The 57,671-nt window shown below is 67.2% G+C and carries 50 protein-coding genes and 1 riboswitch (2 of these 51 only partly in view); of the genes, 31 read left to right on the plus strand and 19 right to left on the minus strand.

The window, feature by feature from the left end; all coding sequences use genetic code 11:
- Positions 1–395, plus strand: the 3' portion of a protein-coding gene (locus WA675_RS05045) for a glutathione peroxidase (RefSeq protein ID WP_336082328.1). The gene continues 97 nt to the left of window position 1, outside the view; the window shows 395 of its 492 coding nt (coding positions 98–492); its start codon lies beyond the left edge, outside the window; the stop codon is at positions 393–395.
- A gap of 1 nt (position 396) precedes the next feature.
- Here WA675_RS05045 and WA675_RS05050 read toward each other — a convergent pair whose 3' ends face one another.
- The 3 genes from WA675_RS05050 to WA675_RS05060 are packed head-to-tail and all read right to left on the minus strand — an operon-like array spanning position 397 to position 4,623.
- Positions 397–1,617, minus strand: a complete 1,221-nt coding sequence (locus WA675_RS05050; RefSeq protein ID WP_336082329.1) for a DUF7373 family lipoprotein — start codon at positions 1,615–1,617, stop codon at positions 397–399.
- On the minus strand, positions 1,593–3,143 hold the full coding sequence (locus WA675_RS05055; RefSeq protein ID WP_336082331.1) for a serine/threonine-protein kinase: 1,551 nt from the start codon (positions 3,141–3,143) through the stop codon (positions 1,593–1,595). Before WA675_RS05055 ends, WA675_RS05050 begins: the two co-directional genes overlap by 25 nt.
- 58 nt (positions 3,144–3,201) lie before the next feature.
- A complete protein-coding gene (locus tag WA675_RS05060) occupies positions 3,202–4,623 on the minus strand; it encodes an MFS transporter (protein ID WP_336082333.1) in 1,422 nt (473 codons plus the stop codon).
- Between the two features lie 166 nt (positions 4,624–4,789).
- On the opposite strand from WA675_RS05060, the gene WA675_RS05065 reads away from it, so the two are divergent.
- Complete coding sequence (locus tag WA675_RS05065; RefSeq protein ID WP_336082334.1) at positions 4,790–5,620, plus strand: SAM-dependent methyltransferase; 831 nt, start codon at positions 4,790–4,792, stop codon at positions 5,618–5,620.
- 17 nt (positions 5,621–5,637) lie between these two features.
- Here the strand turns inward: WA675_RS05065 and WA675_RS05070 are convergent, their stop codons facing one another.
- Both WA675_RS05070 and WA675_RS05075 read right to left on the minus strand, forming a co-directional pair.
- Positions 5,638–10,110 carry a hypothetical protein gene (locus tag WA675_RS05070; RefSeq protein ID WP_336082335.1) on the minus strand — a complete coding sequence of 1,491 codons (4,473 nt, stop codon included), beginning with the start codon at positions 10,108–10,110 and terminating at the stop codon, positions 5,638–5,640.
- Between the two features lie 51 nt (positions 10,111–10,161).
- Positions 10,162–10,794 (minus strand): TetR/AcrR family transcriptional regulator, encoded by a 633-nt coding sequence (locus tag WA675_RS05075; protein ID WP_442945561.1) that lies wholly within the window; start codon positions 10,792–10,794, stop codon positions 10,162–10,164.
- A gap of 98 nt (positions 10,795–10,892) precedes the next feature.
- Here WA675_RS05075 and WA675_RS05080 point away from each other — a divergent pair, with 98 nt between their 5' ends.
- Positions 10,893–11,357 (plus strand): hypothetical protein, encoded by a 465-nt coding sequence (locus WA675_RS05080; protein ID WP_336082337.1) that lies wholly within the window; start codon positions 10,893–10,895, stop codon positions 11,355–11,357.
- Between the two features lie 506 nt (positions 11,358–11,863).
- Here WA675_RS05080 and WA675_RS05085 read toward each other — a convergent pair.
- The 7 genes from WA675_RS05085 to WA675_RS05115 form a co-directional block, all read right to left on the minus strand.
- A complete protein-coding gene (locus WA675_RS05085) occupies positions 11,864–13,732 on the minus strand; it encodes a hypothetical protein (RefSeq protein ID WP_336082339.1) in 1,869 nt (622 codons plus the stop codon).
- Between the two features lie 100 nt (positions 13,733–13,832).
- Positions 13,833–15,194 (minus strand): Wadjet anti-phage system protein JetD domain-containing protein, encoded by a 1,362-nt coding sequence (locus tag WA675_RS05090; protein WP_336082340.1) that lies wholly within the window; start codon positions 15,192–15,194, stop codon positions 13,833–13,835.
- A gap of 49 nt (positions 15,195–15,243) precedes the next feature.
- Positions 15,244–18,315: a hypothetical protein gene (locus WA675_RS05095; protein WP_336082342.1), complete on the minus strand. Its 3,072-nt coding sequence runs from the start codon at positions 18,313–18,315 to the stop codon at positions 15,244–15,246.
- Entirely contained in the window at positions 18,312–18,941 is a 630-nt protein-coding gene (locus WA675_RS05100) for a hypothetical protein (protein WP_336082344.1), read from the minus strand. Before WA675_RS05100 ends, WA675_RS05095 begins: the two co-directional genes overlap by 4 nt.
- Positions 18,941–19,462, minus strand: a complete 522-nt coding sequence (locus tag WA675_RS05105) for a hypothetical protein (RefSeq protein WP_336082346.1) — start codon at positions 19,460–19,462, stop codon at positions 18,941–18,943. Before WA675_RS05105 ends, WA675_RS05100 begins: the two co-directional genes overlap by 1 nt.
- Entirely contained in the window at positions 19,443–20,738 is a 1,296-nt protein-coding gene (locus WA675_RS05110) for a hypothetical protein (protein WP_336082348.1), read from the minus strand. The genes WA675_RS05105 and WA675_RS05110 overlap by 20 nt, the downstream gene beginning before the upstream one ends.
- Positions 20,739–21,106: 368 nt before the next feature.
- Complete coding sequence (locus WA675_RS05115) at positions 21,107–21,628, minus strand: hypothetical protein (RefSeq protein ID WP_336082350.1); 522 nt, start codon at positions 21,626–21,628, stop codon at positions 21,107–21,109.
- A gap of 1,271 nt (positions 21,629–22,899) precedes the next feature.
- Here WA675_RS05115 and WA675_RS05120 point away from each other — a divergent pair.
- From WA675_RS05120 to WA675_RS05160, 9 genes are all read left to right on the plus strand, one after another.
- Complete coding sequence (locus WA675_RS05120) at positions 22,900–23,202, plus strand: hypothetical protein (protein WP_336082352.1); 303 nt, start codon at positions 22,900–22,902, stop codon at positions 23,200–23,202.
- Entirely contained in the window at positions 23,199–25,802 is a 2,604-nt protein-coding gene (locus tag WA675_RS05125; protein ID WP_336082353.1) for a TPR repeat region-containing protein, read from the plus strand. The genes WA675_RS05120 and WA675_RS05125 overlap by 4 nt, the downstream gene beginning before the upstream one ends.
- Complete coding sequence (locus WA675_RS05130; protein ID WP_336082354.1) at positions 25,799–26,590, plus strand: hypothetical protein; 792 nt, start codon at positions 25,799–25,801, stop codon at positions 26,588–26,590. Before WA675_RS05125 ends, WA675_RS05130 begins: the two co-directional genes overlap by 4 nt.
- A complete protein-coding gene (locus WA675_RS05135; protein ID WP_336082355.1) occupies positions 26,535–27,419 on the plus strand; it encodes a hypothetical protein in 885 nt (294 codons plus the stop codon). Before WA675_RS05130 ends, WA675_RS05135 begins: the two co-directional genes overlap by 56 nt.
- A gap of 27 nt (positions 27,420–27,446) precedes the next feature.
- Complete coding sequence (locus WA675_RS05140; RefSeq protein ID WP_336082357.1) at positions 27,447–28,043, plus strand: YbaB/EbfC family nucleoid-associated protein; 597 nt, start codon at positions 27,447–27,449, stop codon at positions 28,041–28,043.
- Positions 28,044–28,116: 73 nt separating this feature from the next.
- Positions 28,117–28,674: a DUF3558 domain-containing protein gene (locus tag WA675_RS05145; protein ID WP_336082359.1), complete on the plus strand. Its 558-nt coding sequence runs from the start codon at positions 28,117–28,119 to the stop codon at positions 28,672–28,674.
- Positions 28,675–28,686: 12 nt separating this feature from the next.
- On the plus strand, positions 28,687–29,061 hold the full coding sequence (locus tag WA675_RS05150) for a hypothetical protein (protein WP_336082361.1): 375 nt from the start codon (positions 28,687–28,689) through the stop codon (positions 29,059–29,061).
- Positions 29,061–30,383 (plus strand): hypothetical protein, encoded by a 1,323-nt coding sequence (locus WA675_RS05155; protein ID WP_336082363.1) that lies wholly within the window; start codon positions 29,061–29,063, stop codon positions 30,381–30,383. Before WA675_RS05150 ends, WA675_RS05155 begins: the two co-directional genes overlap by 1 nt.
- Positions 30,370–31,125, plus strand: a complete 756-nt coding sequence (locus WA675_RS05160) for an ESX secretion-associated protein EspG (protein WP_336082365.1) — start codon at positions 30,370–30,372, stop codon at positions 31,123–31,125. The genes WA675_RS05155 and WA675_RS05160 overlap by 14 nt, the downstream gene beginning before the upstream one ends.
- Before the next feature lie 113 nt (positions 31,126–31,238).
- Here the strand turns inward: WA675_RS05160 and WA675_RS05165 are convergent, their stop codons facing one another.
- On the minus strand, positions 31,239–31,640 hold the full coding sequence (locus WA675_RS05165) for a hypothetical protein (protein WP_336082367.1): 402 nt from the start codon (positions 31,638–31,640) through the stop codon (positions 31,239–31,241).
- Positions 31,641–32,085: 445 nt separating this feature from the next.
- Here WA675_RS05165 and WA675_RS05170 point away from each other — a divergent pair, with 445 nt between their 5' ends.
- Both WA675_RS05170 and WA675_RS05175 read left to right on the plus strand, forming a co-directional pair.
- Positions 32,086–33,309 carry a helix-turn-helix domain-containing protein gene (locus WA675_RS05170; RefSeq protein WP_336082368.1) on the plus strand — a complete coding sequence of 408 codons (1,224 nt, stop codon included), beginning with the start codon at positions 32,086–32,088 and terminating at the stop codon, positions 33,307–33,309.
- A 1,099-nt stretch (positions 33,310–34,408) separates the two neighbouring features.
- Positions 34,409–34,579, plus strand: a complete 171-nt coding sequence (locus WA675_RS05175) for a hypothetical protein (RefSeq protein ID WP_336082370.1) — start codon at positions 34,409–34,411, stop codon at positions 34,577–34,579.
- Positions 34,580–34,593: 14 nt separating this feature from the next.
- Here the strand turns inward: WA675_RS05175 and WA675_RS05180 are convergent, their stop codons facing one another.
- Positions 34,594–36,210 (minus strand): recombinase family protein, encoded by a 1,617-nt coding sequence (locus tag WA675_RS05180; RefSeq protein WP_336082832.1) that lies wholly within the window; start codon positions 36,208–36,210, stop codon positions 34,594–34,596.
- Positions 36,211–36,341: 131 nt separating this feature from the next.
- Between WA675_RS05180 and WA675_RS05185 the strand changes: the two genes are divergently transcribed.
- Positions 36,342–37,118 carry a helix-turn-helix transcriptional regulator gene (locus tag WA675_RS05185; RefSeq protein WP_336082371.1) on the plus strand — a complete coding sequence of 259 codons (777 nt, stop codon included), beginning with the start codon at positions 36,342–36,344 and terminating at the stop codon, positions 37,116–37,118.
- Here the strand turns inward: WA675_RS05185 and WA675_RS05190 are convergent.
- On the minus strand, positions 37,089–37,559 hold the full coding sequence (locus WA675_RS05190; protein WP_336082373.1) for a DUF6326 family protein: 471 nt from the start codon (positions 37,557–37,559) through the stop codon (positions 37,089–37,091). The two genes, WA675_RS05185 and WA675_RS05190, sit on opposite strands and share 30 nt — an antisense overlap.
- 160 nt (positions 37,560–37,719) lie before the next feature.
- Between WA675_RS05190 and WA675_RS05195 the strand changes: the two genes are divergently transcribed.
- Together WA675_RS05195 and WA675_RS05200 are read left to right on the plus strand one after the other, a co-directional pair.
- Entirely contained in the window at positions 37,720–38,853 is a 1,134-nt protein-coding gene (locus WA675_RS05195; protein ID WP_336082374.1) for a sensor histidine kinase, read from the plus strand.
- The gene (locus WA675_RS05200; protein WP_336082375.1) at positions 38,850–39,506 is read left to right on the plus strand and encodes a response regulator transcription factor; all 657 of its coding nucleotides are present in this window, start codon (positions 38,850–38,852) and stop codon (positions 39,504–39,506) included. Before WA675_RS05195 ends, WA675_RS05200 begins: the two co-directional genes overlap by 4 nt.
- A 17-nt stretch (positions 39,507–39,523) precedes the next feature.
- Here the strand turns inward: WA675_RS05200 and WA675_RS05205 are convergent, their stop codons facing one another.
- Complete coding sequence (locus tag WA675_RS05205; RefSeq protein ID WP_336082377.1) at positions 39,524–39,817, minus strand: hypothetical protein; 294 nt, start codon at positions 39,815–39,817, stop codon at positions 39,524–39,526.
- Between the two features lie 268 nt (positions 39,818–40,085).
- On the opposite strand from WA675_RS05205, the gene WA675_RS05210 reads away from it, so the two are divergent.
- The 4 genes from WA675_RS05210 (at position 40,086) to WA675_RS05225 (ending at position 45,677) form a co-directional block, all read left to right on the plus strand.
- Positions 40,086–40,886 carry an LppX_LprAFG lipoprotein gene (locus tag WA675_RS05210; protein ID WP_336082379.1) on the plus strand — a complete coding sequence of 267 codons (801 nt, stop codon included), beginning with the start codon at positions 40,086–40,088 and terminating at the stop codon, positions 40,884–40,886.
- A 226-nt stretch (positions 40,887–41,112) separates the two neighbouring features.
- A complete protein-coding gene (locus WA675_RS05215; protein WP_336082381.1) occupies positions 41,113–42,579 on the plus strand; it encodes a cytochrome b5 domain-containing protein in 1,467 nt (488 codons plus the stop codon).
- Positions 42,580–42,624: 45 nt separating this feature from the next.
- Positions 42,625–43,818: a type III polyketide synthase gene (locus tag WA675_RS05220; protein WP_442945562.1), complete on the plus strand. Its 1,194-nt coding sequence runs from the start codon at positions 42,625–42,627 to the stop codon at positions 43,816–43,818.
- An 11-nt stretch (positions 43,819–43,829) separates the two neighbouring features.
- Positions 43,830–45,677, plus strand: a complete 1,848-nt coding sequence (locus WA675_RS05225; protein ID WP_336082383.1) for an ATP-binding cassette domain-containing protein — start codon at positions 43,830–43,832, stop codon at positions 45,675–45,677.
- 61 nt (positions 45,678–45,738) lie between these two features.
- Here the strand turns inward: WA675_RS05225 and WA675_RS05230 are convergent, their stop codons facing one another.
- Complete coding sequence (locus WA675_RS05230) at positions 45,739–46,614, minus strand: glucosyl-3-phosphoglycerate synthase (RefSeq protein WP_336082384.1); 876 nt, start codon at positions 46,612–46,614, stop codon at positions 45,739–45,741.
- A 230-nt stretch (positions 46,615–46,844) separates the two neighbouring features.
- Here WA675_RS05230 and WA675_RS05235 point away from each other — a divergent pair, with 230 nt between their 5' ends.
- The 6 genes from WA675_RS05235 to WA675_RS05260 all read left to right on the plus strand — a co-directional run bounded on the left by WA675_RS05235 (position 46,845) and on the right by WA675_RS05260 (position 52,951).
- Positions 46,845–48,191 (plus strand): TerD family protein, encoded by a 1,347-nt coding sequence (locus tag WA675_RS05235; protein ID WP_336082386.1) that lies wholly within the window; start codon positions 46,845–46,847, stop codon positions 48,189–48,191.
- 46 nt (positions 48,192–48,237) lie between these two features.
- A riboswitch (cobalamin riboswitch) is annotated at positions 48,238–48,429 on the plus strand.
- 29 nt (positions 48,430–48,458) lie between these two features.
- Positions 48,459–49,496, plus strand: coding sequence for an ABC transporter substrate-binding protein (locus tag WA675_RS05240; protein WP_336082388.1), 1,038 nt, complete (start codon positions 48,459–48,461; stop codon positions 49,494–49,496).
- On the plus strand, positions 49,493–50,491 hold the full coding sequence (locus WA675_RS05245) for a FecCD family ABC transporter permease (protein ID WP_336082389.1): 999 nt from the start codon (positions 49,493–49,495) through the stop codon (positions 50,489–50,491). The genes WA675_RS05240 and WA675_RS05245 overlap by 4 nt, the downstream gene beginning before the upstream one ends.
- A complete protein-coding gene (locus WA675_RS05250; RefSeq protein WP_336082391.1) occupies positions 50,488–51,555 on the plus strand; it encodes a FecCD family ABC transporter permease in 1,068 nt (355 codons plus the stop codon). Before WA675_RS05245 ends, WA675_RS05250 begins: the two co-directional genes overlap by 4 nt.
- On the plus strand, positions 51,552–52,340 hold the full coding sequence (locus WA675_RS05255) for an ABC transporter ATP-binding protein (protein WP_336082392.1): 789 nt from the start codon (positions 51,552–51,554) through the stop codon (positions 52,338–52,340). The genes WA675_RS05250 and WA675_RS05255 overlap by 4 nt, the downstream gene beginning before the upstream one ends.
- Complete coding sequence (locus WA675_RS05260; protein ID WP_336082393.1) at positions 52,337–52,951, plus strand: (2Fe-2S) ferredoxin domain-containing protein; 615 nt, start codon at positions 52,337–52,339, stop codon at positions 52,949–52,951. The genes WA675_RS05255 and WA675_RS05260 overlap by 4 nt, the downstream gene beginning before the upstream one ends.
- A 39-nt stretch (positions 52,952–52,990) precedes the next feature.
- On the opposite strand, the gene WA675_RS05265 is transcribed toward WA675_RS05260, so the two are convergent.
- Entirely contained in the window at positions 52,991–53,851 is an 861-nt protein-coding gene (locus WA675_RS05265) for a haloalkane dehalogenase (protein WP_336082394.1), read from the minus strand.
- 117 nt (positions 53,852–53,968) lie between these two features.
- Between WA675_RS05265 and WA675_RS05270 the strand changes: the two genes are divergently transcribed.
- The 4 genes from WA675_RS05270 to WA675_RS05285 all read left to right on the plus strand — a co-directional run bounded on the left by WA675_RS05270 (position 53,969) and on the right by WA675_RS05285 (position 57,058).
- Positions 53,969–55,753, plus strand: a complete 1,785-nt coding sequence (locus WA675_RS05270) for a TerD family protein (protein WP_336082395.1) — start codon at positions 53,969–53,971, stop codon at positions 55,751–55,753.
- A gap of 114 nt (positions 55,754–55,867) precedes the next feature.
- A complete protein-coding gene (locus WA675_RS05275; RefSeq protein ID WP_336082396.1) occupies positions 55,868–56,305 on the plus strand; it encodes a DUF7691 family protein in 438 nt (145 codons plus the stop codon).
- A 190-nt stretch (positions 56,306–56,495) separates the two neighbouring features.
- Positions 56,496–56,738, plus strand: coding sequence for an alpha/beta fold hydrolase (locus WA675_RS05280; RefSeq protein ID WP_336082397.1), 243 nt, complete (start codon positions 56,496–56,498; stop codon positions 56,736–56,738).
- Positions 56,735–57,058, plus strand: a complete 324-nt coding sequence (locus WA675_RS05285; protein WP_336082398.1) for a hypothetical protein — start codon at positions 56,735–56,737, stop codon at positions 57,056–57,058. Before WA675_RS05280 ends, WA675_RS05285 begins: the two co-directional genes overlap by 4 nt.
- 1 nt (position 57,059) lies before the next feature.
- Here the strand turns inward: WA675_RS05285 and WA675_RS05290 are convergent, their stop codons facing one another.
- Positions 57,060–57,671, minus strand: the 3' portion of a protein-coding gene (locus WA675_RS05290) for a sulfotransferase family protein (protein ID WP_336082399.1). The gene runs 519 nt beyond the window's last position; only the last 612 of its 1,131 coding nucleotides appear in the window; the start codon falls outside the window, past its right edge; the stop codon is at positions 57,060–57,062.

Raw genomic sequence — 57,671 nt, forward strand, 5'->3', positions numbered from 1 at the left:
ATGTGGCCTCCAAGTGCGGCCTGACCCCGCAGTACACCGGGCTGGTCGAGCTGCAGAAGATTTACGGTGAGCGCGGCTTCACCGTCGTCGGCGTGCCGTGCAACCAGTTCATGGGCCAGGAGCCCGGCTCCGCCGAGGAGATCCAGGAGTTCTGCTCGGTCACCTACGGCGTGGACTTCCCGCTGCTGGCCAAGATCGACGTCAACGGCGCGGACCGCCACCCGCTCTACACCGCGCTGGTCGAGACCCCGGCCGCCGACGGCACCGCGGGCGATATCCAGTGGAACTTCGAGAAGTTCCTGATCGCGCGCGACGGCACCGTCGCGGGCCGCTTCCGTCCCACCGTCACCCCGGAGGCGGGCGAGGTCGTGCAGGCGATCGAAGCCCAGCTCTGAGTCAGGACGCGTTGGCCAGCAGCGCGTACTGTGCGGCGGCCTGCTGGCGCACCCCGGCCGGTTCCGGCCCGCTGACGAAGGCGCCGTAGCGGCGGTAGCTGACGTAGCAGCGGGTCAGCGCCGGGGAACCGGTCGCGCCGCGGCGTTCCGCGCAGTGCGCGCCGGGCACCCTGTCGGGCGCGCTGACCGGGTGCGCCGCCTCGCTGAGGGTGCGCTGCCAGGTGTCGCCGAAGTCGGTGGCGGCGCTGTCGTCACGGAAGCGGAACAGCGTGGTGGTGTAGGAATTGGCCACGCTGTCCACCTCGCCGCGGTCCCAGGCCGCCGCGAGTTCGGCGGGTTCGGTGGGCCGGTAGTGCAGGCTCGCGCGCCCGGGCCAGGCGGCGAACTCGCGCGAGGAGATGGCGATCTGCTGATTGGCCGGTCCCGGGATCAGGGCGCGGCGCAGCAGGCCGTCCGGATCACGGGGGAGGTCGGCGATCCGGTCGGGCGCGGTGGGCGTGAACGTCTCCAGCAGCGGTACCTGCGCGTCGAGGATCGCGGCCGCCCGGCGCGCGAGGGCATCGATATCGGGGTTCGGATGCTGGAGGAACAGGCTCACCACGATCTCGCCGTGGGCGAAGGTGGCGCCGATGGTCTTCACGCCGGGCCGCCAATGCGCGTGCGCGGCCGGGTATCCCGGGATCGGCACGGGCTGGTTGTCCGGGCTCACCGCGAAATCGGTGGCCTCCAGGTCGCGGGCGGCGGCCTCGGCCGCGGCGGCGCCAGGGAACCGCAGCAGCACCACCCGGGTGACGCGGGCGTCGGTCTCGATCGCCGGGGTCTTCGCGTCGAAAGCGCGGCTGCCCTCGGCGATGTCGAAGCCGGTGATCATCCGATGCCGTTCCAGCACCGGCAGATTCACATTCGAGATGGCCGAGGCGTCGGCGGTGCGGCGCGGGGTGTCGAGCACGTCGGTGCCCCAGTTGTGGGTGAGTCCGGCGTCGACATCGTGCGGGAACACGATCGCCGCGCCCATCCGCAGCCCCTCGAGGATCGCCCCGTCGGTGGGCTCGCGCCCGTTCTCGATGTCGGCGGGCGTGGTGGTGTAGCGGCCCACGTCGAGGGTGCGGACATCGATCTCACCCGGTGTCGCGGTACCGGTCATCGCGGAACATCCGGCGAGCAGGACCGCGACCGCGCCGAGGGCGGCGCGCGCGATCACAGGGGTGCGCTGGTCAGCCATTCGTCGATCATCTCCTGATGGGTGTGGCCCTTCCAGTACACCTGGAGCAGCACGGTCGAATGCGGTGCGGTGTCGAACTGCACCAGCAGCCACGGCCCGGTCGAGCCGTTGAAACTGCGCACGGTGATCGGTTTCCCGTAGCGCGAGCGCAACTGCTGGGTGGCCCCGGCGGGCAGCGTGGCGACGAATTTCTGCACGGCCGCGGTGTCGGGGTGGGCCAGCACCTGCATGTTCAGTTTCTCGCGGTCGGTGCAGTCGAAGCCGGTGTCCCACACCGCATCCGGGTTCTTGGTGGCGAAGCTGCACCGGAAGCCGCGATAGCCCTCGCTGTCCGGGCTCGCGGGCAGCAGATCGGGGAACAGGGCGATCGTCGGCTGGGCGGCGGCCCACGCGTCGACCGTGGTGGTCGTCGCGGTAGTGGTGCTCGGCGGGGGGAAGGTGCCGGTACCGGGGTCGTCGCGGGTGAGGGCGATCGTCACGGCCACAGCGAGGACGACGGCCAGTCCGGCGGCCACGGCGGCCCCGGTGATCCAGCGCCGCCGCGAGCCGGGGTTTCCCGTCGGTCCGCTCGGCCCGACCACGGCGGGCCCGCCGGTCCCGTGGACAGGCCCGGATCGGTCGAATTCGGCTGTGGCGCCGGTGGTTCCGCCCGCCTGGGTGAACGGCACCGTCGGCCCGACCCCGGTGGTGAGCGCGGTGGTGGCGGCCGCGACCATCTCCGCGCAGCTCGCGAACCGGTGGTCCGTATCCTTGGCCAGCGCCCGCGCGAACACCGCGTCCATCGCCGGGGGCAGGTCCGGTCGCAGCGCGGTGACGCGCGGGACGGGATGCATGAGGTGCGCGCCGATCAGCGCGCCCGCGCTGGTGGCGGTGTAGGGCGGCTGCCCGGTGAGCAGATGGAACAGCGTGCACGCCAGGGAGTACTGATCCGAGCGCGGCCCGAGTGCCCGGCCGTCGAGCTGTTCGGGCGCGGCGTAGCGCAGGGTCGCCACCAGCGACCCGGTCTGGGTGAGCGCGGTGCCCTCGTCGATCGCCTTGGCGATCCCGAAATCGGTGAGCAGCACCTGCTGGGCGGTCACCCCCGGCGCCCGCTCGCGCAGCAGGATATTGGCCGGTTTCACGTCACGGTGCAGCAGCCCCGCCGCGTGCGCGTGATCGAGCGCGTCGGCCGTGGAGCGCGCGATGTGCAGTGCCTGCTCGACCGGCAACGCTCCCGCCCGGACCACCGTGTCCGCGTCGCTGCCCGCCACGTACTGCATGGCGATCCAGAGTTGCCCGTCCGCGCTGCCCCGGTCGTGGATGGCGACGATATTCGGGTGATCCAGCCGTCCGGCCAGTTCCGCCTCCCGCTCGAACCGCCCCCGGAACAGCGGGTCGGCGGCGAACGAGGAATGCAGCAGTTTCAGCGCGACCAGGCGCGGCAAACGCGGGTGCCGGGCCGCGTACACACTGCCCATACCACCGGACCCGAGCACCCGCTCGATGCGAAAACCGGCGAAAACGGCACCGGCCGGGAGCTCGTGCATGCAGTCACGGTAACCCAGCGCCGATGCCGCCGCGATCGTCACGGTGCCGGTTCGCCACTCACCGCCGGGTCCGGCGCACCGCCACCACGGCCGTCGCGGCCGCGACCAGCGACGCCGCCGCACCACCCAGCTGGACCAGCCGCACCGCCTCCGCGGCCGCCATCGTCTCGGCGGCGGCCAGGAACACCGACCCGAACCCGGCGATCCCCGCCACGATGCCCAGCTGCACCACGGTGACGAGGATCCCGCTGGCATCGGCGGCCAGCGCGACCGGCACCGCGGACAGGGCCCGCGTCATGAGCGGACTGAACGCCAGCCCGTTCCCCAGCCCGAACAGCGCGAACGCGACCGACACCGCGAGTCCCGTGCCCGCGCCCGCGTGCGACAATCCCGCCAGCCAGGCGAGTGCCACGGCGTCCAGCACCAGCGCAGCCGGGATCATCCGTGCCTGCCACCGGTGCGGAATGCGCTGCCAGTAGAGCCCGGCCACCGCGAACGCCAGCCCCATCGGCAGGAACTGCGTCCCGGCCCGCACCGCGCTGTAGCCGAGCTCGCCCTGCAGATACAGCGCCCACGCGAACAACCACCCACTGAAGACGGCCATGATCAGCAGCAGCGTCGCCGCCGAGGGAATCAGCCCCGCCGCACCCACCACCCGCGGTGCGAACAGCGGATCACGCCCCTGCCGGGCCACCGTCCGTTCGACCACCCAGAACGCCCCCGCGGCCAGCACACCCGCACCGAGACACAGCACCGTCCACGTCGGGAACCCCAGCTCGTAGCCCACCATCAGCGGAACCACCAGCAACAGGACGCTCGCCGTGAAGGTCACCAGCCCCGCCCAGTCGACCCGGCGATCGGTCCGCCCCTCGGTCATCGGCAGCACCCGCACCGCCAGCACCCACAGCCCCAACCCGAGCGGCACATTCACCAGGAACACCCCGCGCCAGCCGCTGCCCGCCAGATCGGCGTCCACGATCAACCCACCCAGGATCTGCCCCGCCACCACGCCACCCGAGACGATCATCGCGTAGAGCCCGAGTGCCCTGGCCCGGGCGGTGCCGGTGAACGTGCGCTGGATCAGCGTCATCACCTGCGGCACCATCACCGCGGCCCCGGCCCCCTGGACGAACCGGAACACGATGAGCGACACCTCGTTCCACGCCGACCCACACGCCAGCGAGGCGAGCGTGAACACCGCCAACCCGACGACGAACGCCCGCCGCTGCGTATACCGTTCCCCGAGCCGCGCACCGGCCACCAGCAACACCGCGTACGCGATCACATACCCGGCCACGATCACCTGCAGCGCGGCACCACCCGCGCGCAGATCCGTCCGGATGGCCGGGGCCGCGACGTTCACGATCGAGGCGTCGAGCACCGCCATGAACTGTCCGGCGAGAAGGACGACGAGCACAGCCACCGAACGAGGCCCGGTCACCGCGGGATGCGCCGACACCGGCGCGACAATCTGACTCATGCGCCGATCGTGCGCAATGCCCACCCGACCGGCCAGGAGCCGCTTGATCCGGGTATCCGCGATACCCGGCCGGGTGGACCGGTCTCGGGATTGCCTCTGTAGCAAGGGAAACGATGATCTAGGCTGAAATCTCCTTACAGTCGCCACCGATGCCTGGAGGCACGTGATGTCGCATTCTTCCGCTGCCTACCCCAGCGCCGTTCCGGTCGGGGTGGACACCACTCGCGCGAGTATCGCGCGGGTCTACGACGCCGCACTCAACGGCAAGGACAACTACGAGGTCGACCGCGAAGTGCTGGCGCAGGTCCGCACCGTCGCCCCACAGGTGAACGATCTCGCCTGGGCCAACCGCGATTTCCTGATCCGCGCCTGCCGATTCCTGGCCAGGGCGGGCATCGACCAGTTCCTCGACCTCGGCTCCGGCCTGCCCACCGCCGAGAACACCCACCAGGTGGTCCAGCGGGTCAACCCGCAGTCCCGGGTCGTCTACGTCGACAACGACCCCTCGGTGCTGGTGCACGCCCAGGCCCTGCTGGCCAGCAACAGCCGCACCCGCATCGCCGAGGCCGACATCTTCCGTCCGCTCGAGGTCCTCAACAACGCCACCGTGCGCAACGAACTCGACTTCCAGCGCCCCCTGGCCGTCTTCCACATCGGCACCCTGCACCACTACCTCGGCGAGGACGCCGCCGCCATCATGCAGACCTACATCGACGCCCTGCCCTCGGGCTCCTTCGTCGCCATCGCTCACTTCCACGACCCGGAAACCCCCGAATACACCGAACTCGCCCAGAAAATGGAAGAGAAGTTCATCCACAGCCCGATGGGCAGCGGCCGCTTCCGCACCCGCGACGAGATCCAGGCCATGTTCGGCACCCTCGACCTGGTCGACCCCGGCCTCGTCCGCTGCGACGACTGGTGGCCCGACGGCCCCCACCTCACCCCCCTCTCCGACGTCCGCCACTGCATCCTCGGCGGCATCGGCCGCAAACCCTGACCGAACCCAACCGGTGATCAGGCATCGCGGGAATTCCAGGCGTCGGCGAACATCTCGTGCAGCGGTCGAGGCGGCAGGATCGCCGTGTACGGGCCGATCATGGTCTTGGCGTCGACGCGGACCAGGTACCGGTCGAGCTTGGCGGTCTCGAGCGGTAGATGCGGCGTCGGCACCGTCGCGGTCCACGGCCCCGGGATGAACGCGGTGCGGCCCGCTCGGGCGCGCTTGTCCTCGACGACCGACTTCGTGGCGACCAGCTCGGCCTGAACCTTCTTGTGCCGGGCGGGAGTCCAGTCGTTGAAGCGGCGGACGGCGCGGTCGGTGGGCCGGGCCAGGGTCAGCAGCTGGAGATACAGGGCTGCCGCGTCCGGGCTCACACCGAGCCTCGCCGAGACCTGGTCGACGAGCGCGGGGACGCTCTGTCGTGGGTCGGCCTCGTACTGCCCGGCGGTCACCGGGGAGGTGGCGGCGCGATCGAGCAGCGCGGGCAGGCCGGTCACCAGGGTGTGTTCGCAGCGAATCGCGCGGGCCAGGTCCGGCAGGCCGTGGTCGGCGCAGATGCGGAGGCTGCGGCTCAGCGCGTCGGGATCGGCGAGGGCGGCCGGTCGCAGCAGGGTCGCCCGGTGCCACCCTTCCCCGTCGACGACGATCAGCCCGTTGTCGTAGACGACCCGGTCCGGTGGCGCGAACGGGTACGTGTTCGGCCCGAACAGCGTGGTGGGCAACCGCCCCAGCGATTCGAGCACGACCAGCAGCTCCGGGGCTCGCAGCCGCGCGCGGAGCCGATCGTGCAGCACGGCCATCCCGGCGCTGTCCGGGTCCGCGACCGGACGTTCGGTGAGCGCCCAGGCCAAGGCGGTCGCCGGCTCGCGATAGGGATTCCACCGCCGGATCGAGGAGACGCTGGACTTCCCGTAGTGCAGGTCGAGCCAGCTGTAGCCACTCACCCGCAGCCGACAGCGCAGGTCCTCGGTGGCGACCGTGGTGTTGTCCGGGTGGGCCAGGGCCATGGCCATCGGGCTCGGCAGGCCGGTGGCCGCCTCGAGCTCGACGGTCAGTTCCTCCGAGACGTATGTTCGCCTGCCGAGCAGTTCGTTCCACACCGCCGCCATCCGCTCGGCGGCCGCGAGGTCACCGTCCTCGGTCCACAACTCGGCGATGTCCTCGGGCATGCCAGCCGCCACGAGACGTTGCCGTCCCGCTTGGCCGAGACGGCGCGAGTATGCCTCGTACTGATCCGCGACAACGGCGTTCGCGCCGTACGGTTTGGCGCGGACCAGCTTCTTGTGCGCGTCGACCAGACGCGACAATCCGCCGCCGACACCACAGCGGCGCGGCAGCCCGTCCAGGACGAGCCGGGCGATCGGCTCGCGCACACCGGTCAGTTCGGCGAAGCGCCGCACCGCGTCCGCGCTCGGTGTGCGCGGCCCGTGGTGCGTCAGGTGTTCCAGGAGCTGCCCGATCCGGGTGGCGTCGTCGCGGGCGATGGTGCGGAGATGGATTTCGGTCGCGTCCGTCGGCGGCGGCACCGCGGCGGGCTGGAGGAAGGTGCCCTGGTGGACCAGCGTGCGTTCGGTGGCGGAAGCCGCCGGACACCGGCCGAGTCGCCAGGTGCCGGGAACCGCGAACGGCTGTGCGGCCCAGGTGGTGAGCAGGGCGATCAGCGCCGCGCGGTCGGCGTCGGAGGTGCGGCCGTTGATCGCGCGCCAGGCCACCGCGTCGATGTCGCCGAGCAGCGGTGTCCAGTCGATGGGCGCCGCGGGTGGGCTCAACCGCCGCACCGTGTCATCGATGTCCCCGGCGAGGAATCGGCCGTCCGCCGCGAGTCCGGTGAGGGTGGCGGCTACGACGGTGGAATGCGCCTCCCACCGGTGGTCGAGCAGACCGAACAGCGCGGGAAGAAGGTCGGAGTCCGGTACGGCTGCGGGCACGGTGACCAAGGCACCGGACCGGATCGTCGCCACCCGCGCGGAGATACGCGCCCGGGCAGCGGCCAGTCGGGCGGCCTGATCGGCCAGCGCCCGCACAGCCTCCGCGAGAACGGGATCGGTGAGACCGGCGGGCAGGGTGCCGGTGGCGAGGAGTTCGCGTGCGCCCGCGGCGTCGATTCCGCGCAGGGCCGCCGAACCTTCCGGATCGCGCGGGGTGAGGAAATGCCAGAACGCCGGGGGCGGGAAGGCCGAGGGCTCGCGCGGCGCGGTCTGTGCGTCCCAGAGCGGACTGCTGTCGTCATGGGCGCGGATCGTGGCGAATCCGTGGGCGGCGGCGGTGGAGCCGTAGGTCATCAGCAGATCGCTCCCGCCTGCGGGGAAACGGACCAGGCCCCAGGGGGAGTCGGTGCCCCGGCCTCCGGCGAAGGTGGCTCGGCGGCCGTCGACGGACTCCACGACATAGCCGGTGAATTCGCCACGGTCACGCAGGACCCGGTAGCCACTGACATTCTCGACCGCGCCGAGCGGCGAGAGAGCGACTCCGTCGGGGAGCCGGACGTACGACAGCTGCGAGTTCACGATCTCCTTCCCGTCGGGAACGTCGCCGTCGGCGAAGAATCCGGGAAGCGAGGAGATTTCCCCGGGCGAGCCATCGTGCGGATCCACCTCGGTCCAGACACCCGACCGCGCATGCCGCCTCTCGAAACGCCACACCCGCGTGCCGTCACTCAGCTGGAACCGGTGGTCCGCGATGCCGTGCCGATCACCCGGCCGCAGGACTCGCTGGCCGTCGTGACGGCCGTCCGGGGTGGCGAATTGATAGCCGAGGCCGCCCTGGTAGATGGTGCGGCAGGATTCGATTCCGGCCCACTCGGCGACCGCGAAGTGTTCGCCCGGTGCGCTCGCCCAGAAGGCGTGTTGGGCGTAGGACGTCTTGGTAGCGCGGTAGCCGACCAGGAAATCGCCGCCGACGAAGAACACCGCGCCCAGGTGTGCTCCGGCCGGGATGGTGAACTCGGTGTCGGCCACGGTCGCCCGCGGGCCGATCACCACCGCGCGCTGGTGGTTGTAGAGGGTCAGCATGGGCCACGTGGCGGTGACACCCTGGACATCACCCAGATCGCGGATCGCCGCCTCCCAGGCGGGCCAATGGAATTCACCCGGAACACCGGCGTGGAGTATGCGCACCAGGGGAGCGACGCCGTCGAGACCGGCCAGCGCTTCCTCGATCCCGTCGAGGGCTTGGGCGGTCGGTAGGTCGAGCAACGCGTCGAGCTCGGTGAGGGCCAGCTCGGCATCGAGGAGCCCGCCGCTCGCGACCCGTTCGATGACACCGGCGATGCGTGCGAGTACCGAACGCTCGATGCCGGGGTTGTCGGGCAGCCGGACGATCGCGGAACCGGTGGTCCGCCGATCGGCGTGCACGACACCTTCCAGCCGCGGGCCGAGCACCGGATCGGCGGCCAAGGCGAGCAGATCGCGCCGGGAATCCGCACCCCAGAAGTGCATTCGGCCGATGTCGGGAGCGGTCACGCGCGCCCCGACCGCGAGCAGCGCGTCGGCGAGGTCGGCATCGATGTACCAGTGGCGGAACCGGCCGCGCGCCAGGGACACCGCGTCGCCGGATTCCTTCAGCCGCGGGCCGATCCGCTCGATCATCTCGAACAGCTCCGCGGGCATCTGCTGGGCGGTCACCCCACCGTACGGCACTTCGACATAGCAGTACATCGCGAAGAACTCGCTGATCCACTCCGCCAGTCCGCCCGGCGGCGTGAGCGTCCCGTCCGCGAATCCCTCGATCGCGCCGACGGCGTCGAGCAGCCGCAGCAGCGCGGATCCGTCCGTGGTCGTCGCGGGGAACAGGCGCAACAGCGGTGCGACATCGTCGGGTGGCACCTGGGCGAACACCTTGGCCGCACCGTCGAGCAGGCCGTCCGGCACCTTCTGGGAGGTGCAGGCCGCGAGAACATCTCGCAGGACTCGCGAGTCGGCGTCGAGGCCGAGTCCCGCGGCCTTGGCCGAGGCGCGAACACGGCGAGGCAGATCCGCCCCGAGCGTCGCACCGCCCTGCGCGAGCGCCACGAGCAGCCGCACGAACTCGTGATGCGCGTCCTGCGGTGATCCAACACCGGTCAACCAGCGCTGATGGGCCGCGACCTCTTTGACCGGGAGCGCGCCGTAGCGAGCGAACAGCAGGGTGTTCTCCCGATGGAAGTCCACGTGCACCGGCAGGGAATGCTCCCGTTCGACCGCGCGTGCGCGGCCATAGGCACTGATCGCCGCCGTCCGATAGCGCGTGTCGGACTTCGAGGCGCCCGCATACCCGCTCAGCCAGTGCCCGACCATGTCCAGCACCCAGGGCCGATGCCGCGCGGGCAGCGAATCCGCCTGTCGGGAGACCTCATCGAGGAACGCGCCGGGCTTGCCCGCACGCCGTGCCCTCTCACTCAGTGCGGTGACCAGCTCCTCGGCGCTCCCGACCGCGCCGGGATCGAAATGACTCGCCCAGTCCGAGTACAGCGTCGAGTTCCGCGGGTCGGCGGGCAGTGAGATCACCATGCGGTGGATTGTGGCAAAGGGGTGTGACAAACCCTTGCGCGGAGGCGAACCTCAGCCGGGCCTGGATTCCGTTCTCCGCAGGTAGTTTCCGAGGAGATCGACCATTTCGTTCTCGAGTTCGTCGGCTCGAACCGGGTCCGCGGTGGCGACGAGACGGTGGACCAGTGATTCGACCGTGGCGACCACGATGCGTGCGGCCAGGTGGGTATCGGGGACCGATACCTCGGGGTGATTCGCCAGCAGGTGCGTGACCGTGGTGACGGCGAAAGCCTCGGTGTCGTGGAGGCGTTCCAGCAGGGCCGGTGAGCGCGGGGCTTCCTCGAACAGCACGCGGTGCAGGCGGGGGTTGTCGTGGTGGTTGTCGATCGTGGCGCGGATGAACAGGCGCAGGATGTCGTCGAGGTGATCGGGGAGTCCGCCGGAGAGGCGTTCGGCGAGGAGCTGGGTGCCCGCGTCGAGGTGTTCGTCCATGAGGGCGCGCAGGATGGCGTCCTTGTTGGGGAAGTACTGGTACAGCGAACCGATGGAGACCCCGGCGCGCGCGGCGATGCGGTTGGTGGTGCCAGCCGCGTAGCCGTGTTCGGCGAAAACCTGAGCAGCCGCGGTCAGGATCCACGCGCGGGTCTGGGTCGCGCGCTGCTGTTTCGGCTGCTTCCGTGCCTTGAACCGGTCCGTGGGGGCCATGGTCGTCTCCGCTGTCGAATGCGAGTAGTCACGCGCGGTCGGCGCACGCAGTATTCAGGGTGAGGCCCACGACGAACCGACCGAGGAGACCAGGGTAGATGCGAACCGTCCGTCTGCGAACCGAACTTCCGACCAGCGCCGACCGCGTCTGGCGCGCCATGCTCGCCCCCGCCACCTTCCTCTACGTCTGCCGCGGCCTGTTCGGCATCCCGATGCTCGCGGGCCGCGTCGATCCACTCCGCGAGGGCGAGAGCGGCACGGCCTGGCTGTGGGCCTTCCACATCCTGCCCGCCTACCGGCACACCATCGAAGTCCTCGAGGTCGACGAACCCACCGGCACCATCCGCACCCACGAACACGGCGGCCTCCTGAAGTCCTGGAACCACACCCTCCACGTGGAACCCCTCACTGACCACACCTGCCGCTACACCGACACCATCGACATCGACGCGGGCCCCGCCACCCCCCTCGTCGCGATCGTCGCGACCGGCATCTTCCGCTACCGCCACCGCCGCTGGCACCGCCTGGTCCACCGCCACCTGCTCCCGGACGGTCCCGCATAGACGCCGACGAGCCCCATCCGGGTATCAGCGGCACCTGGATACCGGTACCTGTGGCGGCGAGAATGGCCGGATGAGTGAAGCCGGTAGGGGTACGGTCCGCGAAACCAAGCGGACGGAACTCGCCGCGTTCCTGAAATCCCGCCGCGCCAAGATCGGTCCCGACGATGTCGGATTGCCGCGGGGGAGCCGACGTCGTACCCGGGGCTTCGCCGGGAAGAGGTCGCGCAGCTCTCGGGGGTGAGATGTTGGCTACACGCTCGGTGACCGATATTGAGGGGCCGGGGTTCATGCGTGCAAGAGTGAGCCTTGCTCGGAGCAAGGGAGCTGGAAAAGTTGCGACAACGAGGCGGGCCTGAGGCGAACTGGGCGCATGTCTGGCTCATCCCCGCTCGCGCGGGAGAAAATGAATTGACCTGGTCATTTGCAGAGCAATGTCCGAATTACATTCACATTCGCCCCCGCCTCGTACTGTCAGCCACGACTGAGTCCCATGTCCTGACCAACGTTCAGATCGCGCTACTGATGACCGTGAGCTCGTCGCAGGAGGCGACGACGTTCGACCGCGCGCTCGTGAGCAAACGCTCCAGCAGATAGAGCCGCAGAAGCTCGTGCGATGGTGGCGATGAGCGGCTTGAGTGCCGTACACGCCAGTAGGCCGCTTCGCTCACGTGCGGTTGGATGATTACCACCTCGGTTCGATCGGTGGCGTCGCGCGCAGCCAGGACTTCAAGAAATTCACTGCGGTCGGCTACTCGCACGCCCTCGATCCAAGTGGCGGGTCGATCGATCCGAGCAGTGGCCAGTCTGGCGCCCAGCAGCTCCGGGTCGGTGTACACCACGTTCTTCACCGCCTGGCTGACGACCACCTCGTAGGGAGCCACAGCAATACCCCGCTGAGGACTTATGTTGTCGGCTGCCTTGACGTGGATGAACGTGAGGATCCCGTCGTCGGCGATATGCACGAAGTCCGCGACTTCACCGGACCCGTCATCGCAGGTCAACCAACCATCGCCGTAGTGGGCCAACACCCACGCGAATAGTGAGGTATCGCCGGGTCGGCCGATTCCGTCATGGATCGCCTGGTCTCCCTTGACATTCGGCTTCTCCCGATCGATCCGGATTCCGCTGAAGTCTTCGAAGCTCCAGTTCGAGAATCGGGCGGTGGTGATGGGTGCTGTGTAGAAGGTGTTGTTGACGAAGGCGTGACCGGACGCGTAATAGACCGTCACCAGATCCCCGGTGCTGAGTGCGTCTCTAACCGGGATCACGCGGCTGAGGTCGCTGGGAGTGCCACGTATACCGACGTCCAGTCGGTAGCGGCCATTGGACTCTCTCGGCGTAACCCCGAGCCGGCCCCCGATTGTGCCCTCGGTACCCACGTCCAGGACGAACCCCGGAGAATCGGGTTCAGCGGTCACCTCATGTATTGCACGCTGGAGCAACTCGGCGTTGGCGATGCGTTCGGCATCGGCTTGCGGGAGGCTCGCGATGTCGTCGGGAGTGAGTACCGAGACTGCATAGGCACCCCTCACCGCCGAAGTGTCGTGGGCTTGTCTGGCCAACACCGGTAGTGAGGTGGCGACCTTCGCGTCACCTGCCATGACGCTTCTGACCAGAACCAGCAGTTCGGAGACTGCTCGGACGTAGTGCCGGAAGTTGACCGTCCGTTCCGATGACCACACCGTTGACTTCGACGGTGTTGTTCCCACTTTGCCTTTGAAGGCGGTTCGCTCCGGACTGTCTTCGAGATCAGCACGCGCCGAACGCAGCGCGAACGACGAGTCGTGGGCTGGATCGAGTGCCTCCCTCAGGTCCAGACCGCTGATGTTCTTGGAATCCGGTTTCGTCGACCGCCGCCGATGTGTTCCCTGCAACCACAGTCCTTTGACCTCCCCGCGCAGCAGCGCCGCCTCGAGCACGTGGGACGGCAGCCGTTTCCACCGAGGCTGAGGAGCTTTGTCCAGCCACCGCTGGATGCGTTCATTGGTGGCGTCGTCGGCGTAGATCGCGACCAACCGCTCCTGGCGCAGCAGCAACATCAGTACGTGTTCTACGTTCCGGAATCCGGCCGATTCGTCGGCCCAACTCGGCAATGCCTCCACCCTCCAGACCAGGCCGGTGAGTTCACTGATCTCATCCCCCACAAGAACATCATGTTGTGGATGGTCAGTGTCCCCTGCCCGCCACTGGATGTGAGCCACTTGTTCGACGGAACGACCAGCACGTCGCCGCGGCATGGTCGAAACGAAGTCGGCCAGAACTGCGAACTGCGCCGCAACGTCGCTGCCGGTGCATTCGAGTACGACGACTGACAGGTACGGGTGCAGCGCGTTCAAAGCCAACGACTTCGGTTCCGCATCAGGAACAGTGTCCAACACCAAACCTCCAGATATACGTTCGTCAGCCGATCTGTACGGTCCCGGTGGTCACGGGATCACGGTGCTGCACGGGAGAAGTGGCCGATTCGGGCGAGGCTCAGGTTCCCGGAAGCGGTACCGCCCACAGTGCATCCAAGGAGGTTCGCAATGTCGGTGCGATATCACGCTGCAAGGTCTCTTGTTCCCGGCCCTGTCCGGTTTCGCCGATTGCCAGTGCGAGAGCACGTAATTCGGGCGGGCATCGCCGCGTGAGGTCCTGTGCTCGCCGCTTGCCCCGCTCTAGTTGGGCGTCGGTCTGATCCCGGTAGGGGCCTGCCGCCCAGTGATCCACACCCATACCGACGGGGTGTACCTTCTTGTTGAGACGCGAGGCCAGGTCGACAATGATGTTGATCCCGTCGGCATCCAGGTCGCACCAAGCAGCTATGGGCACATCCGCGATTGTCGACAGCATAGCGACCACCGACTCCGATGCGTAGCCCCTTCCCCAGACGCAGAGACAGTCGCGACTCAGATCCGTATTGCGGCAGACGTATTCGAAGGTGTCCTTGTTCTCCACGAACAGGACGCCGCGGACTCTCGACACGTCGACCGATCCGAGCATTCGAATTCCACTGGCTGGCAGTCCGATCCATGGCTCACTGGCCTGCGCGTCCGCCAGGACGTCGCCGATCCGCCAGACCAGCGGACCGCGAACCAATACCTCGACGTCCGGCTCGTCCACCGCGGTGGTGAAGGGCACACCGATCAGGTTGGCGAACGCGGTCTGGCGCTCCGGGGTCCACCGCTTCGCTCCGGAGAATGCCTCGCCCGCCAGCGAGTTCGCTGTATGCCGCAGCCCGGCGTCGGTATCCGGGAACCACACACAGGCGGCTCGGAGAGCCGCTTCGTACACACTCCACGCGCGGGTTCGCGTCTGAGATCCCGCGGGTACTCGCAACGGTGTTCCGTCGGCGACAGCCGTGAGCCGGGCCAGTTCATCTGCCAGCCGAGGTACTGGAACCATCCGGGTCAGCAGGGCGGCGCGCCGGGTGTCGGGGTCACCGTGGCCGGTCAAATCGGCGATGCGGTCGTCGGCGATGGCCGACCAGGATTCGGTCAGGCGAAACCTCGATGGCTGATAGTTCAGGCCGTCGACGGTGCACCGCAGGCTCCCCACCCCCGCGCGCACCAACGATATCGCAACGTCCCAGGCCCGGTCACCGAACCGAGTGGTCATTCCGGTCCACTGCCTGCCCGTCTGGGTCCGCAACGCCCACACCAGATCCCTGGGCGCGATAACGTCCGGAACGTCGAAGCCATCGCGCGCGTCGACCGATAGGAGATCGACACGGGTGATTTTCAGCCGTCGCCGACGGTCCTTCGGTACCCGATCCATCGACTCGTCACCGGATACCGACGACTCCGGTTTGGGCACCGAGAACGCTGCGATCCCGCTCGGTAGGTTCGGCAAGGGCACCGGAACGCGACCAGTGCTGTCCCGCAAGGAAACTCGACGACCACTCCCGTCACTCATCGGCGCGCCCCGCCTCGAGCCAGGAATGGATGGCATCAACACGTTCACCGTTGGCGTCGTATCCCCACGCCCTCGTCGGCTGGTTGAAGGCATCGCTGCTGTTCGCGTGCTCAAACCACATCAGCTCACCACAAATGTCCGCCGCGTCGACCAGTACGCTGTCCTGGCAAGTCCCCAGAATCGTGACGGCGGCCTCCTCCGCAACGGCTTTCAGCGCACCGAGAACGTCCTTCCGATTGACCTCACCCAAGCTGTTGCCCAGTTCGTCCAGCACCAGGACTTTCCCGGCCGTGTGCGAATCCGCCAGGACCGCGGCCAGTACCAACTGCACCGCATAAACCTTGACCTGTGCGCCGTTTGCGATCTGACGGTAGGACACCAGCGGTCCAGAGCGCGATCGGCGCCAACGCGGCGTCGCCTGCCACGTCCAGTCCCCCGGACCGCTCGGCCGCTCGCTGTTGAATGTAAGTTCCGCGCCGAACCCGCCGCGTTCCCGATCGAGCCGATCGAAAGCCGTACTCACCCCTCGAAGAATGCTCTCAAGATGCCGTTCGATCATGTCCTGCAGCGTCATCAGCCGGTCGCTGGCCAACGCGAGCTCGGTCTCGGCGTTCTGGACCAAGAGAGCCTTCTGCTCACGATCCTGCTCGATTCGGGCGCGCGTCGAGCGATCGCGCCCGAGGTGTCCCTCCAGTCGCACCTGTAGGGGGGCGGCTAGGTCCTCGAGCACAACGGTCGGGAAAGCGAGAGCGTCGGACCGCGCGAATTCTCGCCGCAGGCGAGCGGTGTCGGCCAGTTCACCTGTCGTAGACTCGGCACCGTCCTCAATTCCGTATGCTCTGGCGGCGTCGGCCACACATCTGAGGACCTCAGCGTGTGCTTCGCGAGCGCTCCTCGACGGCTCTGACTCGCGTACCAACTGCGCGCTATGTTCGTCACCGCCCCACAGCGCACGCCACCTCTCGACCTGCAGTCCGATGCGCTCGTTTTCCAGTGATGCCAGCTTGCTGCTGGCCTGGTCATCATCGGCCTTCTTCTCCCTGTACACCCCCTGCACTGCCTGAACCCGCAGATCGTGGCCTTCCTTGTCAGCCAGGCGGTTCCGCCACACAGCCTCGAGTCCGGCTTCCTCCTCCACGGCTTTTCCGATCTTGCCGGCGATCTCCCCGACCTGTTCATTGATCTCCGCGACGGACTCCTGGACTTCCTTCAGATCTGCGGCGGCTTTCGCACCCCGGAGAGCGGCCTCGGCGAGTTCGTGCTCGGCTTGGGCGAGCACCAAGGCCTGCTGCGATCGCGCGGCGTCATCCGTCGCCTTCCTAACTCTCGACCTCAGATCACACACCACCGCTGCACGTCCTGTGATCGGCGAGGGGAAGCCGGCGAAAATGGTTGCGCGCGCGGGTTCGTCAGTGATGAATGCCAGTCCACGATCATCTACGTCGCGCCAGCGATCGGCGAGAACACCGAGAAAGTCCGAGATCGGACGAGACGAATGGGCACCATCGATGTCTGTGTGGTGGCCATGATCGTCTGTCGCCACCAGCATTGCCCCAGGCAGATCTGCCACCGCCCGGCGAGCGTCGACCAGCTGATCATGATCGACGACTACGGCGTCTTGCCACGGCCACAGACGTCCCTCCCAGCGCAGACGGGCGGCCGGGAGAACTTCGACGATATCGAACAACGCCGCCCCAGCGATCCCGGCTTGTTCCAGCAGGTCGATGACGTGACCGGCCTTTCCGATACGCCCTTCCTCAGCGCGCTTCAGTTGCTGTTCCAGTTCCTGCAACCGATCCTTGTTCCGGTCGCCGCGTAGCCTCGCCTCGGCGAACGATTCGAAGGCTCGATCAACCGCCAAAGCCGCCTCCTCGGCGGTTTCACCCGCCCAGTCCTTGGATGCGTCGATCAGCTCCCGCAGGCGGAGTTCGAGAACCTGGCGTTGGCCGACAAGTGTGGATCGAGCGCTCTCCAGATCGCGCAACCGCTCGCCGGTCCTTTTCCAGTTGATCCGCGCATCCTGCTCGGCTCGGTCCAAATCGTTCTCGGCGTTCAGCTGAGCCAGCTCCAACTCGGCCCGCCGCAGTTCCTCGGCAGACTCAGCGCGCAGCCCCACAGCCGTCCGCCACCGCTGCTCGAGATCACGGTCTCGCTCCAGGACGTCCAGGTATCGAACTGCCGAATAGTAGTGCCAGTGCTGCTGAGCCTGGTCGAGTTGTGCACGGGCGTTGTCTCGTGCGGATATATTCACCAACTCGTTCTCGTCGAGCAGGTACTGTCGCTTCTGGTCTTCCAGCGCTTCGTCGTAGTTCTTCTGTCGATCCACGACCACACCGCGCTCGGTCTGTTCTTGCTCAAGCAGTGTTCGTGAACCCGACAGAGCAATCAGTGATTCGGCGATCTCCCGCGGACCCATCTCCGTCATTTGCTGGCTGAGGAGTGATGGCACAGGCGGCCGGAGCGGTGTGTCCAGGTAGCTCAGGCACCGCGGCGCGTCCCCGTACAGGGTCTCGGCCATCCGGCGGGCAGAGCACGTACCGTTACCCTTCGCGGCTTCCCAGAGATCATCGGCTTGCAGCTCACGAATACCGTCTTCATCGCTGTTTGCAAGATGAACGCCGGATATCCAGCGTACCTGCAGGTAGGGCGCCGATGTCGACAGCCGTACCCACACGGTCTTTACAGACTTTGCCGGATCGTCCTCGCGCGCGAAAACACCCGCGATGTAGCCGACCGTCGATGGGCGGATCTGCTGCACGGGATCCAAACCGGCGGAGTCCGGCTTGAACAGCACCCCAGCGGCGTTCTTGCCGCCATACACATCCAGCCGCCATTGCGGATCGGCGAGGAGGACCGAAACGGCGATAAGAAAGCTGGTCTTCCCGGAACCGTTCGAGTCCATTTTGGGCCCCTGGCCCGAAACCGCAACGAAGGTCCGTGGCACAAGCGGAACGACATGGCTCGTCAACCGCGCGATATCGAAGGTCTGCACCGCGAACAGTTGGCGGTCGCCCACCACACCGCGGAGAGCGCTGTCCGGCTTCGATCCTGCCCCAGCCGTCATCGCTGTTCCTCTCGGTTGCCTGCCGCACGCATAGCCCTTAGACGTTTGATGGACAAGGCAAGATCCCCTTCCGGTTCTGCGAGAAGAATCAGTTCCTCGAACAGGTGCGAAACCGCTGCGTCGGTCAACCGGCGGAACTGGGGACCGGGTACCACGCCGCCCGCAACGTCCTTCACGAGATCGGCCACACGCAGTGCGGTCATCGCCGAGTCGATGGTTCCCGGCGCCAGCTCGCTTTCGCGCCCGAGCATGTCCGGCGATACCGGTCTGCTCCGTGTCCATAGGTCCCCCAGGGCAAGTCGTCCCTCGGCGCGCGGAACCGCCACGCTCAACAGCAGCACCATCGCCAGGACGGCTCGCTGCGTGGCAGGCAGAACTCCGATGCCCAGGCCTACGAGTTCGGCCGACACGTCGTCCGCGTATCCGGACAGGTATCCGCCCCCGGCCTCGATCAGCACCCGCCCGGACCGGGCGAGCACCTGCTCCACAACAGGCCGCAACGTCGGTTCGGCCAGCGCACGGAACTCGCGTGCGGGGACCGGATGCAACGCCGCTTCCACGGCGGCGACCGCGGACATGACTTCCAACCTGCGCGCGGCAGGCAGGGAATCGAACAATGCGGACATCACTCGGTCCTGTCACGGGGTAGCAAGTCGTACTCCGCCCGCAGATACGCGATGTCGGCTTCCGACCACAGGGCGACCCGCGGTCCCAGGCGGACCGAGCCCCGACCGGAGTCCTCGGTCAGATACCCCCACCACAGCAAGCGATTCACCGCACGCCGCGCCTGGACCACACCGAGGGCCGAGACCACCTGTGTGACATGCTCGATCGTCGTCTCGCCACCCGGGTAGAGCGGCGCAGCGGAATCGGTCCAACAGGCACGCAGGCACGCGGCCAAAACGATGACGGGATTGGCGCTCGGTGTGCCGGGACTGCCCGCTGATTCCAGCTCCGGTGCGACATCGTCCTGCCACGTCATCGCCCAGCCCGGTCCTCTAGGCAGATCAACCGGGACCAATTGCCTGCCGGCTCCACTGGCCGCGGCCAGTCGTGCTTCCGTGGTGGCGATGTCGTGCGGCAATTCAGCTGTTCCCGTGGCACGTAGCGCAGCGAGCCAGACGCGGTCATCCATGCTGGTGTCCATCAGCCGGCACAACCAAGCGCAGTGGTGTCATATAGCTCACCGCTGCCGCTGAGTCCACGCGCAAAGAGACTCCAAGCACGACGCGGACAGGCAGATCACAGTCCGCGGTCGCGGCAAGCAGATCGGCGACTATCCTCGCAGCCCTGGGCCATCCAGCCTTCAGCAGCTCATCCGTGAGATCGGCCTTCTCGCGGCCACGCAGATACAACCTGGTCATGGTCTCTCTCCGGATTCGGACTGCCTGCTGCCGTCGGCGAGCGCGCTCGACGGGGTCCCCAGGATCGGAGTACGCGACTGTCCGGGGCGGGCGTCGAACGATCTCGCGTGGCCGCAACTCCCGCATGGTCGCGATCACGCGCTGAGCGGTAACAGTCGTCGAAGGTGGGTCGAAAACCGTTTGAGTGAAGACTCCGGCCAACACGTCTGCACTCGAACGCAACGCTGCCGATCGGTACTGCTCGGCCGTCAGCATCGAGAAGTCACGGTGCGTCTTGATATGTTCAAGCAGACGTTCGACAAGTACATTCGCGGCCGCCGAGTACCGCAAAGCCTGCGCGATGAGCTGACCACCGGTAGCGGCGAGCTCCGGAAACTGCTCGGACACAAGGTCGATCAGCGTGCGAGCCTCCTGCAACAGCTGCTCGGACATCCGATGGTTCGCACGCTGCGCGATCAACTCCTCCACTGGACGACCGGCCAGTTGGATCAGTTCGTTCGCGCTGATGGCGATCGCACGCCGGAGAGTGATGAGCTTCGAACTGATCTCGCCCGATTGCAACTGGTCGTCCACGACCCCCTGCCGGGTCTCATCGAGCAGGATCAGGATCTCCTGAACCCCGCCACCTCGTTTGAGGCGTTCGAAGACCAGCAGCGCCGCCACGCTCACGGTCGGGAAGACCAATCGTTGCTGATGCGGCTGATCCCGCGGCGGATGCACGAACCCCATCCCCCGCAGGACAGAGAACCGGCTTTCGAACGTTCCCGGACCAGCGTCGCCACACATGGCTTCCAGCTCGGCGGCCGTCAGCCCTCTCCCGGAATCGTCACGATCACCGAACGCCGCATAGACGGCCTGCGCCCACGCCAGCACCGCCGGATCCTCGACAACCGCACCCCGATGACGAGCGACCGGGGCCACGAATGCTGTTAACCGGCGGCAGAATTCGACGTTCTCCTCGCTGACGCCGACCTGAGAGAAGAGGTCGTCCTCGTCCCGAGATAGATCCTGCCCGCCGCAGACCTCGCCCTCCGATGACGTTGTCAGCTGCCGGAACACTGCACCCCCTTGTCCCACCCTGCAGTTGAGCCGATGACATCGACTCGACTGCAGGAATCGTAGCTCCAAGTTGGCCGGTCGTCATCTCTTCAGAACGAAACCCAGGATATCGCGGGTGATCCAGTTCATCAGCGGCTGAATGAGGGAGCGATCCGGCGGACCGACACCAGCGTGCACGGATGTGTCCAGATCGGTCGGCCGCAACGCTACGACCAAGTCGGCAAGCATCCTGAGATGCCGATTACCGGATGCTCCGCATTCTCCTTTGTCGGCTTCCCTGGCAGCAGGTAAGAGCAGCACAACCAGGTACCTCAATACCGCCGCGAACTCAGATCTTATGGCCTGCGGGCGATATTATGTTTGCGATGCTACTTCTCGCGGCTGGCGCATATTCCGTCAGCAATCTGTTTTAGAGAGTGCATTAGCCAGTTGTGCGCCTCCATCCCTTGTCGATAATCTGCCTTCGCCGACAAGGTTGTGCGACCATCTTGAAGCAGCTGTTGTACGCCGTCGTAATTCCCCGTGCCGAACCCTCCCGTGTAAACCCCTAGCGTTTTGCCGCCATTTTGGTTTATGACGGAGAAGACCGGAACATCACTCGGGCCATCTGCAATGTAGATCATATTTGTGAACGGAACACGGCGATCATCTGGCGACATTCGAGCGTTCACATCGATGTCCGGTTCGAAGTTTGCTCCTTTATTAATCTCGAAGACCGCTCTCGTCTTCGTCGTATTGTTGAGAGTGTACCCGATACCCGTAAGAATGCCCACGGTTTCCATCGACCCTTCTTGAGGTGAATCCAGATATCCTCGCGAAGGCGAATTCGGCAACAGCTCACAAGCCCATGCGCCGTCGGCATGTTCCCTAATAGGGTTGCCTTCGATCATCTGCCGAAGCCCAGTCGACACAATCTAATGCTCGACCTCTATTTCGTGATGCCTATACCGCTCATCACTTTCAATGAAGGTACGCGTCTCCTGCAAAAATTCCGGCATGCCCGATGCCAGCGGTACGAGTGCACCGAGCTCGCGGAGTTTGACGTTCGTCAAACCAGAAAATGCCCGTCTCGAACGTAGTTAATAATATGACCGAGGTAGGCGGTATCCCGAGAAACCGATAAGTCGCGCGACTTATAGTAGTCAACTAGTCCGTTGACTTCCTTCCAGAAAGTCTTCGCATCGACGTCATATTCCTCGAACAGTGGATCTTGCATATAGCCAGGAGTTAAGGTCTTATCGAAGGTGTTGAGGGAGGGTGGCATTGCTCCCCCCTTACGCCTGTTCTGGGGAGACGAAGCGCGGGACGCTATTATCGTCTTCGAGCCACCCCTGGAGGGAGATGTCCATTCCGCGAACCTCCTCGTGGGCTAACCCAAGCAAGTGAACCGGTAGAAGGACGTTCACCGCAACACCGTGCTCAAGAAGCCTGTCGATCGTGTCCTTACGGCCCTTTAGCACCTCGACGTCATCGAAGACACACTCAACGCGCCCTGATCATGGTAAGACCACGAAAAAGTCCGACACTATCTCCGCGGGCTCGCCGCTTCGGGCCCATAGCCGCCCAACCATCGTGGCGACCTCGGCCGCCGAAGGGTGTGGACGAATCGCCCCGATGGATGTCATCAAACGAGCATAACGTGCGGAGGATGCAGATCGCCGCATACGAGCCCTTGCGAACGAGGTCGGAGCTGAATCTTGAGGTCGCCTGGGCACCACCCGCCCCGACGCCGACGATGCCGCCTCGGACAAGCCGTTGACCGGCTGACCCACATCGGTCTTGGAACCGAGCGAAGCATGCTGCAGAGTTGCGCTGCTCAGGCGATGTTCAGTACCTAGCGTGCACATCTGGTGGGGGTGACATTTCGGTTACGCACTCCTTGCCCGTGACGGTGCGTCCTGCACGTTCCACGGCCATTCTGCGCCGGTCGATGCCTTGGTCCTGGTCGGCTGCCGTCGTTGGACCGACCGATCGCGCCGCGATCCGCCCAGCGCAGACTTCAACGGATAGCGGGTAGGTGTAGGACTGCGCGGGCGGCGTTTGGACACGAGCGTATCTGGGCTCGTTGCAGATGCATCCGGCGTCTCGATAGCATGTCAGCCGAACGGCTGCGGCGACGTCGTGGTGAATTTCGATGGGGGTGAGTACGTCTATGGGGGACATGCTGAAGGCTGATCTCGATGAGATCAGGTCGCTCGGGACACAGTTGGGTGTGAAGGCGAGTGCGATCGCCCAGATCGCCGCGCCAGCAAAAACCAGTATCGAAGCGGTCGTGATGCCCGACGCCGGGATCGAGGACCTGTTGGGCAGAATTACGGCGAAGCTGGAAACCACCCTGTCCAAGCACAGCACCGCCGTACAGGCGATGGCAGACGGCGCCGCGACCGCCGCGACGACCTACGAGGGTGTCGAGGATGTCTTCCGCGCGCAGCTGACCTCGCTGACCGAAGGACTCTCGCAGTGACGACGCCGACGATTCCGCAGGTCGAGTCCTGGAAGCCGCAAACACTCATCGCGGCGGGCCAGGCGATCATCAACGCCGGAACAGACCTTACCGACCGGATGGCCGAAGTCGATCTCGCGGTGGACAAGAGCGCGGTGAACTGGCAGGGCGATGCCAGCGCGGCTGCCTCGATGCGTGCTGTATCGGAATTGCTCACGGCCTCCCAATCGAAACGCGCCACCGCCACCATCGGGGACGCGATGGTGGCGCAGGGCGGGACGATCGACGGCTACCGGTCGGCGGTGCTCAATACCCGTGATGCCGCTGTCAACGTCCACGGGATGACCGTCGCCCCGGACGGAACCGTCACCGCGCCGACCGTTCCCGGTGACGACACCGACGCGACGCGGTCGATTCTGCAAGGACAACTCGACCGTCAGGCCGCAGATTTCCAGACCAGCTTGAAGGAGAACCTGGCGCACTTGGGGACCTCGCTGACCGCGTTGCGGTTCACGGCCGCGCTCGGCTTGACCGACCTCGACCAGCACGGCGGACCGGGTGGCGCGACCGTCGGAGCCCCCACGTTGTCGGGGGCGGGAGGCAAGGCGCTCGGTACGCAGATCCGGGAAGCTGCGGACGAGGGCGAACCGATTCCGGCGGAGGTCCTCGATCAGCTCACCGAGGATCTGAAAGCCACCGGCATTCCGCCCGCTCAGCTCGAGGCCTACCTGAATGGTGAGGCCACCACCATCCCCGCTGGGACCCAGCAGTATCTGAAAGAGCTGTACGGCGCGGCCGGAGCTGATGGTTTCACCGCCGCCAGCCAGCAGTTGCAGGCTCAGGGTCCGGCGGGTCAGCAGGCGGCGTCCTCGTTGGCGAACGGTGTGCTGGTGATATCCAACGAGAAGGTCGGGACCGGGCGTGGCAGCGACGGCAAACTCACCGGTGGGGGGAGTTATGAGAATTTGCCGCAAGACATGCGTGATCTCATCTCCACCCGGGTCGCGCCCAACGGGATGGCGCCCGATGCCAACACCACGATGTATCCCGGCGACAGCACGATCGTGGGAAACCACAAGGAGTTCGTCACCGATCAGAAAGACTTCCTCCAGGCACTGTCGCAAGCAGAGCCTGGCAATGAGCCGGGGACCAAGATGTCTACTGAGCTGATTCGACAGGGAATGCACACCGCGTGGGTCGAAGATCATGGAGGCGGTCTCCCCTTCAGCAACTCCCCCTCGGACGACCCCAAGCATGTCGAACCGCTGGAGCAGGCGATCGCGCTCGGTTCGCGCAACACCGACGGCGTCCACGCGATCCTTACCGGCGAGGGCGATGCTGAGATCCTCGGCGCTGGCTACAATCCCGACACTGCAGTGCTGCCGTTGCTGCAACGCGACGACGGGACCGCGATGGGGTCGCTTACCGACTGGATTTCGCGTGACGCGCATGTCACCGCAGCACCGGATAGCCCGGAGTACCCGGGCCAAAAGGAGGCCGCTACCCAGGCGGGTGAAGCGGCTCGTGGGCTCGCGGAGATCATGTCCACCGAGAAGTCCGCCGACGGCACGAACAACTACACGACCCTGCTCTCCGGGGACGGCAAGATCGGTGACGGGACCGCCGACCAGGTCGCCGAAGCACTCGCGCCCTACGTCGGCAACATGGTCGGCATGCCCAGCGGTCATCCTGGTGATATCACCGACACGATGGGCTTCGGCCCCGACTTCGGCGGCAAGGACAACGACACCGGTGGCCCGATCGGGCCATTGCGGGTCTTTAGCATCCTCGACTCCGACGAGGGCGCGAGCACGATCATCAACGGCACCGCCCTGGCCGAATCACAACGCATGGACCGGCTCTTCGCACTAGAGGAAGCCAACGGTGACGGCAACCCGAACAACGCCAAGTACAGCAGCCGCCTGCAATGGCTGGTCAATCAGGGACTCGATGTCCAGTCCGCCCAGGAAACCCAGAACGGGGTCGATGCCAGCGCGTCCGAGGCGAGCCGCAACGCCAAGTGGAACACCGCGTGGACCGCGTCGCAGATCGTCGCGGGCGGTATGGGTCCAGGCGGAATCGGGGTCGCGGCGGGGTCGGAATTCCTCAAGCCGTTTGTTCTATCGGCTGATTCACCGAGCACCCCAGAGCAGTCACCGCTGAAACTCGACACCACCAAGTTCGACTTCGACTACAACCCCGGCGACAAGGACGCGACCTACCGGCCCACCAGTTGGGGCGGCAGCGAGCACCGCGAATACACGATGCTGCGCACACTCGCCGAAGCCGGGAAAATCGATATGAACCAAGTCCCCGATATCTACAAGAACGAAAACGGCGAGTTCAAACCGTATTCCCAATATCGCCAGGACTACACCAATGGATCCACCGTCGAGCAAGACAGCGCCGAGGTCGGCCCCAACGGCCGCAAGGGCCTCCTCCAACAGGCGGGCATCAACCCCGACTCTCTGCAGGATTACACCGCCCAAGCATCGCCCGGCGGGTCCGAGTACCAGGCACTGAACTCGACAATTCAAGGCGGCGACAAGATGCCACGCAAAGAATGGCTCGAGTGGCTCGCCGGAGAGCGATCGGCGAACTCCGGGAAGAACACATGGTGACCACCGGAACCCGCTGCCCCGGTATCGCCACCTACGCACTCGCCGCGCTACTCACCCTTGTCAGCGCTTGCACCCCGGCCAGCGAACCCGAGCATGCCTCTGGGCCGTACCGCCCGCCCGAGGAGGTCCGCAACGCGACTGTGGTGTGGTCCGCGGCACCGGGAGTCGACTTGTCCACCACCGAAGCACGACTAATCCGCGCCACAAGCGAGTCCGAAATTATCGGTAAGGCCGTAGGCTTCGACGCGACATACCCAGGATTTGCGGAAGCTCTGAACAGTCGACAGAATCGCAGATACGAATCATCCGACTACCGCGGCGAAATCTCGGGAACTCTCTATCAACATATTCTAGAATTCGACCACAGCGTGGTAAATTCGGGGTTCATCGCGAAAACTTGCACATTGGATACGGCCATTTCCCGTCTCGTCGGCGGAAAGTGGGTTCCCACAGGAATTGGTACCGCTTTGGTGACATACATGTTCACCGATACGGTTGGCAGAATGGATGGATACGATTTAAAGAGCTATCCGCTGGAGGCAGGGGCAGATCGATTCCATTGGCAGGCGCCCAGCGAGAATGTGTTCGGCTGGTGGCGAGCCTATCTTTACGACTATAAGGGACTGAGCAAGTATTACGGGGTGAACACCGAGATCGATCCGTGTGTCGCTTGGGCTCGAACTATCGATCCCGACGTTGCGTTGGACCACCCACCAACCGACTACGCCCGCGATGTCCGCCCTCCTGCTCAACCGGTGTATCCGGGTTGGCCGGATCCGGCCCGATGACGACAACCCGACCCGCGAACTCCGGGAAGAACACATGGTGACCACCAGAATCCGCCGCGCCCGTTTCGGAGTCTACGCACTCGCCGCGCTACTCACACTGGTCAGTGCCTGCACACCGCCTAGCGAGCCCGAGTCGCCCACCAACCCCTACCGCCCGCCCGCAGAAGTCCGCGACGCAACCGTGGTGTGGTCCGCCGCGCCACGAATCGACTTATCCTCCACCGAGGCGAGACTGGTCCGCGCCACCAGCGAATCCCGCATTATCAGCGCGGCGGCCGGTTTCGGCGCGACATACCCGGGATTCGCGGACGCCCTCGACAGCGCACAGCGTCCGAGATTAGAAACAACACATAATCGTGGCAAAATCGCCGGAACCCTCTATCAACATATTCTGGAAATTGACACCAGGGACACACCTTCGGGATTTATCGCGCATACCTGCACGGTGGACACGGGCATTTCCCGCCTTGTCGACGGAAAGTGGGTTCCCACCTGGATCGGTACCGCCTTGGTCTCATACAAGTTCACCGATGCGGCTGGCCGCATGGGCGAATATGAATCGAAGACCTACCCGTTGGAGGCCGGGTCCGACAGATTACATTGGCAGGCACCCAGCGAGAATGTATTCGGCTCGTGGACTGCCCGGTTCAACAACTACATGGAGCTGAGTGAATTTTACGATGTGACGACCGAGGTTGAACCGTGCGTTGCCTGGGCTCGAACTATTGATCCCGATGTTGCTTTGGACCACCCACCTAACGACTACGTCCGTGACGCGCCCCCGCCGGTGCAGCCGGTGCATCCGGGTTGGCCTGACCCGGCCCCCTGAAGGCGCCCGTGACAGAATCGAGCCGCGATGATCCCCCAGCACGAAGAACTCGGCGCGAAAGTCCGCCGACTACAGCAGGCAGTTGCTGACGTACATGGCGAGACCAGTGTGGACGGCGTAACTGTCCGCACCGATGCCAATGGCCGACTGTCAGAGCTGCATATCGGCCACAGCGCGTATGCCCGTGGCCCCCAGGAGCTCGCCGAGCTGATTGTTCGCGTGTACCGCGACACTGCCGCCGAGGTCGCCGCCCGAACCTCGGCGATCATGGCCGAACTCCGCGACGACCCCGCCGTAGCCCGAATCGCCGATGCCACCGTCATCGAAACCGCGCCGACGCCCGCCCGGCCCGCACCAGCGCCGTCAACCCAACCGGCTCCGTGGCAGGCATCGCAGGCACCATCGCAGCCCAGCTGGTCCACTACCGCACCCGGCGACCCGTCGCGCGATCACGGCACATCCTCGACCCGCAGCCCGGACCCGGCTCCCTTTCCCGGCTACCAGGACTACACCACGCCGACTGTTCCGGCCGCGAAAGCGCCTGAACGATCGTATCGACCTCCCTACGAGGACGATGACGACGACATCGACCCCTACTACCAGCGGAAGTCGTGGCTGGTCTGATCGGGTAGAGTCGTCGGCCAGAAACGCATCGTGGGGTGCACCCGCGACAAGAGCTGTATTCAGGGGGAAGTCCATGCGGATGTGGCACAAAGCCATTCCAGCTCTCGCGGTTGTCGTGGGGGCGATCAGCGGATGCGACGACGCCGACCCGAGCACGGCAGCGCAGCCCAGCACCACAGCTGCTCCGACGACGAGCGCGGACCCGGATGCCGCGCTCTGGGATCCGTGCAGCCTTCCGGATGCCGCGTTGACTGCGGCCGGGATCAACCCCGCGACTCGGGAGAAGGACATCGCGGGGGTCGAGTTCGAGGGTTGGAAGGTGTGCGGTTGGAAGGATTCTGCCACTAGGTACGGATTCACGGTCGCCTCCGGCGCTCACACGATCGAAGAAGCTCGCGCTCGCACGGACTACACCGATTTCGCCGATCTGACAATCGGATCCCGACCAGCCCTTCGGTCGCGCCCAGCGGGATCCGCGTACGAATATTCGTGCTACATCACTGTCTCGGTGCCACACGGCCTGGTTGATTTCGACGTGCTGAACCGGCATAGCGCGAAGAATCCACCCGACCCGTGCGTTGAGGTGGAGCGACTTGCGAGCGCGTTCGTGACGTATCTTCCGAGCGAGTAAGGAGACGCGGCATTGGCGAATATCGATCCGGATGAGTGGAAACGGCTCGAAGGGCAGGCAGCTGCGGGGGAGCTCGCACTGAATCCTGAGGTCGGCGCTGGCCTCACGCGAGTGTGTGATGACCACATCGCCGTCCTGGAGGATGTTCTTGGCAAAATTCAACACGTCGATCGCCTGACCGGCTTTGGCACCTTCAACTCGAGCCAGATCCTCGAGCGGAAGTTCTCGCTGACTGCTGCGGGTGGTGAGCGATCTCTCGACCAGACGATCCGTGAACACATCGACGCAGTGACCACGGCCAAAGAGGTAGTCCTCAAAGCCATCGCGAACTTCCAAGCCCAGGATGAGTTCACCGCTGGGCAATTCAACGGCCTGGGGGAAGGCTGATGACCTACGAGGAGTACCGGGACAAGGTGATCGCCGCGCAGGAACAGTGGAACCAGGAGCGCAGCGGCATCTACCTCGTCCAGCACACGGCCCAGCTGTCGAGCATTTTCGCGGATCAGATCCAGCCCACTCACCTCACGGGGACCGATGACGGATATGACCACATGTCGTTGGCGCAGATGCAGGCGGCCGTCTCGGCGATGAAGCCCGGCGCGGTGCAGAGCGCGTCGGATGTGTGGTCGGCGATTTGCACCGATGTTTCGACCTCGCTGCAAACCTTCACCACGGCGTTCGCGGCGACGACCAATGCCGATAACGGGTGGGTCGGTACGGCGGCCTCGGCGGCGGTTACCGCCGTGAACAACTATGCGGCACAGTCGAGCACGCTTCCGGCGGCAGCTCTTGCCATCAGTCTCAAACTGGATGAGATGCGGACCGGTATCGAGCAGACGCAAGCGTTGATGCCTGGTGTCACCAACCGCCCGACACTGACGGGGAAGACGCTGCCGGTCGATGGTGAGATGAAGCTGGACCAGTACACCGAAGACGAGGCCGAGGAAGAAGGCCGACGGATCCTGCGGACCATATACGGTCAAGTCGCGGTCCAATCCGATTCCGGTGTGCCGTTTATGCCGACCGCACCGAAGATCGTCGACAGCGGCGGCGGTGACACCGCAGCTCCGGGCGGGGGCTCACCGGGCGGGCCAGGTGGTGGGAGCACCGGCGATCGGGCAACGACACAGCAGCCGACTGCCGAGACGCCGCAGACCGAGGACCCCCAGGCCACCGAACCGCAGAACCCGGCGGCGCCCCAAGATGAGGGCGACACGTCCGAAGACTCCCCGGCGTCGTCGGACGACGACACCTCGGCAGCTTCGATTACATCGCCAGCGGCGACGACGCCCGGCGCCACGCAGCCAAGCTCCACGATGCCCACCACACCGTCGCCATCGTCGGCACCGGTGGGATCTGCGCCCGGCGGTAGCGGCGGTGGAGTCGGCGCGGGAGGTGGAAGCCGTGGCGGTTCGCCAGGTTCAACGCCGAGCCCAGGTCGCGCAGTGGCTGGAATGCCCGGTACGGGGCAGCCTGTAGCGGCAGCGACGAACGCCGCTGCTGGTGGTGGTGCCGCCGGGCGGACCGGTATGGGCGGAATGGGAGCGGGCGCCCCCGGAGCGCGAGGTGGAGGACAAAACGACGAGGAGCGCCGGGGCGTCGCGGAGTACCTCGTCACACAGGACAACGGTGAAATCCTCACCGGTATCAGCGAAATCAGAACGGTACCCCCAGTGATCGGCGGGGATTTCGACAGTGCACAGCAGTAGATTCACCGCCCAAGAGTTCGCCATCCTCTGGTCGGCGTACGGGCGTGACCGCCTGCCCTACCCGCTGCAATTCCGCACGGAGATCAGCGATGTCGACGAGCTGAGGCGACACCGCGAGCAGGCGGTGGAAAGACTGCTCGCCACCTACAATCCCGAGATCGAAGCAGCCCTGAACACGCTGCTGAGTCCGGATGCGCGCGTTGAGTCGAAAGGATTTGTCGGGCAACATGATCCGCGCATCATTCGGTTCTTCGGCGCGATTCGCGGTGAGGCGGGCGCGACGCTCATTCAGGAACCCGGTCCGGCTGAGAACTCCGGTGGTGACGTCATCCTCACCGCGTGCGGCGCGGCTCAGGTCGCGCAAGCCGCCGTCGCGGCTCTGCCCGCTCGTACGCCAGGCAGGCGGGCGCCGCTGGAAATCTCGCGCGCCCGCATCGCCGAGGAGGACGAGCACTTCGAATTCCGGGCCGGTGCGCTCACCGCGACCGAGCAACTGAACCTGATGTTCGAGCGTCCACGCTCGGCCTACGGCGAGATCGCCGCTTTCACCGGCGGCGCGATCGACGCTCGCCCGTCGGCCTCGGTTCGCACCTTCTGGTGGATGGACTACCCCGATGGGCGCTACTACGTCCGGACCGGTGACCCGATCATCGCCGAACCGCTCGACCGCGATCGGATGACCGCCGGTATCGGCACGATGCTGCGTCGCGCACAACGCCTGCACGCCGCCGCTTCCCGCTGACGCGGATCGGCGCCGAGTGTCCCGCGCAAGTGCGGCGTGGGTGTTGCGGCCGTGCCCGATGTCGCGTCGTGATCGAGCCCACGGCGGTGTGATCTCAGCGGGTGCGGGTCGTTTCATCGGCCGGTGCCTTCCGCCGCGCTGAGCCAATCGGCGATGTTGTCGAGCGATCCGTGGCAGATCACCCGGAACGGGCTGTACAGCTCCCATCCGTAGGGTGGTTCCGGTGCCCGGCGGATGCCCAAGGATCTGTGCGCGGCTCGGTCGGTCAGCTCAGCAACCCGGGTTTTGGTCGCATCGCTCACTGATTCCCTCCTGGGTTGTTTCGGTTCAGCTGTACGTATCGCCGGGGAATTGTCGGCATCGGCACGACCGTGGGCAGCCTGGTCGGTCGGCATTGGTGGTGTCGGCTCGAACCTGGTGGCGACCCAACCGGCTTCACACATCGCGTCCAGCGTTGCCAGCAGGTCCACCAGCGACGGGCCGGGCGCTGGGTTCGGTGTGGTGAGATGGTTCATCGAACGATTCCAATATCCAGCATTGGCATCGAGTCAGCGGCACGGGGCGATGTGTCGGTCACCGAACGGCCCGGCGAGGACGACGGCGTAGAAGCGGCGACACCTGCCACAGGTCACGGTGGTCGCGGAATGCGAATCCACAGCGGCACAGCGCACCCAGATCGCGCCGGGCTTGCCATCTGTGTACCTGTGCGTTGCGGGCGATCTGGTCGACGGTTAGCATGCCGCCGGGGGTCAGGACATCGAGCACGGCGCGTTGCCGGTCTGTCAAGTGGTCGAACATCGCGTGTTCCCCTTCACGGCGAATGGAGTGCCTCGCTGGTTGATCCAGCGCGGCTGGCCCATTGACGTTATGGTCGCGGTCAGGGGTCGACGGGTACGAAATGTACCCCTACCCCGGTAGTCTGGAGCCGAATATCAGCACCCGCCGTGAAAGGGTGATCGCATGGACGACACCGCGCCTGTCGGATTGCGCATCAAACGCCACCGCGAACGAATCGGCATGTCGCGGCCTGTGCTCGGTGGTCTCGTCGGCCGATCCGCGGAGTGGGTGAAGTCGGTCGAGACCGGCAAGTTGCAAACACCGAAGCTGCCGGTCCTTCTCGACATCGCCAAAGCGTTGGGATTGTCCGACCTCGCCGAACTGACGGGCAACGGACACGCGGTCTCGGTCCAGGTGTACGCGGGCACTGAGCACCCGGCGCTTCGCCAGGTCCAGGCCGCGCTGACCGCTTATCGGATGCCGGTGGCCGATCGCGGTGAGCCGCAACCTGTCGCGCACCTGGCCGAACGGCTTCGCCTGGCCTGGAAGGTGCGGCACGCCAGTCCCCGTCACCGGTCCGCGCTCGGCACATTGCTACCCGATCTGATCCGCGACGCCCAGCGGGCCGCTCATCGGCCCGGACCCGATCGTCGCGCCGCACGCGCGGTATTGTCCGGGGTCTACCAGTTGACCGACTTCTTCGTCGCATACCAGCGCGACACCACGCTGGTATGGCTGGTCGCCGACCGCGCGTTGGAACAGGCGTACGAGGCCGACGATCCCAATCTGATCGCCTGTGCCACGTGGGCAATGGTGCAAGCCCTGCGTGACAGCGGCCGGTGGGACGAGGCGCTGAGCCTGATCAGCGCCGGTATCAACACGATCGACCCCTACCTGGAACGCGAGCAGACCCCCGATGATTGGCGCGGAATCGTCGGGGCGCTCGAAGCCGAGGCCGCGCTGATCCATGCCCGCCGGGGCCGACATGGAGACGCCTGGGCCGCGTGGGACCGCGCGGACAGGTGGGCACGAGCCCTCGGACCGTCCTACCGACATGTTCAGACGTCGTTCTCACAACCGGTTCAGCACGCCAACGCACTCACCTTGGGAGTCGACCTTCGCCGGAGCGGTGAAGCGCTGCGCGCCGCCCGTGGACTCGACGCAGAGACGATCATCTCGATTCCTCGTCGCAGTCGTCACCTGATCGAGGTAGCGCGCGCACACTCGCAGAACAGCGACCGGGCAGCTGTTCTCGCGGAGCTCGACAAGGCGCAACGCACCGCACCGGAAACCATCTCCTACAACGGGTACGCCCGTGACATGCTGCTCGACCTTCGCAAGAGCCCGCCGACCGGGGCTGCGGCAGCGGTTCGGGACCTCTGCGGACGTGTCGGACTTGCGGCCTGATCCTCCCGCCGAGGAACCAAGGTCAAATCGATGCCGACGCATGTGCTGAGGCATTCGTGAGAATGCCCTCCCGGTCCCGCGCTCGCCAGCGCCGCGAGGGCCCCTTTCCCAGTCCGCTACCTCGGCCCTGGTGCGCGAGCTCGGTCTGGATGGTCGCGCGATCGGTTCGCACGATGGTTGCCGATCGGGTGGGGGATGGATTTCGGTGGTGGTCAATGCGTGGGGTTCTGCGGGGGGGAAATGCATAGGGAAATGCGGGGGGCCATCAAATGATCCCACTCGGGTGCCGCATCTCCGCAGCGTAGGCGGCACATTCGTGCGCGGGTGTCATCCAGGATTGTCGATTATTCTATTGATAATAGACATCCGTGCCCGCTGCTTGCTGTTGACTGCGGGAGATCATGCGAGGCCGATTCCGGGTGCTCGCCCCCGGGTCGTTCCAGCCCCTGTCATGAGATCGGTCCACCCAACCTGTGGTGTCTCTGCCGACGTCGAGGTGCGTTGCGTGGCGCGCCTGGCGCGGTCTGCCGTGGGGTGAGTAGATCGGTGGGTGCGGCGATGAATATTTTTCCGTGGCATGTTCGATGGCGAGATCACCTGAATTGTTCGGTGCGCGGATCAAAACGACGCACCCGCACTCAGTGTTTCCGCTGGTCACCGGCGGGATATCCGCGCGGATATCAACATGGATTGTCTATACATTCTCTATGTATAGACAATCCGTGGCAGCCCGCGTCTGTGCTGATTGTTCCACATTCATGTTGATTGTGTGCCGATCAGCGTCTCCGATCCCGAGCTCGGTTGACCTGCGCGTTTCGATCGTTACCGAATCGTCATGCATTGTCGTGTCCTAAAACGGGTGTTTTCGCGGCAGTAGAGAGGCGTACACGCATCTCTGTTTCCGTCCGCTTGTGCCGCCGGAAACGCCGTCAGGGAGGACCCCCGTTCATGCCCGCTGATCCGCACAACGTTTCCAGCCTCGACGCTGCCCGTGTCCGCCGCGCGCACCGCCGCCACACTCCCGAAACCCGCGCCGGGGGCCGTTGACGGCACTGCGGGCGAATCCGGCCGTGAAACGGCCACACCCAGCGCCGGGGGCATGTGGGTGGGACCGACCAGCGAGCAGACCCGCCGCCTCGTCGCCGAGAGCCGGATACGGCAAGGACTCCCGCCGACGATCGAGAACCCGGCCGCGATCGAATCGCTGGCACTGTTCCTGCGCAACGCCCTCGAAACCCTCGACCGCGACCGGCACGGGAGAGCCGCGTGAGGTCGGCCCCGGCTTTATAGTTCCCGCCACACGATCTCCACCGAGGAGGTGTCGAACCGCCACGCCTTGCCGTTCTGATCCACCCATTTCGCCGCGTAGATCTTCGCGGGTTTCACGATCACCTTCTCCACCAGACGTTCAGTGGCTTCGTGTCGCCACCGCGCCCCCTTCGTGTGCCACGCCTTGCGCAACTCGCCCGGGGTGGACCCGATATCGGCCAGCACCGCCAACGCTTGCGCACCGCATAGCGAATCCTGTTCGGCGCACAGGGTTTTCAGTGTCTGTTTGAGGCTGGCGATGGTGCGTTCGGTAACCCGTAGATCGTCGGGGTCTCCCGCGCCGGTCAGGATCTCGCTGCGCTGGTCGGTCTCGGCATCCAGACTCCCCGTCGTGATCTCGATCCGCCGCTGCAACCCTGCGATCCGTCCGGCGTTGTCGTTGCCCCGGTCCAGCCGCGACAAGATCTGCGGGTCCTCATAGGCCTCGATCACCTGCTGGGCCACCCACATCTCCAACGCGCCCGCATCCCGGAACACCCGCCCGCACCCACACGGCCGTTTCGCGGCGTCCCGGCTCCGGCACCCGTAACGGCGCTGGTTGACCGTGCCGTGCTTGCGCTGACGCTCGAGCTGCGACCCGACCATCCAGGCACCGCAGTACTGCCCTGCCCGGTCGGTGCTCTCGGGCCAGGTCCCCCCACATTCGGCGAGGCCGGTCAGCCAGTACTCGCCGTTACGCTGCCGGGGCCGCTCGGGGTTCTTCGCCCGCCGATGCGCGGTGATCGCCGCGCGCATCGCGTCGTGTTCGGCGCGGGTGAACACTGCGGGCCACTGGGCGCGGTGCCGGGTACCGGTGCGGGTGTGGACCCGGATACCGTTCCCGTCCGGGTTGTTCAGGCACTGGCACCGTTGCCCGGCGGTGTCGGTGTGCTCACCCAGGTCATAGGCCACATACGCCTCCAGCAACAGCAGACGCGACAACTTGCCCACCCGCCACAGTCCACCCTCCGAGGTCGTGATGCCCCGGGCGTTCCAGTCCGTAATGATCGTGGTCTGCGATTCCCCGTTGATGATCCGGTCCCGGCCCTCCCGCAACACCGCCACCTCCTCATCACGCAACGCGCACCGATCCAGAATCTGCGCGCCGGTGACCGGGTGGATACCGACAACGCGGCCGTATCCGAATCGGCGGGAACCGCCCTGCATCACTCCCTTCGCGGCTTCCTCGCTCATCCTGTCGAGGAGGTTTTCGGTGTTGGTTTCGCGGTACTCGGCCGCTTCGGCGACCTTCACCATGAAGTTCTTGCGTCCGGCACCGGAGGTCAGGTCGTATTCGGTGTCCTTGACGAACACATACCGCACCCCCTCATCCCGCCCGAGTTTCATCAACCCGTTGCCCAGGTCGTAATCCCGGGTCAACCGGGCCACGTCACGGGCCAGGATCGTTTTCGCGGGGCCAGCGGCCACCAGCCGCAATGCTTCGCGCAACCCCGGCCGGTCGGCATCGGCGCCCGACAGGTCGTTGTCACAGAAAATCCGCGCCAACGCCAACCCCTCGCGGGTGGCGTGGGCGGCCTGGTTCTTGGCTTGCAGCTGCACCACTTCGGCCCGGTCCTTCTCGTCCCGGGAGATGCGAACCTACCCGTACACCCACTGCGCAGGGTCCACACCCACCACCCCGGCGGCCAGGGTGGTGTTGATCTCGACAAGCCAATCCGGCTCCCTACCAACTGTTTTCGTCATATCACCACGGTACGGAAGGAATGCATAACGAACATGTCGCTGGTGTCGGGATCACCTGGTACACCTGGCTCGAGCAGGGCAGGCCGATCAATGTCAGTGTGCAGGTGTTGAACGCGGTGTCGCGGACATTGCGGCTCGATTCGGTGGAGCGGGCTCATCTCTATCGGCTGGCCGAGGTGCCGACGGTGCCGAGTACGGTGGATGCCGAGACCGTGATCTCACCGGGGATACCGCTCATTCTCGATCAGCTGGATCCGTTGCCCGCGGTGTTGATCAGCCCGAAGTTCGATGTGCTGGCGCGCAATGCCGCCCATCGGACGCTGTTCCCGGGTTTCACCGGCAATGTGCTGCGGACGGTGTTCCTGACGCCGGACTGCTGTAATCCGTACGTGTACAACGCCGGTGATCTGCGCAGGATGGTCGCCTACCTGCGCGGTGCCTACCCCGCGCACCGCGATGATCCGGCGTGGCAGGGCCTGGTGAGCGAGTTGTGCGCCGAGAGCGCGGCTTTCGCGACACTGTGGACGAGCAACGATGTCGCGGCGCCGGTCAGCTTGGTCAAAGAGGTCCGGCATCTGGCCGTCGGGACGATCACGCTGAACCTGACCAGTCTGTCGTTGCCGCTGTTCGAGGGTGCGTGGGTGCAGGTCTTCACACCGGTGGACGAGACGCAGGACGCGCGATTGACGTCGCTGTTCGCGATGAGTGACGAGCAACGTGACGCGCCCTGGCTCGAGCACGCTGTGCACTGTCCCAGCGCGGTCCGGTCAGGCCGTCGCGCTTCGGGGTCGACGTAGGGCCGGGTCGGTCGCCGATTCCGTGGTGCGGGGCCAGGTCCAGGCGTACCGCACGATGAGGCCGAGCACGATCAATTCCAGGACGACGCCGAGGCTGTAGTAGTACAGCCAGAACCCGCCCGCCACGTTGAAGACCGTGACGGGGACGTACACCGCGACCACGACGAGGTTCGTGACGCGGTTCGTCCGGGCGGGCAGCGTCATCGACAGCACGATCATGAAGATCGGGATGGCCATGAGGGTCAGCGCGGTGATCGAAAAGGTCTGGGAGAGGCCGAACTCGAAGACCCGGCCGTCGAGGATGTCTTCGACGACGCCGGGCGTGTAGAAGCCGAGAATGTCGACGTAGGCGTACAGGAACATGAAACTCGTCCACGCCGCGGCGAGCTTGGCGCGCACCGGCATCGGCTGGTCTTCGAAGGGCGGATCGGGGTGGCTCATCATGGACTCCTTGGTGGTGCGGATCGGGTAGGTCCACGATCGCGCAGCCCGGCCGCGGGCACACCGGCCCGGAGGCTGGAGTCACCCGGCCGATGGCATGACCTGTTTCTCGTACTTTCGGCTGGTACGCCCGGGTGCGCCGATCCCTAGACTGGACCCCGTGGTCACCGTCCCGCGCTCCCTCTGGCACGAGCCGCGGCCCGCTGACGCCCCACCCATCGGTCGTCTCGACTGGCTGCTGGTGGGCGTGTTCACGGCCGCCGCCTCGGTCGAGAGCATCATCCGGCCGGACTTGGCGTGGCGGCCCCTGGTCGCGGTGCTCGCCCTTGCGCTGATCCCCGCCCTGCTCTGGCGGCGGATCCGCCCCCTCACGGCCACCCTGATCGGGTGGGGTGTCGCCGGGCTGCTCGCGGTCCTCCAGCTGACCGCGCACGTCGGCGACCTCTACGCCATGATGGCGGTCCTGATCCTGCTCTACGCCCTGGTGCGGTGGGGCTCGGGACGGGAGATCGCCTGGGGGACGGCGTTCGTGACAGTCGTCGTCGTGCTGGGGATGTACGCCGGGTCCGCGGGCTGGGCCGACGTTTTCGGCGGCACCGTCCTGTTGCTGTTGATCGTCGCCCTCGCGGCGGTGTTCCGCTACCGCGCGGACCTCTGGCAGCGCCGACAGCGCGAGATCCGCAATCAGGAGCGGGTGGCACTCGCGCGCGAGCTGCACGACATCGTGGCCCACCACGTCTCGGCCATCGCGGTGCAGGCGCAGGCCGGTGGCGTCGTCGCCGCCACCCAGCCCGCGACGGCCGCCGAGGTCCTGGCCGCGATCGAGTCCGAGGCGACGCGAACCCTCGCGGAGATGAGGTCGATGGTGCGGGTGCTGCGCGAGGAGGAGGCCGTCGCGTACGAACCGCAGCCGGGCGTCGCCGACCTGCCCGCCCTGGCGCGCGCCGGGGTCACACCCGCTGTCGAGGTCTCGCTGGACGGTGCGGCGAGCCGATTGCCACGACCCGTGGACGCCGCGCTCTACCGGCTCGCGCAGGAATCGCTGACCAACGCCGTCCGGCACGCCCGGAACGCGACTCGCGTCGGGATCGCCGTCCGCCGGGAGGGCGACGCCGTCCGGCTGCGGGTCAGCGACGACGGACAGACCCCGCCGGGGCCGGTCCCGGAGCCCGGATTCGGCCTGCTCGGCATGGCCGAACGCGCCCAGCTCCTCGGCGGATCGTTCGCCGCGGGACCGGGGCCCGACGGCGGCTGGGTGGTCGAGGCGGTACTGCCGGTGGCGGCGAAGGCATGAGCATCCGCGTTGTCGTCGCCGACGACCAGGACTTGGTCCGGACCGGGCTGGTGATGATCCTCGACGCGCAACCCGGCCTCGAGGTGGTGGGGGAGGCGGCGGACGGGCTCGCCGCGCTCGACCTGGCGACCCGGCTGCGTCCCGACGTCCTCCTCGTCGATATCCGGATGCCCGGGCTCGACGGTGTCGAGGTGACGCGGCGCCTGGCCGGGCCGGGCGTCGGGAACCCGATGGCGGTCGTCGTGATTACCACCTTCGACCTCGATGAATACGTCCTCGGCGCCCTGCGCGCCGGTGCTCGCGGCTTCCTGCTCAAAGACGCCGGACCTCAGCTCCTCGTCCAGGCCATCCACGCGGCCGCCGACGGGGACGCGCTGATCGCCCCCAATGTCACCCGCCGGTTGCTGGCGACCTTCGCCGAGCAGGCTCCGGCGGAACCGATCCAGCCCATCGACCCGCTCACCGACCGCGAGGAGCAGGTGCTCGCGCTGGTGGCACGCGGCCGGACCAACGCCGAGATCGCCACCGAGCTCTTCGTCGGGCTGAGCACGGTCAAAACCCATGTCGCGTCGTTGATGAGCAAGCTCGGCGCCCGCAACCGCGTCGAGATCGCCCTGTGGGCCTACGACACCAGACGGGTGCGCGCCGACTAGCGGTTCCGGCGCGCGGCTCAGTCCCGCCGTCGCGCCTTGCCGGGGTCGATGTAGAGCCGGATGCCCTTGTACACCACGGTGTTCGGCAGCTCGTCATCGTCGTTGTCGGGGTCGCCGGACTCCGACGGATCCGGCAGTTCCGCCCGCTCCTCGATGACGATCTGGGCGCGCGTCGCTCCGGGATCGAACATCTCCTGGAACGGCCCGACGAACGAGCCGCCGAGGCCCCGATGCTTCGCCCGGCGAGCCGCCCACCCGAACAGCACCACCGGGCCGACGGTGGCGATCAGCAGTAACAAGTCCCCGCCCATTGCTCCGAGCGTACCGACCGCGAACCAGCGGCGGCAGTCACAGACGACACTCGGCCGGGTGCGGTCCGGGAAGGGGCTGAGCATGCCCGGCGGGGACGAATTCGATAGTCCCCGCGTATAAGTCGCGAATCGAAATCCTCGGGTACTATCGCCGTCGGGGGAGCACGAGATGTCCGATGGTCTGCTTAGTATGTCGCAGGCAGCGGTAGCTTCGGCTGCCTCACCACAGCGATACACGACCATCTCCAGGGGATGAAACTTGATCGACATGACACCGAATCCCAGCACGCGGCGCCGCTTCTCGCGGCGCTCCGCCCTCACTTCGGTCGTCGCGGCGGCGGCCCTGTGCGCGGCCCTCGTGTCCGGCTGCTCCAGCGACGAGACCACCACCACCGCTCCGCCCACCGGTGCGCTGCCCGACGGCGCGCAGCTGGTGAAGGAGTCGGCCAAGACCACCCAGACCCTGCGGACCGTGCACCTGAACATCGACGTCACCAACCTGCCGGACCTGCCGGTGGAGACGGTGTCGGCCGACGTCACCAACGAGACCCAGGGCTCCGGCGCCGCCATGGGCGAGGCCAAGGTCAAGATCAAGCCCGAGGACCCGTTCACCGAGGCCAAGTTCCTCGTGGTCGACAAGGTGCTCTACACCGAGACCGGCGGCCGCTACGTGCCCGCGGGCCCGGCGGAGAAGGTCTACGATCCGGGCGTCATCCTGGACAAGGACAAGGGCATCGCCAATGTCATCGCCAATGTGCAGAACCCGAAGGCCGAGAGCCGTGAGGTCATCGACGGCATCAACACGGTGAAGATCACCGGCACCATCGACGCCGCCGTCATCGACCCGATCGTGCCGCGCATCGGCCAGAACGCCGGGACCATGCCGATCACGCTGTGGATCCAGGACACCGCCCCGCCGGAGTCGGACTCCACCAAGCCCTCCGACGCCGCCTCCACCGGTGACGGCCCGAACCTGGTGAAGGCCGTGGTCACCAAGGACGCGGGCGAAGTCACCGTCGGCCTGTCCAACTGGGCCAAGCCGGTCAATATCGTCAAGCCCGCGGGCTGATCGGACCGGTAACCGGACCACCACCCACACCGGTCCGGGGAGCGCGGAGCCTGGCACGCAGTGCCGTCCGCGGCCCCGGGCCGGTGTGTCGTGTGGGTGTCGCCCTGGGTCCGCGAATCATCAACGCACGCAGGCGCATCCGATAAGAGAATGTTCAGCGAGATGCAAGGCGCGACAAGGACTATACGTGTCGGGACGCTGGTCCGCAGGCACGGAGGAAGTACACATGACGATCGATGATCGACCTGATGAAGAGGAGCGCGAGCTCCCGCCACCACCCGGCCCCGGGGGTCGGCCTCCCGTCAACAACGTATGGGTGTATAACGGCAGAGCCTACGACCTGAGTGACTGGATCTCCAAGCATCCCGGCGGTGAATTCTTCATCGGCCGCACGAAGAACCGCGATATCACCTCGATCATCGGTTCCTACCACCGCGATCCGGAAAAAATCGCGCGCATGATCGAGCGTTACGCCCTCGATCGCGCTGCCACCCCGGAAGACATCCATCCCAAGAACAACGCGCCCGACTTCCTGTTCAAGGAAGGCTTCAACAGCTGGGACGACACCCCGAAGTACAAGTTCGACGACAAGAACGACCTGCTGCACAAGATCAAGGCCAGGATCAAGGAACCCGAACTGGCCGCTCGTCTGAAGCGCATGGACCGGATGTTCGACATCGTGGTCGCCTTCTTGATCTTCGCCTACTTCGCGGTGCAGGGCCTGCGCCTGTGGGATACCAGCTGGATGCCGCTGCCGGTCTTCGTGATCGCGATGGTGCTGCTGCGCAGCTCGCTGGCCGGGTTCGGCCACTACGCGATCCATCGCGCGCAGAAGGGCTGGAACAAGTACGCGGTCAACGCCTTCGACATGAACTATGTCGCGCTGTCGTTCGTCACCGCCGACGGGCACGCGCTGCTGCACCACCCGCACACCCAGAGTGAAGTCGACATCAAGAAGAACGTCTTCACGATGATGATGCAGGTACCGCGGCTGTACCGGGTGCCGATCCACACCGTGCACAAATTCGGGCATCTGCTGACCGGGATGATCATCCGCCTGCTCGATGTCTGCCGCCTCACCCGCAAGGTCGGCATCAAGGACATGTACGGCACCTGGGGTGGCGCGCTACCGCACTTCATCGGCTCGTTCGGCGTGCGGTTCCTGCTGGTGGCCGAGGTGGTCGTGTTCACCCTCGCCGGTGACTTCTGGGCCTGGGCCCTGCAATTCGTGATCACGCTGTGGATCTCCACCTTCATGGTGGTGGCCAGCCACGACTTCGAGGTGCCCACCGAGGAACTGCACACCGAGACCGAGGACTGGGCGGTCAACCAGCTCGAGCAGGCCTACGACCTGACCGTGGTCGGCAACAAGTACGTCGACTGCTTCCTCTCGGCCGGGCTGAGCTCGCACCGTGTCCACCACGTACTGCCGTTCCAGCGCAGTGGTTTCGCCAATATCGCCACCGAGGACGTGGTGCGCGAGGAATCGGCGAAGTTCGGCGTGGAATGGCTGCCCGCGAAGAGTTTCTTCGGAGATCGTTTCCCCAAGCTGTGCCGGACCTACCTGCTCGCGCCCTCGCGCGAAGCCCAGGACAACCGGTGGGGGATCGTGCGCGAGCATTGCGCACCCACAGCGCTGAAGACCTGCGTCACCTACACGGTGCAGGGCTTCACCGGCATCGGAACCGTCTGACCCTTCCCGGCCGGTTCCAGTCTGTATTCGAAAGGATTTGTGCCCGTGTCTGTTTCCATTGATGAAGGTAAGCGGCGACCCCTCGGCCTGCCGCGCACGGCCGACGTCGAGCGCGGGCACGAGCTGCTACCGCCCACGCCGCCGACCACCGTCGGAGTGATCGAAGCCGTCGCCACCGGTTCGCCGGAGCTGGTCGTCGAGCAGAGCGTGAACGCGGGCCGGGTGGCCGAGCTGTTCACCGATCCGGCCCAGCGGCAGCGCATTCCGCGGATCTACCAGAAGACCCGCATCGACACCCGCCACCTGGCGATCGACCCGCTCGACCCGGACTTCCTCGAGTTCAGCCGCCGCCCGGGCACCATCCGGGACCGGATGAACCTGTTCTTCGAGCACGCGACGCCGCTGGCCGTCGACGTGGCCCGGCGCGCGGTGGCCGGACTGGCGAACCCGGCCGAGGACATCGGCCAGCTGATCTTCGTGACCAGCACCGGGTTCATCGCGCCCGGCGTGGATGTCGCGGTGGTCAAGGAACTGGGCCTGTCGCCGACGGTCAACCGGATGATCATCAACTTCATGGGCTGCGCGGCCGCCATGAACGGCATCCGTGCCGCCGTGGACTACGTGCGCGCCCACCCGGACAAGAAGTCGATGGTGCTGTGCATCGAGCTCAGCTCGGTCAACGCCGTGTTCGACGACGACGTCAACGACGTGATCACGCACAGCCTCTTCGGTGACGGCTGCGGCGCAGTGGTGATCGGCGCCAACCAGGTGCACCAGCCGCTGGCACCGGGCAGCGTGGTGATCCGCGACAGCTTCAGCCACCTGTTCGACGACGCCGAGGACGGCATCGTGCTGGGCGTGCAGGACGCGGGCATCACCTGCGAACTGGCGAGCAGCCTGCCCGACTACATCTACCGCGGCGTCGACCCGGTGGTCTCGGAAGTGCTGGCGCGCAACGGACTCGGCAAGGCCGACATCGACCTGTGGGCGATCCACCCCGGTGGCCCGCGCATCATCGAGGAGTCGGCGCGCTCGCTGGGCATTCCCCGCGAGACCGCGGCCCCGAGCTGGGCGGTGCTCGCCGAGCACGGCAACATGCTGAGTGTGTCGTTGATCTTCGTGCTGGAGCGGATGATCCGCGACGCGCAGACCACGGCACCGATCTCGACCGGCGTGGCGTTCTCGTTCGCGCCCGGTGTCACCCTCGAGGGCATCGTCTTCGATGTCATCCGCAGCTGAGAGCCGACGTCATGCAATTGCTCCGTTTTCTCGCCGCGCTCTCACCGGCCAGGATCGCGGCCGTGGTGGTCGCGGGCCTCGTCGCCGGTGTGGCCAACACCTATCTGGTGACGCTGATCAACGCCGTCGTCTCGCCGAAACCGCAGCCGGACAACCTGCTGCTGCGTTTCGCCGGAACCGGACTGGTGATCCTGGTCAGCGGTGTGCTCTCGCAGGTACTGCTGATCCGGTTGTCCCAGGAGGCGATCTACCGGCTGCGCAGTGACCTGAGCGCGAGTATCGTCGCCGCGCCGCTGGAACACCTGGAACGGCTGGGCACGCACCGGCTGATCGCGACCCTCACCGAGGACGTGCGGGCGCTGTCGCAGGCGGTCACCGCGATTCCGTCGATCTGTGTCGACGTGGCGACCATCGTCGGCTGCTTCGTGTTCCTGGCCATCGTGTCGGGGCCGATCTTCGCGGTGACGGTGGCGGGCACGCTGATCGGCATCGCCTGCGTGGAGATGGTGCTCAAGCGGGTGCGCCGGATCTACCGGGAGGCCCGCGAGAACGAGGACGCGCTGCTGCGCTCGTTCCAGTCGGTCACCCTGGGCATCAAGGAACTCAAGCTGCACCGCGGCCGTCGCCGGGACTTCATGGACCGGCATCTGCTCGGCTCGGCGGGCACGCTGCGCGATCAGAACACCGACGCGGGCTCGAAGTTCTCCTACGCGCAGGGGTTCGGGCAGGCGCTGCAACTGGCGACCATGGCGCTGATCCTGTTCGTCATCGCGGCGGCGCTGAATCTGCCGCGCGACACCATGATCGGGTACGTGCTGGTCACCACGTTCCTGGCGATGCCGATGCAGAACTTCATGCACCGCATCCCGGACCTGCTGCGTGGCGATGTGGCGCTGGCCAAGATCCGCGGCATGAACCTGTCGATGGAGACGCTGCACAACGAGGATCTGCTGCCCTTCACCGAGCGTCCGGCGGCGGGGGAGGCCAAGCTGGAACTCGCGGGCGTGAGCTACGTGTACCGCTCGGAGGCGCCGTCACCGGTACCGCCGCCGCCGGGCGCGCCGCCCGGTCCGCCCGGGCTCGGTGGTCCGCCGCCGCGTCCCGGACCGCCGCCGCGCGGCGCGAACGGGCATCCGGGGCATCATCCGGCGCATCCGGGTGCGCGGCCCTCGGCCGGGCCGGATGTCAACGGCAAGAACTGGGTCGATCACGGTGCCACGGACGTGCGTCCGGTGCCGCTGGGCCCGCCGCCCGGTGTCGACGAGGGCGAGGAGAGCGGGTTCCGGCTCGGTCCGATCGACCTGGTCTTCGAGCCGGGGCAGATCTCGTTCATCGTCGGTGGCAACGGCAGCGGCAAGTCGACGCTGGCCAAGCTCATCACCGGTCTGTATGTGCCACGCACGGGGTCGTTGTCGCTCAACGGGGAGAGGATCGACCACGACAACATCGAGTGGTACCGGCAGAATTCGTCGGCGGTGTTCACCGATTTCCACCTGTTCGAGGACTACCTGGGCTTCGACCGGCCCGGGATCGACGAGGAGGTCCAGCGCTACCTCGATGAGCTGCAGATCGCGCACAAGGTGACCGTGCGCGACGGGCGGCTGTCGACGGTGGATCTGTCACAGGGCCAGCGCAAGCGGCTCGCCCTGCTCACCGCGCTCCTCGAAGACCGCCAGATCTACGTCTTCGACGAGTGGGCCGCCGATCAGGAGCCGCGCTTCCGTGAGGTGTTCTATCGCGAGATCCTCACGGATCTGAAGCGGCGCGGCAAGACGGTCATCGTGATCACCCACGACGACCGCTACTTCGACTGCGCCGATCAGCTGGTGAAGCTGGACTTCGGTCTGGTCGCCGCCTAGGTCGCACGCGCCGAGCGCCGGTGCGGTTCCCGTTGGGGACCGCACCGGCGCTTGTTGTGTGTCAGGCGATGTCGCGGTGGGTGGCGATGAGCCGGGCCATCGGTGGGCGGTCGGTCAGGCTGACCTCCGAGGGGGTGCGGCGCCAGCCGTCGTCACTGGGCAGGAACTGCACCAGCCCGATGCCGGAGTCGCGGATGCCGAGCCGGTCCAGCAGGGTCGCCACCACCTGCCTGCTCATCACCGCCAGCTCGTGCGTGGAGCGGTGCCGGTGCACGCGGACACCCAGGTCGACCTGGGTGATCGCGGACAGGCCGCGCCGCTGCCAGCAGTCGAGCAGGATGCCGATCTCGGCGCCGAAGCCGCTGGCGAAGGAGATCTCGCCGAGAAAGCTCCGGGTGGCGGCGTATTCACCGCCGAGCGGGTGCACGATCTCGGCCAGCGCGGGCGCCAGGGCCGTGAGCAGGGGCCGCGCGACGAGCTGGGTGACCCGGCCGCCGCCGTCGGGGTCGACGCCTCCGGCCAGCGGTCGCCGGTAATAGCCCTTCACCAGGGCCAGGCCCGGGTCGGTGAGCAGCGGGTCGAGCAGGGTGGGCACGAACATCGGGTCCGGTTCCACCAAATCGGCGTCGAGGAAGACGATCAGGTCGCCGGTGCACACGGCAAGCGAACGCCACAGCACCTCGCCCTTGCCCGGGCGCGGGGCGATGTCGGGCAATGCTTCCTCACGGGTGTAGACGGCGGCACCCGCCGCCCTGGCTCGCGCGATGGTGCGGTCGGTGGAGCCCGCGTCGAGCACGATCAGTTCGTCGACCAGCCCGCCGAGCAGCGGGCGGACCGAGGCGACCACTCCGGCGACCGTGTCCTCGTCGTCGAGCGCGGGCACCACCACCGAGATCCGGCGACCGCCCTTGCGGTCGATCAGTTCACGGACGTTCATGCCGACCAGTGAACGTCAGCCCGGCCCACCTCGCCACCGATCGCCGCGGATCCTGTGACCGGAGCCAACAGATCGCCGGGCGCCGTGGTGGTGCGGACTGGTGAACGGGCTGTTCGGGCCGGTGGGGTTGTCGGCGGAGACGGATCGGAACCCCGCTCCGGACGCGGGACGCGGGTACCCTGTCGAACGAATCCGCCTGGTGCGGTCATCCGGTCGACGGAGGTAGGGGCATGAGCGCGGCGACGGTGGTCGAGGTGGCCAAGGGATCAAAGACCGACCTGGGGGAGCACCGGTACACGATCCGGCTCGACCTCGACGACCCGGCGGGGGCGGTCGATGTGTCCGCGGTGCTGCTGACCGCCGACGGGACGGTGCGCTCCGACGCCGATTTCGTGTTCTTCAACAATCCGGTCGCGCCGGGGGTGCGGATGGAGTCCGACGCGGTGGTGTCGGTGGACCTCGCGGCGCTGCCCGCGGACATCCACCGGGTGGTGATCGCGGGCAGTACCGAGGCACAGGGCATCCGGTTCGGCGAGGTCAGCGGATTGCGGGTGAGCGTCGCGGGGGTGGGCGAGTCGATGACCTTCACCCCGCCGGATCTGACCAGTGAGACGGTGTTGCAGGCGGTGGCGCTGTACCGGCGCGGTGGCGGGTGGCGGCTCGATGCGATCGGGCAGGGATACAGTGCGGGACTCGCGGCCTTCGCGACCGAACACGGGATCGTCGTCGACGAGGATCCCACTGAGGTTGTCGCGTCGCCGCAACCCGCCGCGTCGCCGCAGCTCGCCGCGCCTTCGCAACCTGTTGCGCCACCGCCGGTTCCGGCTACACCCCAGATCGATCTGCGCAAGGTCGACGTGGTCCTCACCAAGGACACACCCGACCGCCGCGCCAGCATCGACCTGCGCAAAGGCGACCCCGGTTACGTCCTCACCGTCGGCCTCGAATGGGACGGCCGCGGTGCGAGTTACGCCCCCGACGGCCGCGTCACCCGGTACGGCAAGGGCGATCTGGACGTCTATTTCTTCTGCCGTAACGAGATAACCGGCGACTACGTGGTGATCAGTGGCGAGAAGGGCCACCAGGGCGATCTCGCCGTCTGGCCGTTCCTACACCACCAGGGCGATTCCCGCGGCCCCGGCGCGCACGGCCGCCCCGCCACCGAACAGGTGATCGTGCGCCCCACCGAGAACGGGGATCTGCTGCTCAACGTGTACCAGTCCGTCGACAACGGCGCGGGCGCCATCGATACCTTCGGCCGCCCCCGCGTGCGGGTGCGTTACGGCCGCCCCGGACCTGACGGGCTGCCGGGCGCCGATGCCGACCAGATCACCGTGCTGATCGGCAACGGCAAGAACTCCTTCTGGGCTACCGTCGCCCACATCGACGTGCGCGACGGCATTCTCACCGTCGACGGCACCACCCGCTACAGCCGCGCGTTCAGCGAACGCATGCCCGTCCTCGACACCGGCGGTGCCTGGGTCCGCTCGGCCAAGAACGGACCGGTCGGGCGCAGCAAGGGCAAGAACGGCCTCGGCCTCACCCGGTACGAGGGGACCTGCCCGAACCCCCGCTGATCGGACAATTCGACCAGCCGACCCGACCATCCGATTTCCGATCTTGGTACAGTCCCCGAGCCGTGGTGTTCGGGAAATCGGTGCGAAACCGGTGCGGCCCTCGCCACTGTGATCGGGAAGTGACGGATCGATCCGGGCGGCTGATGCTGTCCGGGGCCACTGGGGCATGCCCTGGGAAGGCTGAACCGGCGCGCGCCATCCCGTCAGCCAGGAGACCGGCCACGGCCACGAAGTACCCATTCCACGAGGACCTGGAAGGCCGTCACCTTGAGCTGTTCTGTTGTCGCGCGCCTACGGACCGGCGCGCTGATCGCCTGCGCGGTTGTCGCCGCTGGCTGCGCGCCGTCACCCGCACCGGCCACCACCGGCGCGAATGCCGTCACCCGCGCCAACTGCGGCATCGATGTCGCCGTCGACTCCCCGCCGCAGCGCATCTACGCCGCCTACCAGCCCTCGATCGAGATCGCGCACGCCCTCGGCGTCACCGACCGGCTGGTGCAGACGGCGTTCCTCGACGCGGCGGTCCTGCCCGAATACCGTGACGCGCAGGCGAAGTCGGACTACGTCCAGAAGCTGCCCAGCCGCGACGAACTGCTCGCGAAAAAGCCGGATTTCGTGCTCTCGGGTTACAACGGCGTCTTCGCGGCCTCCGCGCAGAACAGCGTCGGCACCCGCGGCAGCCTGCACGACCTCGGCGTGCGGACCTGGGTGCTGAGCCCGCTGTGCCCGAGCGCGGACGGACTGGCCGACGAGGCCATCGACCCGAAGACCGTGCGCTTCGACAATGTCTACGCCGACCTGCGCGACCTGGGTGCGCTGTGGGGTGTGGCCGGGCGTGCCGACGAGGTGGTCACACAATTGAGCGCGCGGATCGCGGCGGTGCGCGCGAAGGTCGCCGCCGCGCCCCGGCCGCGGGTCGCGGTCGTCACACCCAAGGACGACGGGTCCTACACTGTCGCGGGCGGGATCGATTTCATCACCCAGATCATCGAGGCCGCCGGTGGGGTGAACGCCTTCGCCGATCTCACCGAGCGCCGCAATGTGCCGATCGGCGCGGAAGCCCTCATCGCCCGCGACCCCGACATCATCCTGACCAGCCAGTGCTGCGATGCCGCCTACACCCGCGCCGACGCCCAGCCACAGGTCGACAAGCTCGTCGGCAATCCGGCCTTCGCGAACATGACCGCCGTGCGCGCGAACGCGGTGCATCCGTTCCTGTTCGCGGACCGGGCCGCCGGTGTCCGGATCGCGCACGCGACAGAACTGGTCGCCGAGCTGATCCACCCCGGCTTGTTCGGCCGGTGACCCGCACCGTCCGCGGCACCGGCCTGCTCCTGGCCGGTGCCGCGCTCGCCGCTGTCTGTGTGGCCTCGGTGCTGATCGGCGCGCACCCGCTCGCGTTCGACGACGCGGTCGCGGCGTTCACCGACTTCCGCGGCACCGACACCGACCGGATCGTCCGCTACATCCGGCTGCCGCGCACGGTGGCTGGCCTGCTCGCTGGGCTGGCGCTCGCCCTGGCGGGCGTGGTGATGCAGGGCCTGACCCGCAATCCGCTGGCCGGTCCCGGACTGCTGGGTGTCAATGCCGGGGCCTCGCTGGCCATCGTGCTGGCCATGGGCACCCTGGGCGTGACAACAACCTCGGGATTCCTCTGGTTCGCCTTCCTCGGTGCCGCGGTGGCCGCCGCGTTCGTCTACACCCTGGGATCACTGGGATTCGGTGGTGCGACACCGGTGAAGCTGGCGCTGGCCGGTGCCGCCTGCACCGCCCTGTGCGCCTCGATCACCACGGCCGTCACCCTGCTGGACCGCACCACCTTCGACAATTTCCGGTTCTGGGTAGTCGGGTCCCTGGCCCGCGCCGAGAGCGAATCCGTCTGGGCGGTCGCGCCGTTCGTCGCTGTGGGCGCGGTGCTGGCGCTGGCGGTGGCCCGGCCGTTGAACGCCATCGCCATCGGTGACGACATGGCCCGCACGCTCGGGACACGGCTCGTCGCCGTGCGCGTCACCGGGGCGGGCGCGGTCGTGCTGCTCGCGGGCGCGGCGGTGGCGGTGGCGGGGCCGATCGCGTTCGTCGGCCTGGTCGTCCCGCACATCGCCCGGGCGGTCGGCGGTCCCGATTACCGCTGGGTGCTGGCCTGGTCGGCCCTGTTCGGGCCCACCCTGCTGTTGCTCGCCGACATTGTCGGCCGGGTGGCGGTGCGGCCGCAGGAGATCCAGGTCGGCATCGTCACCGCGTTCGCCGGGGCGCCGTTCTTCCTGTACCTGGTGCGCAACCGGAAGGTGGCGACGCTGTGACGATCACCGAACCCCGTGTCCTGCCCCGCGACACCCTGCTGCTGCGCTCGCCGGGACGGCGGGTGGTCCTGCGGGTCCAGCGCCGGTCCGCGCTGCTGACCGTGCTGTTCACCGCGGCGGCGCTGGCGGTGGGGGCGTGGTCGCTGACCGTCGGGCACTATCCGCTGACGACCGCCGATGTGCTGCGTGTGCTCGGTGGCGGCGGCACGCTCATCGAATACGACGTGGTCGTCGCCGACCGGCTGCCGCGCGTGCTGACCGGGCTGTGCGTGGGCGCGGCGTTCGCCCTGGCGGGGGTCGTTCTCCAGCGCATCGCGACGAACCCGCTGGTCAGTCCGGAGATCATCGGGATCAACGCGGGCGCCTCGCTGGGCGCGCTGGTGGTGAGCGCGGTGCTCGGCGGTACCGGCCTGTGGCTGGTCGGTGGCGCGCTGGGCGGGGCCTTCGTCGCGATGGTGCTGATCGTCGTGGTGGCGACCAAGGACGGTCTCGACGGCTACCGGCTCGTGCTCGTCGGCATCGGGGTGACGGCCATGCTGTCCTCGGCCATTGCCTTCGTGCTGACCAGAGTCGATGCCTACCAGGCACATACGGCCGCCATGTGGCTCACCGGCAGTCTCGCCAATCGCGACTGGATGCACGTCTGGTTCGCCGGTACGGCCCTCGCCGTGGCGGTGCCCGCGCTGATCGTGTGCGCCCGGTCGCTGCCGCTGCTCGAGCTCGGCGACGAACTCGCGAACTCCCTGGCGGGCAGGCGCGGTCCGCACCGCACGGTCCTCATCGTCGTCGCCGCGGCCGCCGCCACCCTGGCCACCGCCGCGGCCGGGCCGATCGCCTTCGTCGCCCTGGTCGCGCCGCAGATCGTGCGGCGCCTGCTCGCCGAACGCGGGGCCGGGCTCGCGCCTGCCGGGGCGGCGGGCGCACTGCTGGTCGTCGCCGCCGATCTGGCGGCCCGCAGGCTCTTCCCGGCGGAACTGCCGGTCGGCGTGGTGACCGCGCTGCTCGGCACCCCGGTCCTCGTCTACCTCCTCGCTCGCGCAACCCGAATCGGACACGCTGGATGACCGCACACCTCACCACCGACGCCCTCACCCTCGCCTACGGCGACACCGCGATCGTCACCGACGCCACCGTCGACTTCCCGCCCGGGCGCTTCACCGTCATCGTCGGCCGCAACGGCTGCGGCAAGTCGACGTTGCTGCGCGGGCTCGCCCGGCTGCTCCGGCCCAGCGCGGGCGCGGTGCTGCTCGACGGTGCCGATATCGCCCCGCAGCAGGCCAGGACGGTGGCGCGCCGAGTCGGCATGCTGCCGCAACAGCCCGTCGCGCCGGACGGCATCACCGTCGGCGACCTCGTCGGGCGTGGGCGTCATCCGCATCAGCGCTGGTTCCGGCAGTGGTCGGCCGAGGACGAGGCCGCGGTGCGCGCGGCACTCACCGCCACCGACACCCTCGACCTGGTCGAGCGCACCGTCGACCAGCTCTCGGGCGGCCAGAAGCAGCGGGTGTGGCTGGCCCTGGCCATCGCCCAGGACCCGGAGGTGATGCTGCTCGACGAACCGACCACCTTCCTCGACCTGGCCCACCAGCTCGATGTGCTCGACGTCCTGCGTAATCTGTTGCCGCGCACCATCATCGCCGTACTGCACGATCTGAACCTGGCCGCCCGCTACGCCGACCACCTGGTCGCCATGAAGGACGGCCGGGTGGTCGCCCAGGGTTCGCCCGCCGAGATCGTGCGCCCGGACCTCGTCGCCGAGGTGTTCGGGGTGGCGTGCGCCGTGATCGACGACCCGATGACCGGTACGCCCCTGGTGGTTCCGGCCGGGCGCACGGTGCGTGCCGGATGACGCGCCGCCACATCCTGGTCGCCCGGCCCACCCCGTCGGGCGTGGACCTGCCCGCCGTCACCGCCCTCGCCGAGGCCTGCGGCATCGGCTACGCCCTGCTCGACCAGGGCGAGCCGACCATCCACGATGTCCTCGACGACGCGGCCCGCGACGACCTCCCGGTGACCCTGATCCCGCTGGCCGTGCCCCGCGACCGCTATCTGGAGACCTGGATCGCCCGCGCGGTCGCCAACTGGAAGGCGACCCGGGCTCGCGACCTCGATGTTCGGGTCACCGAAGGTGCCGACAGCACACCGGCTTTCATCGACGTCGTGCGCGCGCTGATGCGCGCCGAGGGGGAGCCGGTCACCGCCAGTCCGCGCGCGTTCCGCAGCCCGGCCTGGTCCCGGATCCCCGACCACACCAGCCACATCCTGGTCTGCCGCGGTCCACGCTGCACCGTCTACGGCGCCGCCGAACTCCACCGCACCCTCCGCCGCGACCACCCGACCGCCCTGGTCACGCCCACCGGCTGCCTCAACCCGTGCAACCTGGGACCGCTCTACATCACCTACCCGGACGGGCAGTGGCACACGAACGCCCTCGAACCGCTGCCCGAAAAGGAGGCCTGAGCGTCTTCGCGTTTCCGTGAATCGAGTTGTCCGGCGCCGCTACGGGAATCGTCGGCTGATCGCTGCCGCGATGTCGGCGGGTGCGTACTCCGGGACGAAATGCCGGGCCTGTGCGAACTCGATGATCTCGAGGTCGGCGAAGGCGCTGCGCAGCCGGGGCAGGCAGGCTTTCGGCCGGAACACCATGTCCTTCATGCCCCACACCGCCAGCGCCGGTTTGTCGCCGAGCAGGGCGGGCACGTCGTGTTCGAGCCGGGCCAGGAGTGGGCGGGCGGCGGTGATCTGGCCGGGCGTCACCGCGAGGGCGGCCCGGGCCTCCGGGGTGGATTGCACGCCACGGTAGTGGTCGGCTTCGGCGGTGCCGAGCATGCTGCCCAGCTCGCCCAGCAGGACACGTTCGATGAGGAAGTTGCGTTCCAGAATGCGCCGCCGCAGCAAGGCGCTGCTCATGATCCGGCTGAATGCCCGGTTGACCGGCGCCTCGATCGGCCAGAGCGCGGTATTGCCCAGGGCGATTCCGCGTACCCGGTCGGCGCGGGTGGTCGCCGCGCCGAGGCCGATCGGCCCACCCCAGTCGTGGCCCATCACGACGAAACCGTCGAGATCGAGGTGATCGATGAGCTCGCCGACGACGGCGGTGTGCTCAGCGATGGTGTACCTGTAGGCGGCGGGGCGTTCGGACAATCCGAATCCCGGATAGTCGACGGCGATGCACCGGTACCGGTCACGCAGCGCGGTGATCACGCGCCGGTACAGAAAGCTCCACGCCGGAGCTCCGTGACAGAACAGGATCGGCGGGCCCGATCCTTCGTCGATGTAGTGCACCCGCGCCGCGGTGGCGTCGAACCAGCGCGACCGGAACGGATACAGCGTCTGGTCGGGCACGAAATCGATCAGCACAGCACCTCCCCCTCGGACTTTCCCACTGCACCCTAACCGATGTCGGGAGACCGGTTCGGTGCCGGGAATCATGAAGTGGCCCGCAACATTTCGGCCGCCGTCTATGATGCGAAGCTCATGCGGGCGATGACACAGGACGACGAGCAACAGCAGGTGGCCGGGTTCGGCGCGTTCACCGTCGTGGACGTCGAGACCTCCGGGCTGCGGCCGCACGAGCACCGGGTGCTCTCGGTCGCGGCGCTCACCCTCGACAGCGCGGGGCAGGTGAGCGAGGAGTTCCACACCCTGCTCGATCCCGGCTGTGATCCCGGCCCGGTGCACATCCACGGACTGACCGCCGACGTGCTGCGGGGGTCACCGGAGTTCGGTCAGGTGCGCGAGCGCCTGGCCGGGCTGCTCGACGGCCGGGTCCTGGTGGCGCACAACGCGTTGTTCGACTACGGATTCCTGGCGCGCGAATTCGCCAGGACCGGTGCGCGGCTGCCGGTGGACCGCCGCCTGTGCACTCTCGCGCTGGCTCGGCGGGTGGCGCCACCGACGCCGGACTACAAGCTGGGCACACTCGCGTCGTATTACGGTGTGCCCCAGCACAAGGCCCACGACGCGCTCGACGACAGCCGGGTGCTCGTCCAAGTGCTGCGCGCCTTGGTCGCCGACGCCGCGCACCTGGGCATCGCCGCACCCCTGCTCGACTGTGCCGACGACACCGCACGCACCGCCGGGCCGCGCTGGCCCGTGCAGCGGCGCGGTCCGAAACAGCCGTGCGCCTTCGCCTATCCGGGCCCGATGCCCGCCGGAGGGCCGCTGCGGCAGGGGATGAAGGTCGCGTTCACCGGCGAGACCCGCATCGACCGGGAGGAACTGGTCGCCCGCGCCGAGGCAGCCGGGCTCGATGTGACCGGGACGGTGAGCCGACGCACCAGCGTGCTGGTCACCAACGACGCCGCCTCGGGCAGCGGGAAAGCTCGCAAGGCCGCCGAATTCGCGACCCCGATCCTCGACGAGAGACGTTTCCTCGCCCTGCTCGACGCCATCGAACCGGGACAGTCCCGCTCGGCCGCAGGACAGTCCCGTCCGGCCGTCGCGGGCCGCACCGCGCCGCGTCCCCGGCCGCCGACCGGCCCGCTGTCGGGACGCCGGGTGCTGGTACTCGGCGGCACCCACGAGCAGGCCGCCGCCGCGCGGGTACGGATCGTCGCGCTGGGCGGCTCGGTCGCGGTGAACCTCTCGGCGACGGTGACCGATCTGCTCGTGCTCGACGGCGGCGACGCCGACCATCGCGTGCGCAGGGCGGCCGAGCTCGCGCTCACGGTCCACGGGCCGCGACTGCTCGAATCCGGCGCCGCCGCTCCTCGCGAGCAGCCTGCCCCGGAACCGGACGTGACACAACTGTCGCGCGGCCAGGTGGTCGACCTGCCCACCACCGATCGCACCTGGGCACTGCGTGCCACCTGGAACCAGCTCGACGACCAGGCTGTCGACCTCGTCGCCTTCCTGGTGGACGACACCGAAAAGGTCGCCGATTCCAGCGATTTCGTGTTCTACAACCAGCCCGAAGCGCCCGGCGCCCGGTTGTCCGAGGATGGCCCGAACGAGCAGGCCATCACGATCACCCTCGACGACCTACCCGAACACTGCCGGCGCATCGTGTTCGCCGCCGCGCTCGACGGCGCGGGCCGCACCTTCGGCGACGTCGGTGCGGTCGAGCTCGAGATCGCCACCGGCCCCGAATCGAGCACCCTGCTGCGCGCCACCCTCGACGCGGCGACCACGGAACGCACTCTGCTGCTCGCCGAGCTCTACCTGCGGGCCGACACATGGCGCCTGCGGGCGGTCGGTCAAGGCTACGAAGCCGATCTCGCCGCTCTCGTCGATCGCTACGGCGTGGAGGTCGCCGACTGACATCGGGAACGGCCCTCGAGGCCGTCATCGGTTCCGGGGACGAGGAATTCCTCCGACGGCTGCTGGCGGATCTGCCCGAGCACGATGCGGAGGACGAGTGCTGCGAACCGTGCGGTGACCCCGAATGGGGGCGCCGAGTGCGAGGAGTGCTACCGCTGCGAGGACGCCCAGGCGCCTCACGCGTTGCGAGCGATCTTCGCCGGTGGGCCGTATACCGAGAGCCACGCGCACGCCTACGTCTGCGCGCTCGAGTCGATCTGCACGGACCTGGGTTCGGACGTCGGTGAGGTGAGCTTCTGGTTCGGCTACGACGGCCTGCCCGACGTGATCCTGAGTCTGGCCGCCGACATGGACGGCGAAGGCCCGTTTCCCAGCACCGAGGACAACGGCTGGGGCCACATCGGCAAGCGGAGCTGCGCGGAACAGTTGCCCGAGTGGGAGGCCATCGCCGCCGGCCCCGACGACCACGGCGGCTATGCCGACGACATCGTCGAGTGGTTCCGCGAATCCAAGGCCGCCGACAAGGATCTCATCGGTTTCTGGGCCGGGTAGCGTCCCGTGGCTCAGTAACCGAAGGCGGCGCGGACGGCGGTCTCGTCGCCCTCGATCGCGATCAGGCCGAGAGCGCGGGCGTCATCGAGAGGGATGGCGCCCGCGGCGAGGCCGAGGATGTAGGCCGGGTCGGCGCGCAGGGTGGCGTCGAGCGGTCGGCCGTCCGGCGGGGTGACCTCGAAACCCGCTGGTGCCGAGCTCAGTTGCAGCGAAGCACGCCGAGGTCGTCGCCGGGTTCGTCGACACGCTCGGCCTCGACGCGGTCACGCTGGTCGGCCAGGACTGGGGCGGGATGATCGGTCTGGCGGTGGCGCAGCGGCGGCCGGGTGTCTTCGATCGGCTGGTGCTCGCCAATACCTGGGCGTGGCCGGTCAACGGCGTTCTGCACTTCGAGGCGTTCGGCCGGGTCGTCGGCGGGCCGCGGCCGAGATGACCCACTACAGCAGGGCGCTGGGCACCCCGGAACGCCGTCAGGCCTCGGCGGTGCTGCCCGGCCGGGTATTGGCCAGCCGGGAATTCTTCGCCGAGGTCGAGGCCGGGCTCGGCGATATCGCCCATCTTCCGACACTGATCGTCTGGGGTGATGCCGACATCGCCTTTCGGGACCAGGAGCGTGAGCGTCTGGAAGCCACGTTCAGCGACCACACGACCGTGATCGTGGAGGGTGCGGGGACCTATGTGGAATCCGATGCGCCCGAGGAGTTCGTCGCCGCGGTTCGTGAGTGGGCCGCGGCGACGAGTCGGCAGGGGTAGCTCAGCGGAAGGCGTCGGCCACCATCGCCTCGGTGAGGCCGTAGTCGGCCAGGGCGTAGTGGTGGGTGGGTTTGCGGGCGCCGGTGCGGCTTTCGGTGTCGAGGGCGGTGATGGCGGCGCGGGCTTCGGGGGTGAAGTCGGCGCCGATCTCGGTGTAGATGCGGGCGACGACGCCGGAGGGGTCGGCGCGCAGGTCGTCGAAGTCGATGTCGAGGAAGGTGGCGTCGGCGTGCCGGGCGCGGGCGGCGGTGAACGCGCGCAGGCCGCGCGACCACAGGTCGAGTTGGGTGCGGCCGATGGTCTCGCCGGTGAAGACGGTGGACCAGCCGCGGGTGGCGTGCTCGTTGAGGCTGCACACCGACGGGATGATGGTGGCGGGGGCGCGGTGGGTCTGGATGACGATGGCGTCGGGGTAGACCGCTAGCAGCGCGTCCAGGCAGAACAGGTGGCTGGGGTTCTTGAGGACCCAGCGCCGGGTGTCGTTCATGCCGATGAGCTGGAGGTTGCGGCGGTGCCGCGCGTAGGCGGGTGTCCAATCCTGGCGCGAGAGCCACTGCGCGTAACTCGGGACGTAGGCCAGACACTCGTAGGAATGCGAGGTGCCCGACTGACG

The organism is Nocardia sp. SSK8, from assembly GCF_037034205.1.
Lineage (GTDB): Bacteria > Actinomycetota > Actinomycetes > Mycobacteriales > Mycobacteriaceae > Nocardia.

What these genes read in the sequence shown, in the direction of transcription:
- WA675_RS05050 (WP_336082329.1), bottom strand. Translation starts at nt 1,617, where the DNA reads ATGGCTGACCAGCGCACCCCTGTGATCGCGCGCGCCGCCCTCGGCGCG.
- WA675_RS05055 (WP_336082331.1), bottom strand. Translation starts at nt 3,143, where the DNA reads ATGCACGAGCTCCCGGCCGGTGCCGTTTTCGCCGGTTTTCGCATCGAG.
- WA675_RS05060 (WP_336082333.1), bottom strand. Translation starts at nt 4,623, where the DNA reads ATGAGTCAGATTGTCGCGCCGGTGTCGGCGCATCCCGCGGTGACCGGG.
- WA675_RS05065 (WP_336082334.1), top strand. Translation starts at nt 4,790, where the DNA reads ATGTCGCATTCTTCCGCTGCCTACCCCAGCGCCGTTCCGGTCGGGGTG.
- WA675_RS05070 (WP_336082335.1), bottom strand. Translation starts at nt 10,110, where the DNA reads ATGGTGATCTCACTGCCCGCCGACCCGCGGAACTCGACGCTGTACTCG.
- WA675_RS05075 (WP_442945561.1), bottom strand. Translation starts at nt 10,794, where the DNA reads ATGGCCCCCACGGACCGGTTCAAGGCACGGAAGCAGCCGAAACAGCAG.
- WA675_RS05080 (WP_336082337.1), top strand. Translation starts at nt 10,893, where the DNA reads ATGCGAACCGTCCGTCTGCGAACCGAACTTCCGACCAGCGCCGACCGC.
- WA675_RS05095 (WP_336082342.1), bottom strand. Translation starts at nt 18,315, where the DNA reads ATGACGGCTGGGGCAGGATCGAAGCCGGACAGCGCTCTCCGCGGTGTG.
- WA675_RS05100 (WP_336082344.1), bottom strand. Translation starts at nt 18,941, where the DNA reads ATGTCCGCATTGTTCGATTCCCTGCCTGCCGCGCGCAGGTTGGAAGTC.
- WA675_RS05105 (WP_336082346.1), bottom strand. Translation starts at nt 19,462, where the DNA reads ATGGACACCAGCATGGATGACCGCGTCTGGCTCGCTGCGCTACGTGCC.
- WA675_RS05115 (WP_336082350.1), bottom strand. Translation starts at nt 21,628, where the DNA reads ATGATCGAAGGCAACCCTATTAGGGAACATGCCGACGGCGCATGGGCT.
- WA675_RS05120 (WP_336082352.1), top strand. Translation starts at nt 22,900, where the DNA reads ATGCTGAAGGCTGATCTCGATGAGATCAGGTCGCTCGGGACACAGTTG.
- WA675_RS05135 (WP_336082355.1), top strand. Translation starts at nt 26,535, where the DNA reads ATGTCCGCCCTCCTGCTCAACCGGTGTATCCGGGTTGGCCGGATCCGG.
- WA675_RS05140 (WP_336082357.1), top strand. Translation starts at nt 27,447, where the DNA reads ATGATCCCCCAGCACGAAGAACTCGGCGCGAAAGTCCGCCGACTACAG.
- WA675_RS05145 (WP_336082359.1), top strand. Translation starts at nt 28,117, where the DNA reads ATGCGGATGTGGCACAAAGCCATTCCAGCTCTCGCGGTTGTCGTGGGG.
- WA675_RS05155 (WP_336082363.1), top strand. Translation starts at nt 29,061, where the DNA reads ATGACCTACGAGGAGTACCGGGACAAGGTGATCGCCGCGCAGGAACAG.
- WA675_RS05165 (WP_336082367.1), bottom strand. Translation starts at nt 31,640, where the DNA reads ATGAACCATCTCACCACACCGAACCCAGCGCCCGGCCCGTCGCTGGTG.
- WA675_RS05170 (WP_336082368.1), top strand. Translation starts at nt 32,086, where the DNA reads ATGGACGACACCGCGCCTGTCGGATTGCGCATCAAACGCCACCGCGAA.
- WA675_RS05175 (WP_336082370.1), top strand. Translation starts at nt 34,409, where the DNA reads ATGTGGGTGGGACCGACCAGCGAGCAGACCCGCCGCCTCGTCGCCGAG.
- WA675_RS05185 (WP_336082371.1), top strand. Translation starts at nt 36,342, where the DNA reads ATGCATAACGAACATGTCGCTGGTGTCGGGATCACCTGGTACACCTGG.
- WA675_RS05190 (WP_336082373.1), bottom strand. Translation starts at nt 37,559, where the DNA reads ATGAGCCACCCCGATCCGCCCTTCGAAGACCAGCCGATGCCGGTGCGC.
- WA675_RS05200 (WP_336082375.1), top strand. Translation starts at nt 38,850, where the DNA reads ATGAGCATCCGCGTTGTCGTCGCCGACGACCAGGACTTGGTCCGGACC.
- WA675_RS05205 (WP_336082377.1), bottom strand. Translation starts at nt 39,817, where the DNA reads ATGGGCGGGGACTTGTTACTGCTGATCGCCACCGTCGGCCCGGTGGTG.
- WA675_RS05210 (WP_336082379.1), top strand. Translation starts at nt 40,086, where the DNA reads ATGACACCGAATCCCAGCACGCGGCGCCGCTTCTCGCGGCGCTCCGCC.
- WA675_RS05215 (WP_336082381.1), top strand. Translation starts at nt 41,113, where the DNA reads ATGACGATCGATGATCGACCTGATGAAGAGGAGCGCGAGCTCCCGCCA.
- WA675_RS05225 (WP_336082383.1), top strand. Translation starts at nt 43,830, where the DNA reads ATGCAATTGCTCCGTTTTCTCGCCGCGCTCTCACCGGCCAGGATCGCG.
- WA675_RS05230 (WP_336082384.1), bottom strand. Translation starts at nt 46,614, where the DNA reads ATGAACGTCCGTGAACTGATCGACCGCAAGGGCGGTCGCCGGATCTCG.
- WA675_RS05235 (WP_336082386.1), top strand. Translation starts at nt 46,845, where the DNA reads ATGAGCGCGGCGACGGTGGTCGAGGTGGCCAAGGGATCAAAGACCGAC.
- WA675_RS05255 (WP_336082392.1), top strand. Translation starts at nt 51,552, where the DNA reads ATGACCGCACACCTCACCACCGACGCCCTCACCCTCGCCTACGGCGAC.
- WA675_RS05260 (WP_336082393.1), top strand. Translation starts at nt 52,337, where the DNA reads ATGACGCGCCGCCACATCCTGGTCGCCCGGCCCACCCCGTCGGGCGTG.
- WA675_RS05270 (WP_336082395.1), top strand. Translation starts at nt 53,969, where the DNA reads ATGCGGGCGATGACACAGGACGACGAGCAACAGCAGGTGGCCGGGTTC.
- WA675_RS05285 (WP_336082398.1), top strand. Translation starts at nt 56,735, where the DNA reads ATGACCCACTACAGCAGGGCGCTGGGCACCCCGGAACGCCGTCAGGCC.